Consider the following 57,671-nt stretch of genomic DNA (forward strand, 5'->3'; position numbering starts at 1 on the left):
CGACTGATCGGCGGCTGACTCTCTCTAATAATGTCCATGGCTATAACACCGTCCATATTGACGTCGATATAGCCTGAGCTTTCCGAAAAGGCTCAGATATGCAAGGCGGCCCCCGGCGTATGGATACACATCACCTCCTTATTTTTGGTTTAATGCAACAGCCTTAACCAACAAATAATCGCGGTTTTCTGATATGGAATTCGTCTACGGACTAAGTTTTCTGTTGCTGTTCAGTCTGAGCGCTATCGGCGGTTTGGTGCTGCGACAGTGCCTTGATGAAGGACACTTCTCCAGCGAGAACATGGATGCGGTGCGCCTGGTGACCGGGCTGCTCGTATCCTTTGCGGCGTTGATACTGAGCCTTCACCTTTCTACATCGAAAGCCGCGTTCGATGCCGCCAGCCGTGATCGGGCGACCTATGCCGCGCATCTGGCGAATCTCGATCAATGCCTGCGAAACTTTGCTCCGCAGATGGAGCCGACGCGCCTGCGTCTTCGCCAATATACCGCCGCGGTTATTATCAGTACCTGGCCTGGGGAGGAGGCGCCGGACATTGAAACCGGCTTCGACACCCGGCACATGGCATTGCGCGGAGAAGATGCGGGGCTCACAAAATTGATGAACAACATCGGGCTGGCAATTGACTCCCTCGCTCCGACAGATGCTACCGGGCAAAATGTTCTTGCGAGATGCCGGGCGGAATACGGAACGGTGCTGGCCGGGCGTTGGTCCGTTATCGAAGATACATACGCTCCCTCAGGCAAGCTATTCACAGTCGTCATCAGTTTTTGGCTGGCGCTGGTTTTCCTCAGTTTCGGACTTCAGGTGCAGCGGCGTGTGCTGAGCATGACCGTGCTCGCCATCGGCGTCCTCTGCGTTTCGACCGCCATGTTCGTTATCATCGACCTGCATTTTCCCTATCGCGGCGTCTTCGGGATATCCAGCACCCCGATGCGCAACGCCCTGACGGACATGCGCCGCGAGTAGAGTGACGGACATTCAAACGGAATCGCGCCGTCGCTCTATCCCTTTGTTTGCACATCAAGTTTTTCCGAAAAGTGCATGCGTTTTCTGGTCTGTCACCGTTGGGCCGGAGAACTCGCGGCCGCCCCTGCCCGATTGGCTATGGAAAAGTGAGCCTGCCACGCCGCGAAAGCCCGGGTGATTGCGGAAAACTTTAGCGGTGACGCCGCAGTGCGCCTGTTGGGGCAAACCCGGCATGATCGTGCTGAAAAAACCTGTCGACCGGTGCGGTTTTTTCGCGCTCCGGAAGTCATTCGCTCATGAAGCAATCGAATCGCGGGTGGAGGCTGCCAAACCGGAGTGGCGTTTTCTCGCACGCTCGCGGCAATCCCGAGCGAGAATCATGTTGCGGGGTCGGTTTGAATGTTCGCCGCCGGTTCCTTGTGTCGGATTCCGGCCGGGCCATGCCAATCCGTTATGGGGGAAATCAAATACATGTATTTGTGAAATGGCCGCAAATTTTGAATGAACGAACGGGCAAGAAAATTTGACGGGAGGGTAGTCGATGACAGTGCCAGCCGATGTCGGCCTGGGGCCGCAGGCGACATATGAGGCGTTTCTCGCCGAAGGCCGATTCATGATCCAGCGGTCTCGTTCCACCGGCGAATACGTGTTCTGGCCGAAGGTCATGGCCCGGTCGGGCGCGATGGATCTGGAATGGGTCGAGGCCGGCGGGCTCGGCACCGTCTATGCCATCACCGTCAACCGCAAGCAGGGCGGATCTCATAACGTGGCGCTGGTCGATCTCGCGGAAGGTCCGCGGATGATGTCGCACATCGCCGGCGTCGAGACCGTGCCGATCGGCACGAAGGTGCGCGCCCGTGTAGAGACGGCCCCCGTGCCGCGTGTCGTGTTCGATCCCGTGAGCGAGGAGGTTGCGTGATGGCGCATCCGATCAGAGGCAAGACCGCCATCGTCGGCATGGCGACCGCGGGCGTGGGCGAGGCGCCGGGCTTCTCGGCCATTGAACTGCTGGGACAGGCGACCATGGGCGCGCTGGACGACGCGGGGCTGAAGCTCTCCGACATCGATTCGGTGTTCGCGGCGACCAGCGGGCATGCGTTTCCCACGATGAGCGTCGTCGAATATCTGGGCATCCGGCCGAAATATTTCGATGCGACCAATGTCGGCGGATCGAGCTTCGAGTTGCATCTGTTGCAGGCGTCGCTGGCTATCGAGGCGGGGCTGTGCGAGGTGGCGCTGATCTGCTACGGCTCGAACCAGCGCACGGCCGGCGGGCGGCTGGTGTCGATGTCCGAGCCGCAATGGCACGAAACCGCCTATAATCCGCGCCATCCGATCACCGCCTATGCGCTGGCCACCAGCCGTCACATGTATCAGTACGGCACCACGCGCGAACAGCTCGCCGATGTCGCGGTGGCCGCGCGCCAGTGGGCGAACCTCAACCCGGAAGCCTTCGCCCGCGGCCCGCTGACGCGCGCGGACGTGCTGGGCAAGCGGATGGTGTCCGATCCGCTGACCTCGGGCGATTGCTGCCTCGTCACCGACGGCGCCGCGGCCTGCATTCTGGTCAGCGCCCGCCGGGCGAAGGATTTTCCCAACAAGCCGGTGTATTTCCTCGGCTCGGCCGGCGCCAACTGGCACCGCTCCATCGTGGCCATGCCGGACCTGACGGTGACGGCCGCTTCCGACAGCGGCCCGCGCGCCTTCGAGATGGCGGGCGTGAGCCATTCGGACGTCGATCTGGTGATGGTCTATGACGCCTTCACCATCAACACGATTCTTTTCCTTGAGGATCTCGGCTTCTGCCCCAAGGGCGAGGGCGGGCGCTTCGTGGAAAACGGGCGCATCGCGCCGGGAGGCGAACTGGCCGTGAACACCAACGGCGGCGGGCTGTCGTGCGTGCATCCGGGCATGTACGGCATGTTCCTGATCGCCGAAAGCGTCGCGCAGATTCGCGGCGAGGCGGGCGAACGGCAGCTTGCCAACTGCGACATCGCGCTTCTGCACGGCAACGGCGGCACCTTGTCCAGCCAGGTCACCGCTTTTCTGGGATCGGAAAATGCCCTTTGATCCGCAAAATCTCCTGAACTACGACATTCTGGAAGTGCGTCAGGATTACGGCCCGAGGGAAACGGCCTTCTACGCGCTGTCGATCGGGCTGGGGCGCGACCCGATGGATCGCCGTCAGTTGCGCTACGCGGGCGGAGCGGCGCAGGTCACGCCGTTTCCGACCCTTCCGCTGGTTCTGGCCCATCCCGGTTTCTGGCTGGCCGATCCGCGCACCGGCGTCGATCCGCTCAAGGTGGTGCATGGCGAGCAGGGGCTGACGCTGCATGCGCCGCTCAAGCTCGCCGGCACGGTCGTCGGCAAGACCCGCGTGACCGGCCTCGTCGACAAGGGAGAGGGGCGCGGCGCGCTGCTCTATTCGGAAAAAACGCTGCACGACGCAGCGGACGGGACGCTGTTGGCCACCACGCGCAACACCACCTTCCTGCGCGGTTGCGGCGGCTTCGGCGGATCGGGCGTGGCCGAGAAGCCCACGCACCGCCTGCCGGAGACCGCGCCCGATTTCACCGTCGATACGCCCACCCGGCCCGAACAGGCGCTCTGGTACCGCTGGAACGGCGACGACAACCCGCTGCATCTCGATCCGCAGGTCGCGGCGCGGTCGGGCTTCGAGCGGCCCATCCTGCACGGCCTCTGCTCGCTCGGCGTGACGGCGCACGCGCTGCTCGCGGTGCTGTGCGACTATGACGAGACGCGCTTTCGCGGCCTCGATGCGCGGTTCACCGCGCCGGTCCTGCCGGGCGAGACGCTGCGCACCGAGATCTGGAAGGACGGTTCGTTCCGCACGCGGGTGGTCGAGCGCGATGTCGTCGCCATCGGCAACGGCCGTTGCGATTTCGATTGACGAGCATTCGCTCGATAATGAAACGCGGGGCATCCGGCGATCGTGATCGGTCGAAAAATGCCCTGACGGGAGGAAGAACGATGAGCCAGAAGGCCACCCGTCCAGACGGGGGAGCGTGAGCGATGTCCGTTTCCGCGCTGATGAACGATGATGTGTTGATCCTGACGCTGGACGACCCCGGCCGGCGCAACCCGCTGAGCGTCGCCGTGCGGCGGGATCTGACCGCCGCGCTGGCCGAGGCGGAGGCGAACGAGGCCGTGCGAGCGGTCGTGCTGACGGGCGCCGGCGGGCATTTCTGCTCGGGCGGCGATCTTGCGGCGCAAAAGAAGCTCGATCCGCTTGCGGCCCGTGACCGCATGGCCATTGCAGCCGAATTGATCCGGCGCATGGTGCGCTATCCCAAGCCGATCATCGCGGCCGTCGAGGGCTGGGCCGCCGGCGCCGGCTTTTCCCTTGCGCTCGCCTGCGACGAAATCGTGGCCGGGGAGACGGCGCGTTTCGCCGCCAGCTTCGCCAGGGTGGGGCTGATCCCCGATCTGGGAATGATGGCCACCTTGCCCGCGCGCGTCGGGCCGGCCGTGGCGCGACGGCTGATGCTCGCGCCCGAGCCGCTCGGTGCGGACGAGGCGCGCGCGCTGGGCATCGTGGACGAGATCGTGCCCGCGGGAGAGGCTTTACGGCGGGCCGCCGGGCGGGGCCGCGCGGCGGCGGAACGCGCGCCGCTGGCGCAGGCCTGCATGAAGGATTTCTTCGCCCGCGCGGTCGACGACGCGCTGCGCTACGAGATCGAGATCCAGCCGTTCCTGCTGGCCAGCGCGGATGCGGCCGAGGGCCGGGCGGCCTTCTTCGAAAAACGCAAGCCGGTTTTCAGGGGAGCCTGACGACAGGCGAGGATGGACGAGCAGCGCGGCCCGGCCGGCGCCGGGCCGCGACAGTGACGCATGTTGACGGAGGGAACCGACAATGACAATCGATCTGGGGCTGACGGACAAGGTGGCGATCGTCACCGGCGCGGGGGGCGGCATCGGCCGCGCCATCGCCGTGGAATTGGCGAAGGCGGGGGCGAAGGTCGTCATCAACGACATCGGCGTGTCGCTGGGCGGCACGGGAGGCTCGGCCAGTCCGGCCGAGGAAACGAAGGCCCTCATCGAGGCCGCCGGCGGCGCGGCCGCCGTCAACACCGACAGCGTGTCCGACTGGGACAGCGCGCGGAAGATCGTGCAGTGCGCGCTGGACAACTTCGGACGGCTCGATGCGGTGGTGAACAACGCCGGCATCCTGCGCGACGCCATCTTCCACAAGATGGACCCGGCGGACTGGCGTTCGGTGATCGACGTGCATCTGAACGGCAGCTTCTACGTCAGCCGCGCCGCGGCCGAGACGTTCCGCGCGCAGGAGAGCGGCGCCTATGTGCACATGACCTCGACCTCCGGCCTGATCGGCAATTTCGGGCAGGCGAACTATTCCGCCGCGAAGCTCGGCATCGCCGCGCTGTCGAAATCGATCGCGCTCGACATGGCGCGCTACAACGTGCGCTCCAACTGCATCGCGCCCTTCGCGTGGAGCCGGATGACCAATTCCATCCCGGCCGACACGCCGCAGGAGATCGCCCGCGTCGAACGCATGAAGAAGATGACGCCCGAAACGAATGCGCCGCTGGCGGTGTTTCTGGTCTCGGACGCCGCCCGTGAGGTGTCCGGCCAGATCCTGGCCGCCCGGCTCAACGAGGTGTTCCTGTTCAGCCAGCCGCGCCCCGTCCGCAGCGCGCACAATGCCGAGGGCTGGACGGCCGCGACCATCGCGGAGCGCGCGCTTCCGGCCTTCCGCTCCGGCTTGACGCCGCTGGAACGAAGTGGCGATGTCTTCTCATGGGACCCCATCTGATTTCGGGATCCGATTTGAGACCATGCCATGATTCGCTACGATGACCGCGGCCTTGCGGCGCTGGTCGCCCAGGTCTGCATCTGCGTCGTCGTGGCGATTTCGGTCGCCGGGATTTTCGTCGCCGCCCCGGCGCTGAGCCTCGTCGCCGGGGCGGCGCTTGCCGTCTACTTCATGTTGAGCTGGCGCAGGTTCTCCATCGCGACATGGGTGCCGGTGAGTCTCTCGGTGCTGCTTCTGGCGATATCGTTGTGGCAGGGGCTTGGTCCGGACACGTTGATCCGGGCCATCGAGCGGATGACGTTTCTCGCCGCCCTGCTGGCGTTTCTCGGGGTCTTGCGCCTCGTGGCCTCGGAGGCGCCGGAGATTTCGCGGGCCGGCCGGTATCTGACGTCGCAGCCGCCGGGGCGGCGCTATCTGGCGCTGAACTTCGGCGGGCACGTTCTGGGCGTTCTGGTCAACATGGGCAGCATAGCGATCCTGCTCGACATGGCCAGGCGATCGGTGCTGCATGACTCGCAGCATCTGCCCGAGCACCTGCGGGAATTGAAGCTGCGGCGGATGACTGTCGCCGTGCTCCGGGGCTTCAGCCTCGTGCCGCTCTGGGCGCCGTTCGGCTTCGGCATGAACATCCTGCTGATGTCCCTGCCGGGACTGCACTATGCGCAGATCGGGCCTGTCGGCTTCGCCCTGTCGTTCGTCTTCGTGCTCTGGGGCTGGCTGATGGACAGGCTGACCGCGCCCGCCGTCCTGCCCGGCGCTCCCGCGCCGCCCGATCCCGCCGATCGCGGCGCGGTGCCGCTGCTGCTCGGGCACGTGGCGGCGCTGGGGCTATCGACCTTCGGTCTTCACTTCGGCACGGGTCTGGGCTTTCAGCAATCCCTGCTGGTGGCGGTGCCGGTCTACAGCCTGGCCTGGGCGGCGCGGCTGGGCATGCTTCGGCCCGAGGGCGCGGCCGGCGCCGTGCTGCGCGTCGTGGGCGCGTCGATCCGGCAGTTTCCGCTGGCGGCGGGCGAGATCGGCGTGTTCGCCTCGGCGGGGCTGTTGTCGGTGCTGGCGCTCGAACTGATTCCGGTCGAGCGGGTGCAGGCGGCCTTCACCACGGTTTCCGTCGATTCATGGCAGATGATCATCGCGATCAACCTGACGCTGTTCTGTCTGGGCACCATTGGAATCAACCCGATCATCACCGTGTCCATCCTCGGCAGCCTGATGTCGCAACTCGCCGTGCCGGGGCTGAGCGATCTCGCCATCGCGCTCAGTCTGGCCGGCTCCTGGTCATGCGTCATGGTTTTCACGCCGTTCATCACCACCGTCGCCTATGCCAGCGCCCTGACGGGGCGCCCGGCCGCGACGGTGGGCTTTCGCTGGAACGGGCTCTACAGCCTGTCGGCGCTGGCGTTATGGACAGCGGGCATGGCGGCCGCCGTCGCTGTCGGCCTGTTCTGACCCGCGCCGCGGGCGGCGGTCCCGCCACGTTTCATATGCGCCGGTCGCGCTCCGGGGATATGATCCGCGCATCATGGAGATTCGGCAGCTCAGGAATTTTCTGGAAATCTGTCGCATGCGCAGCATCACGGCGGCGGCGGAGCGGCTGAACATCGCCCAGCCCGCGCTCACCCGTCAGGTGAAGGCGCTCGAGGAGGAACTGGGGGTCGAACTGCTGCGCCGGCATGGCCGGGGCGTGACGCCGACCGACGCGGGCGAATTGCTGGCGTCGAGCGCGGCCCGGTTGCTGGATGGCGTCGAGCAGATGATTTCAGAGGTGGCTGGCCGGGACGGCGAACTGCGCGGCACGGTGACGCTCGGCCTGCCGCCGGCGCTGGCCGAAACCCTGACCGTGCCGCTCGTGGATCGTTTCATGTCCGAGTATCCGCACGCGATGCTGCGCGTGGCTTCCGGCTTCACCGGCCATGTGCGGGACTGGCTTCAACGCGGCACGATCGACCTCGGCATCACCTATGAATTCGCTCCGGTGCGCAGCGCGCGGGCGACGTCGCTGCTGCGCGAGCAGCTCTACCTCGTCGGTCCGCCCGGAGACGGCACGACGATGGAGCCGGTGACTTTCGCGAGCGCCTGCGAACGTCCGTTCGTGCTGCCGAGCCCCGCCCACGGGCTGCGCCAGATCATCGATCTCGTGGCGGCGGTCCATGGCGCGCCGATGGAGGTCGTGCTGGAGATCGATGTCGTCTCGGCCATCCTCTTCTTCGTCGAGCGCGGCATGGGGCGCACGATCCTGTCCATGAACTCGGTCGAGGACATGTGTCGTCAGGGCCGGCTGACGGTGCGGCCGATCGTCGAGCCGGAACTCAGCCGGACCCTCGTCCTCTGGGTGCCGGAACTGCGCCAGGCCGACCGCCTGATACGGCACTTCTCCGATATCCTCGTCGCGCATATCCGCTCGCTGGCGGCAGACGATCGCTGGCCCGGCATGAAGCGGTAGTCCGGCCTTCGGGCGCTCCCGTCCGCCCGCCGTTCCCTCGTCCCGGAAGAACCGAAGCGCCGCGACCGCGCCAAAACGCTCCGGCGCGCTTTCCCTGCGGAAACCGGCATCCGCTTCATTCGGCGGTGCGTCGGATGCGCGCAGGAATAGCGAAAATCGAAAATCATATACCGCTATGCGAAATTGATTGTTGCATAATCTCCTTGGACGGAGTAGAAAAGTGGGAAATAACAAACATTGGGAGGGTTAAATGCATCGCATGTCAGCGCCGCTTTTCGGCGTGATTCTGGCTGTCGCGTCGGTCTCGACGGCCCGTGCCGAGACCGTCACCTACGGGGCCTATCTGTCGCCGAGCAACCCGGTCATTACCGGCGGTCTGGAGCCCCTGCGGGCGCAGATAGCGGAATCCACCGGCGGCGGCCTTGTCATCGAGCCGCAGATCGGCGGCTCGATCGTCAAGGAGAGGACGACGCTCGAGGGCATCGAATCCGGCGTCGTCTCGGCGGGCTACGTGGTCGACGCCTATCTGCCGTCGGAGCTTCCCCACAGCACGCTCATCAACGATCTCGGCATGGGGCCGGCGGATATCAGGGCCGGCAGTCTCGCCGTCACCGAATTCCAGTTGCTCGGCTGCCCCGGCTGCGCGGGCGACCTGAAGCGGGCGGGCGTGAACAGCCTCGCGATACACCGCATTTCCGATTATTACCTGCTTTGCCGCCAGGGGATCACCAGCTCGGCCCAGTTGAGCGGCAAGAGAATCAAGGCGACCGGCAACTGGAGCATGATCGCGACCAATGTCGGCGCCAGCGTCGTCAACGTTCCCGCCAGCGACATGTACGAAGCCTTTCAGCGCGGGCTCATCGATTGCGCCATCGCGCCGCATTACTGGCTCAGGACGATGAGCCTGTGGGATTCGATCAAGGTGGTCTTCGATCTGCCGCTCGGCGCCTTCCAGGGCGGGCACATGATGACCGTCAGCAGCGAAGTCTGGGAGGATCTGGGCGACAGGCACCGCGCCGCCGTGCTCGATGCGATGCCCGACATGATTCTGGGCGTGTCGAACGAGTTTCTGTCGATCGAGGCCGATGTGCGCAGGGAAGCGGCCGAGCACGGCGTCAGCTACGTGCCTGCGGACGACGGACTGGTCTCCGCCTTCGAGAAGGCGCGCGAGGAAGCGGTTCGCAACGCGATCGACCGGGCGCGGCGCGCGCGCGTGGCCGACCCGGAGGCGCTCGTTTCCGGCTTCCGCGATACGCTGGCGAAGTGGGAAAAGATCCTCGATGAGACGGGCGAGGATCGCGCCGCGCTTGCCGCCCGTGCGCGGTCGGAGATCTACGACCGCATCCGGCGGTAGCCGAAGCGATCGTCTCCGCTGCGGCCGTGCCGCCGGAGAGCGGCGGCGTCCCCGCGTTTCAAATCTTCGGGAGGAAGTCGACAATGGGCATTGTTAACGGCCTGCGGCGTCTTGTGACGGTTATCGCCTATGCGGGGTTTGCTCTCGGCGGCCTCAGCATCATGGCCATGATGGTGCATATCGGGGCCGACGTCATCTTGAGAACCTTCTTCGGCCATTCGTTGCCGGGCACGCTTGAGATAACCGCGCACTGGTACATGGTGGTGACGGTTTTCGCGCCGCTGGCGTTGCTGCAACTCAATGGCGATCATGTCATCGTCGATATCGCAACCCATTCCATGACGCCGCGCGGCAGGGCATTGCTCAATGCCTTTGTCGGCGTGCTGGCGGTCGTCTTGCTTTACTACTGGTTTTCGGCGGCTTTCGAACTGGCCCTGCGCAGAACGGCCCAGCGCGAATATGTCGAGTACGGCATCGAGATGCTGCCGGTATGGCCGGTCAGGTGGATCTACGTGGCGTCCATCGCCGCGCTGCTGCTCGCGTTCTGCGTCACGACCATCGAAAATATCTGCATCGGTGCGGGATACCGCAGGAAAACGGCATAGGGCGCGTTCCGGTTAAATGAAATCGTTTAATCGATCAGAATTCGCTCGAAATTAAAAAGTGAGAGGACTTTCCGCGTTTCAACGAAACGCGGAAAGTCTCCGGACCGCTTTCCGGTCATCACGGGCCGGAAAACGCTCCGGCGCACCGCCGCGCGCCATATCGGGCGAGCCGTGCAAGCCGCCGCCGTCCGCAGCCCCCAACGCCCTGGATCGTCAAATGGACCCCACCACTGTCGTCATTCTCGTGCTGATCGGACTTTTCGTTCTGCTCGCCATGCGCATGCCGGTCGCCGTCGCGCTGCTGCTGCTTTCCGTGATCGGAATCTGGGCGATACGCGGTCCGCGCGCGGCGATGTCCTCCCTTGCCGGGATTCCCTATGAATTCGCCGCGCACTGGTCCCTCAGCGCCATCCCGATGTTTCTGCTCATGGGCGCGTTCGCGCATCGCGGCGGGCTGACGTCGTCGCTTTTCAAGGCGGCGCGGCTATGGCTCGGCGCGCTGCCGGGGGGGCTTGCCGTCGCGACGAACGTCGCCACGGCGATGTTCTCCTCCGCGTCGGGTTCGAGCCTCGCCACGACGGCGGCGATGTCCCGGCTCGCCGGTCCCGAGATGCTCAAGGCGGGCTACGCCCCGTCGCTGGCGACCTCCGTCATCGCGGCTTCGGGCACGATCGGCGCGCTGATCCCGCCGTCGATCCTGTTCATCGTCTACGGCTGGTATACCGAGCAGCCGATCGGCCAGTTGCTGATGGCCGGGCTGTTGCCGGGAATTCTGACGGCGGCGATATATTGCGTCATCATCGTCGTGCGCTGCATGCTCGATCCGTCCGTGGCGCCGCGAACCCGCGAAACGTCGACCTGGAGCGAGCGGGTCGCGGTTCTGGCCGAAATCTGGCCCGTGCCGCTGCTGATCGTCGTGGTGATGGGCAGCATCTACACCGGACTGGCGACGGCGACCGAGGCGGCCGCGATCGGCTCCATCGCGACGATCGCCATCATCGCCCTGCGCGGCCAGATGACGCTGGAAATCGCGAAAGACGCGCTCCTGGACGCCCTGCGCAGCTCGGCCAGCGTGTTCTTCATCGCGATGGGCGCTTCGCTGTTCGCCAATCTGATCGCGGTGTCGGGCATTCCGCACCAGATGGGGATGCTGATCGAGGCGACGAACCTCACGCCGGGGCTCCTGCTCGCGATATTCATCGCCCTCTATCTGGTGCTGGGAATGTTTCTCGATCCGATCGGCATCATGCTGATCACCTTGCCGATACTCCTGCCCGCCTTCAACGCGATGGAGATGAACCTGATCTGGATCGGCGTGCTGGTGGTGAAGATGATCGAGATCGGTCTGATAACGCCGCCGGTGGGGCTGAACGTGTTCATCGTGAAGGGCGTGCTCGGCGATCAGGTGAAGCTGATGGACATCTTCCGCGGCGTCACCTGGTTTCTCCTGGCCGAGATCGTGATCGTCGCGCTGCTCATCGCCTTCCCCGCCATCAGCCTGTTCCTGCCGAGCATGATGGCCGACTGATGCAACGCCTGTGGCGGAAGCCGTTCCCGTTTCAAGCTGCGGCAGGCTACTCCTGCCATTCAATCTTCGCTATGCTGGAAATGGAATATCCGTACCGCAATGGAGAAGATCATGCCGGATTCTAGCCTCGCCGGGTTGACGCAAGTCATCGACACGGCCGGACAGCGAAATTTCGAACGACGGGTTCCGATTTCGGAACTCGAGGCGACATACGGCGACGACCGCAAGTTCATATGGTCGGTGGCGCGGGCGCTTCAGCTTCTCCAGGCATTCCGGCCGGGGCAGGGCGCTCTCGGCAACGCGGAATTGTCCGAACGCACGGGCATCGCCAAGGCGACGGTGACGCGGCTGACCTACACGCTGACGGAGCTCGGCTATCTGCGCAAGGACAAGGCCCGCAAGTTCTATCCGGCGCCGTCGCTGCTGTCGCTCGGCTTCTGCGTGCTGGGCAACATGCGCATCCGGCAGATGGCGCAAAGCAGCATGCAGGAACTTGCCGAACTCGCCAAGGCTTCGGTGGCGCTCTCCTGCGCCGACGCGGATTCGATGATCTACGTCGCGGCCAGTTCGTCGAAGATGTCGAACTCCCTCCTGCTCGATGTCGGCAGCCGCGTCGGCATGGCGACGACGGCCAGCGGCCGCGCCTATCTCGCCTGCCTGCCCGAGGCGGAACAACGCGAACACTTCGACAGGTGGCGCCACGAATACGGCCCGGAATGGCCCGATCTCGAAAAGCGGATCATGGCTTCCCTCGATGACGTGCGCCGGCGCGGCTATTGCATCGTCGACCGGGAGTGGCGCGCCAACGTGCGGGCGGTCGCGGCCCCCGTCTACGACGCCGAGCACGACATCTACATGGCGCTCAACTGCGGCGGGCCGGCTTACGCCCTGAGCATCGAGGACCTCGAAAACGAGTTCGGCCCGCGCCTCGTGCATATCGCGCACAGCCTGGGCTGGAAGAGCCCCAACGGTTAGAGCGGCGAACATTCGAACGGAATCGGGCTGCCGCTCTGTCCTTTTGTTTACGCATCAAGTTGCCCGAAAAGTGCACACGCTTCTCAGTTTAACGCCATAGCGCGGTCGCGCCGATATTCGTCATGCAAGGATTTCGCCGATGGAACGTCTTCCCCTGTCCGGTATTCGCATTCTGGATCTGACGCGGCTGCTTCCGGGGCCGTTGTGCAGCCAGCACCTCGGCGACCTCGGGGCGGATGTCGTCAAGATCGAGGATACGGCGGCCGGCGACTATGCGCCGGCGGAAATGCGCGCCCTGCTCAACCGCAACAAGCGCGGGCTGATCCTCGATCTCAAGGCGGAAGCGGGCCGCGACGCCTTTCTGCGCCTCGCCGAAGGCGCGGATGCCGTCATCGAGGGCTTCCGCCCCGGCGTGATGGAACGGCTCGGCATCGGCCACGCCGCGTTGCGGGCGCGCAACCCGGCGATCGTCCTGACCTCGATCACCGGCTATGGCGCCGACGGCCCCCGCGCCGCCCTCGCGGGGCACGACATCAACTATTGCGCGCTCGCCGGCGTCGCCGATCAGGTCGGCACGCCCGCGGGCGATCTGGCGCTGTCGAATCTGCCGCTCGCGGATATCGTCGGCGGCGCGATGACGGCGGCGATGGGGACGCTCGCCGCCGTCATCGACGCGCGCGCGACCGGGCGCGGCCGCCATGTCGACATCGCGATGACCGAAGGCGTTCTGGCGGCGGCGGCGATGGTTTTCGCGGGCCTGCGGCGTGACGGCCGCACGCCGCCCACCGGCGGCGACACGTTGAGCGGCGCGCTTCCCTGCTACGGTTATTACCGCACCGCGGACGGCCGCCACCTCGCGGTCGGCGCGCTTGAGCACAAGTTCTGGACCGCGTTCTGCAACATACTCGGGCGGGACGATCTCGCGCCGCTCGGGCGCCCGGCGGATGCGCGGACGCGGGCGGCGGTGCGGCGCGACCTCGCCGCCGAAATCGCGCGCTTCACGCTTGCGGAATGGCGCGCGAAGCTTGCCGGAAGCGATTGCTGCGTGACGCCGGTGCTGACGCTCGAAGAGGCGATCGCGGACCCGGCGCTTGCGGCGCGCGGCGCTTTCCTGAACGTCGACGACCCGGAGATCGGCCGTGTCGTCGCGCCGGCGAGCCCGGTCAGGATGGACGGTTGCGTCTTCGGCCTGCGCCGCCGGCCGCCGCGCGCCGGCGCCGACAGCGCGCAGGTGCTGGCGGAAGCCGGCTTTTCCGAAGCCGAGATCGGCTCTCTCGCGCGGGCGGGCGTTCTCGGGCCCGCATGCGCCGCCTGAAGCCGCCGGGCGGCTTCACGAAATCGGTCACATGAAATCACCGGAGGGTACACATGCCTCAACACGCGGATGTTTCCACGCGCCTGCACGCGCTCAAGAACCGGTTGTCGCTGCCGATGATCGGCTCGCCGATGTTCCTCGCTTCCGGCGTCGATCTCGTCGTCGCGCAATGCTGCGCCGGCATCGTCGGAACGTTTCCGACGCTCAACGCCCGCACGGTCGCCGATCTCGCCGCATGGATCGACGAGATCGAGACGCGGCTCGCGGCTTTCGCGCGGCGGACGGGCCGGACGCCGGCTCCCTACGGCGTCAACCTCATCGTCAACGAGGTCAACCCGAGGCTCGACGAGGATCTCGCCCTGTGCGTCGAGCGCAAGGTGCCCATCATCATCACCTCGCTGTCGGCTCCCGACAAGGTGGTGGAGGCGACGCGCGGCTACGGCGGCCTCGTGTTTCACGACGTCGCGCAGACGGCGCATGCGCGCAGGGCGGTGGCGGCGGGCGTCGACGGGCTGATACTCGTCTGCGCGGGCGCGGGCGGGCACGCCGGCTCGCTCAGCCCGTTCGCCTTCATCGAGGAGGTGCGGCAAATCCATGACGGGCCGCTCATCCTCGCGGGCGCCATCGCAAACGGCCGCGCGATCCTCGCCGCGGAAATCCTGGGCTGCGATCTGGTCTACTGCGGGACGGTGTTCATTCCGGCGGTCGAGGCCATCTCTCCGCAGGAGCACAAGGAAATGATCGTCGGGGCGCAGGCGCGCGACATCCTCTACACGCCGCTGATATCGGGCACGCACGCCAACTTCCTCGTTCCCAGCATCGTCGCCGCCGGCATCGACCCGGACGAGGCGGCCTTCGCCCGCCCGCGCCGCATGAAGGGAAGCGCGCATGAGGACCGCCCCAAGGCGTGGCGCGACGTCTGGAGCGCCGGCCAGGCCGTCGGGCAATCCACGGATGTTCTCCCGGCGGCCGAGATCGTCGCCCGTCTTGCGCGGGAATATCACCAGGCGCGGGAAGACGCCGCGGCGCGCCTGAGAGGCGATCTGTGACCCGTTGCCGCGCGTGTCCCGTCATCGCGCATATCCATTCATGAAAAACCGGGAGGAAGCCAACGCATGTCCAGGAAATCCGAAGAAACGGACGTCAATCAGTCCAGCATCAGTCAGGAGAGCGCCGGTCTCACCGCGGCGGTTTCGGGATTTGCGGAGCTGGTGCGCCATTGGGCGTCCGTCGACCCCGGCAGGACGGCGGTCGAACACGACGGCGCGGTTTGCAGCTACGGCAGTCTGGACGCCGCCGCCGATCGGGTGGCCGATGTGCTGCGATCGCGCGGCTTCCGGCAGAACGACCGGCTGTTCATCGTCGGCGAGAACACCATCGGCACGCTGATACTGGCGCTTGCGTGCAACCGGCTCGAGGGCTGCGCGAGCATCGTCAACGCGCGGATGGCGGTGGCGGAGATCCGGACGCTCGCCGCCTTCGCCGATCCGAGGCTGTGCGCCGTCGCGTCCGGGGGATCGGCGAGCGCCGGGCTGTACGCGGACGAAGTTTGCACCGAGACCGTGCATGACGAACTCGGCGGCGAGATCCGTCTCTCGCCGGTTCGCGCCGAAAGCGAGCCCAATCCCGCGGCGGCGGACCGGCGCGGCGACATCGGCCTCATCATGTTCACCTCCGGCACCACGGGCACGCCCAAGGGCGTGATGCTCACCAACGCGACGTTGCTCGCGCAGGCGCAGGCGCAATGCGCCGCGCGCAGCCTGACGGGCGAGGACCGGCTCTATCTGATCTCGCCCCTCAGCCACAGCGTCGGGTTCGCGAGCAACCTGCTGGCGACTTTCGCCGCCGGCGCGATGGTGACGATACGCGTGCGATTTTCGGTCGCGCATCTCGTGGAATCGCTTCTCGCCGGCCGGGTCAGCGTGCTGATCACGGTGCCGCAGGTCTACACCCAGATCCTCGATTACGCCGAACAGCACGGGCTCGCGTTTCCGCCCGATTGCCTGCGCGTGGCGGGTTGTGGCGGCGCGTCGCTCGATCCCGACGTGAAGGCGCGCGTGAAGGAGAAATTCGGACTGATCCTCGGAAACGGCTACGGCGCGACCGAGCTGGTGCCGATCGCGCGCGTTCCCGAGAATCTCGATGTCGAGAGCAATGTCGTCGGCGCCGTCCATCCCGATGTCGACTTGCGCATCGTCGACGACGAGGGCCGCGACGTGCCCGCGGGCGAAGCGGGCGAGATCTGGGCGCGCGGGCCGTTCTTGATGGCGGGTTATTTCCGCAATTCCGAAGCGACGGCGGAGGTGATGCGGCCCGGCGGCTGGCTCGCCACGGGCGATATCGGCAAGCTGACGGCGGACGGTCTGCTCGCCATCGTGGGGCGCAAGAAGGAAATCATCATCCGCTCGGGCTTCAACGTCTATCCCGCCGACGTCGAGGCCGCGCTCACCAGCCATCCCGATGTGGCCGTCGCCGCGGTCGTCGGGCGCGCCGTGCAGGGCAACGAGGAGATCGTGGCCTTCGTGCAGCCTTTCGCCGGCCGCCATCCCGATCCCGAAGCCGTCCGCGCCCATCTGCGCGAGACCCTCACGCCCTACAAGGTGCCCTCGGAAATCGTCGTGCTCGACGAGCTGCCGGTCGGGCCGACGGGAAAAATCCTCAAGAGCGCTCTCAAGAAATTTATCGGCTAACGCGTTTTCAAGCAAAGCGGACGCCGCTCTGTGTTAAGAAAACGCGTAAAAACAAAAAGATAGAGCAGTTTGCGTTAAAATCGATCAAAGGCGAAGACCGGCGATACCGGCCTTCGCCTCGTTTCATGCCTATACGCGCTCGATGATCGCGGCCGTGCCCATGCCGCCTGCGACGCAAAGGGTGATCAGCGCCGTTGCCGCGTCGCGCCGCTCGAGTTCGTCGAGCGCCGTGCCGAGCAGCATCGCGCCCGTCGCCCCGAGCGGATGCCCGAGCGCGATGGCGCCGCCGTTGACATTGACCTTGCCGTGATCGATCCCGAGTTCCTCCATCGTGAAGAGAACGACTGAAGCGAAAGCCTCGTTGATCTCGAAAAGGTCGATGTCGGAAATCGCCATGCCGGCGCGCTCCAGCGCCAGCCGGGTTGCCGGAACCGGGCCGGTGAGCATGATCGACGGTTCGGAGCCGATGTTGGCCCATGCCCGCAGGCGCGCCCGCGGCTTGCGTCCCAGCTTTCCGGCCGCGCGCGGCGAGCCGAGCAGCACGGCCGCCGCCCCGTCGACGATGCCGCTGGAATTGCCGGCGGTATGGACGTGTTCTATGCGCTCCAGCGCCGGATATCGCAGGGTTATCCGCGCATCGTAGCCGGCCTTGCCCGCATCGGCGAAGGCAGGGCGGAGCTTCGCGAGATCGCCGGCGCCGGTGCCGGGGCGCGGATGCTCGTCCCTCGCGAGCACGATCCGCCCGGCGACATCCGCCACGGGCACCAGCGACCTGTCGAAGACGCCGGCCTCCTGCGCCCTTGCCGCCCGCGCCTGGCTCTCGGCGGCGAAACCGTCCACGTCGGCGCGGCTGTAGCCGCGCTGCGTGGCGATGACATCGGCGCCGATGCCCTGCGGGACGTAATGGCTCGCCAGGGTCTCGCGCGGGTCGGACGCCCACGCGCCCCGGTCCTCGCCCATGGGCACGCGGGTCATGTGCTCGATGCCGCCGCCGACCGCGATGTCGATCTGGCCCGCCCCGATCTGCCCGGCCGCCGCGCAGACCGCATCGAGCCCCGATCCGCAGAAGCGGTTGATCTGGACCGCGGGCACCTCCTGCGGCCAGCCGGCGGCCAGCACGGCGGCGCGGGCGATGTCGCCGCCCTGTTCGCCGACCGGCACGACGCAGCCGAGAACGACATCCTGCACGGGCTGCCCGGACAGGTCGTTCCTCGCCGCCAGGGCGCGCAAGGGCGTGGCGGCGAGCCGTATCGGGCTGATCGGCGCCGCGCCCCCGCCACGTTTGCCGCGCGGCGTGCGCACGGCGTCATAGATCATGATGTCGGTCATTCCGTGAGTCTCCCCTGTTTCATTTTTAGCATGATAATTTCATTCTGCGGTATTGCAATGGTCGATTTAACAAAGTAGTGTCCGCAAAGTGAATGAAATAAGCAGAGGAAGCGACAGGAATGGGCGAACTGGTGACGACGACGATCAGTCCCGACGGCATTGCGATCCTGACCCTGGACATGCCCGGTCAGTCGGTGAACGTCCTTTCTCCCGAGGTGCGCCGCGCGTTCGTCGAGGCGGGCGACGCGATCATCGCCGACCCGGCCGTCACGGGCCTCGTCGTGACGTCGGGCAAGGATTCGTTCATCGCCGGGGCCGACCTGCGTTTTCTGCAAACGCTGCGCGGTGCGGCGCCGGAGACCGTCGCGGAGCAGATGGCGCTGATGCGGGATTTCCTGCGCCGGCTTGAGCTGTGGGGCAAGCCGACTGTCGCCGCCCTCACGGGAACGGCGCTCGGCGGCGGCCTCGAGATCGCGCTCGCCTGCGGCATGCGGGTCGCGGCCGACAACCCGGCGGCGCAATTCGGTTTGCCGGAGGTGACGCTCGGCCTGCTTCCGGCGGCGGGGGGCACGCAGCGCCTGCCGCGCCTGATCGGCATCGGGAAGGCGCTGCCGCTCATGTTGAAGGGCACGCGCCTCGGCGTCGGCGAGGCGAAGGCGTTGGGGTTGATCGACCGGGTGGTGTCGGCGCGGGATCTCCTGTCCGCCGCGCGGGAGATGATCCTCGCGTGCGAGGACCCGGCGCGGCCGTGGGACGGTAAGAATTTCGCGGCTCCCGGCATGCCGATCGACAGCCGCGAGGCGCAGCAGTTCTTCGCGGTGCAGTCCGCCGCGATCCACGCCGAGACGCGCGGCAACTTCCCGGCGCCGCCGGCGATTCTCTCCTGCGTCTACGAAGGCATGCGCCTGCCGATCGACGCGGCGCTGAAAGTCGAGCTCGGTTACATGATCGGGCTCGTGACCGGCGACGTCGCCCAGAACACCATCCGCACCTTCTTCTTTTCCATCGGCGACGCGCGCAAGGCGAAGGGGCGTCCGGCCGCGCCGGCGCTCGAACTGTCGCGGCTCGGCGTGCTCGGGGCCGGCACCATGGGCGCGGGCATCGCGGAAGTCGCGGCGGGGAACGGTCTGGACGTGGTGCTGATCGATCGCGACAAGGCGGCGGCCGAGGCGGGGCTGGGCCAGATCGCCGCATCGCTCGACAAGCGCGTCGGCCGGGGCCTCCTGTCGCGGGAGGCGCGCGACGCGACCCTCGCCCGCATCGCGGCCACGGGCGATTTCGCCGATCTCGCGGGCTGCGAGGCCGTCATCGAGGCCGTGTTCGAGGATCGCGACATCAAGCGCGACGTCACCCTCAAGGCGCTGGCCGCGACGGGCCCGGACATCCTTTTCGGCTCCAACACGTCCAAGATTCCGATCACCGATCTTGCGAAGAACGCGTCGCGGCCCGACCGTTTCATCGGCCTGCATTTCTTCTCCCCGGTGCCGCGCATGGAGCTGCTCGAAATCATCCGCGGCGCGGAGACCTCGGACGAAACCCTCGCGCATGCGCTCGATCTCGCGCGGATCCTCAAGCGTGTGCCGATCGTCGTCAACGACGGGCCGGGCTTCTTCACCTCGCGCTGCGTCAGCACGTTCCTCAACGAGGGCATGGCGCTGCTGCGCGACGGCGTGGTGCCGGCGGTGATCGAGAACGTCGCCAGGGCCGTCGGCATGCCCGCCGGGCCGCTCATGCTCGCCGATGGCGTCGGCCTCGATCTCATGTTGCAGATCCGGCGTCAGGAAGCGGCCGATCGCGGCGCGCCGGACGAGATCACGCCTGAAATCGCGGTGCTCTCGCGCCTCGTCGATGCGGGGCGCTTCGGACGCAAGCACGGGGGCGGCTTCTACGACTACGGCGCCGACGGCGCGCGGCTCTGGGCGGGGCTCGCCGACCTCTGGCCGCCGGCGTCCGCGCAGCCGGACGCCGCGGTGATCGGGCGGCGGCTGTTGCACATCCAGGCGATCGAGGCGGTCAGATGCTTCGAGGCCGGGGTGATAGACAGCCCGGTGACGGCCGACATAGGCTCCGTGCTGGGCTGGAGTTTCGCGCGCCACACCGGCGGCGTCTGTTCGTACATCGAGACGGTGGGGACCGCGCGTTTCGTCGCGGAGTGCCGGGAACTGGCGGAAACCGAAGGCGCGCGTTTCGCGCCTCCCCGGCTTGTCGAGGACATGGCCCGCGACGGGCGGCGCTTCTACTGAGAGGAGACGGACGATGCAAAGGCCCTTTCGCGAGGACCACGAGATGCTGCGCACGGCCGCGCGCAGGTTCATCGAATCGGAGATCGTTCCCTATCATGCGGAATGGGAGCGCGATCACATCGTCCCCAAGGAGGTGTGGCGCAAGGCCGGCGCGGCGGGGCTGCTGCTTTGCGCGATCCCGGAGGAATACGGCGGCGGCGGCGGCGATTTCGGCCACTCGGCGGTGATCATCGAGGAACTGTCGCGCGTGAACGCGACCGGCCCCGGCTTCGCGCTCCATTCCGACATCGTGGCGACCTACCTGAAGAACTTCGGCACGGAGGAGCAGAAGCGGCTGTGGCTGCCGCGCATGGCCGCCGGCGAGGTGATCGGCGCCATCGCGATGACGGAGCCGAGCACGGGCAGCGACCTCGGGGCCGTGCGGACCGTGGCGCGGCGCGACGGTGACGCCTACGTGATCAACGGCCAGAAGACCTTCATCACCAACGGCCAGAACGCCGGCCTCTACATCGTGGTCTGCAAGACCGATCCGGCGGCCGGGCGCAAGGGCATCAGCCTGCTCCTCGTCGAGGATACGCGCGAGGGCTTTTCGCGCGGCCGCTCCATCGAGAAGCTCGGCCAGCACGCGCAGGATACCGTCGAGCTTTTCTTCGAGGATGTGCGGGTGCCCGCCGCCAATCTGCTGGGCGAGGAGAACAAGGGCTTCTACTATCTGATGCGCGAACTGGCGCAGGAGCGGATGATCATCGCGCTGCGCGCGGCGGCGACGCTGGAGGCGACCCTTGAGCAGACGATCGCCTACACGCGCGAGCGCAAGGTCTTCAATCAGCCGGTTTTCGAGTTTCAGACCGCGAAATACCGTCTGGCCGAGGCCAGGGCGGAGATCGCCATGTGCCGCACCTTCGTCGACGCCTGCCTCGCGGATCACCTCGAAGGCAACCTGACGCCGGAACTCGCGGCGATGGCCAAGCTGACGTCGAGTGAAATGCTCGGCCGCTGGGTCGACGTCTTTCTGCAATTGCACGGCGGCTACGGCTACACGCGCGAATACGCCATCGGCCGCGCCTGGGCGGACGCGCGCGTGCTGCGCATTTACGGCGGCAGCTCCGAGATCATGCGCGAGATCATCAGCCGCAAGCTTTAAAGGGCTTGTCGATCAAAATCAAAAAGCCTCCAGGAACAACGGGGAGAGGGCCGATGGCCAACAACAAGGGTGTTGACGAGGACGTTTTCGGGCATCTGCTCGACCAGGTTCGCCGCTTCGCGCGCGAGCGGCTGTTGCCCGCCGAGGAGCGGGTGGAGGCGGAGGACGACATTCCCGCCGAAATCGTCGCCGAGATGCGGGAACTGGGGCTGTTCGGCATCTCGATTCCCGAGGAATACGGCGGCATCGGGCTCAACATCGTTCAGGAAGCGCAGGTGGTCGAGGAGCTTTGCTACGCCTCGATCGTCTTCCGCTCGTTGATCGGCACCACCGTCGGCATCGGCTCGCAGGGGCTCGTGATGGATGGGACCGAGGAGCAGAAGCAGAGCTACCTGCCGCGCCTCGCCACGGGCGAGATCATCGCGTCCTTCGCCCTGACGGAGCCCGATGTCGGTTCGGACGCGGCCCATATCCGCACCTCGGCGCAGCGCGACGGCACGGATTTCGTGATCAACGGCACCAAGCGGTTCATCACCAACGCCACGCGCGCGGGCATGTTCACGCTTCTGGCGCGGACCGACCCGGATAACCCCGGCGCCGGCGGCATATCCGCCTTTCTCCTGCCCGCCGACACGCCCGGCATCCGGCTCGGGAAACCCGACAGGAAGATGGGCCAGCGCGGCACGCGCACCTGCGACGTCATTCTCGACGACGTCCGGCTGCCCGAGAGCGCGATCATCGGCGGCCCGGCCAATCTCAACAAGGGCTTCCGCACCGCGATGAAGGTGCTGGACCGCGGCCGCGTGCATGTCGCCGCCGTGGCGACGGGCGCGGCGCAGCGCATGGTCGACGTCGCGACCGCCTATGCCGCCGAGCGCCGGCAGTTCGGCGTGCCGATCGGGCAGCATCAGCTCGTCCAGGCGCTGCTCGCCGACAGCCAGACAGAGCTGCTCGCCGCCCGCGCGCTTACCCGCGCCGCCGCCGAGCTCTACGACCGCGAGGGCAAGGCCGTGATGGAGGCCGCCTGCGCCAAGCTGTTCACCACCGAGGCGGCGGGGCGCATCGCCGACCGCGCGGTGCAGATCCACGGCGGAGCGGGCTACATGGCGGAATACGCCATCGAGCGGCTCTATCGCGACATACGCCTGCTGCGGATCTACGAGGGCACGAGCCAGATCCAGCAGATCATCATCGCGCGCAACATGCTGGCCAGCTTGTCGAGCTGAGCGCGGCGGGCCGCCGATAACATCCGGCGCGTCAGGCGTACCGCCCCGAAACCCTGCCGGCGATCCAGGCGATGAAGGCGCCGACCAGCGGGTTGTGCTGGGTCTTGAGGGGCGTCACGACATAATAGGCGCCCGGCCCCGCGTAGGGCGTCTCGCTGAGCTTCACCAGCCGGCCGTCGGCCAGTTCCTGCTCGACGAGGAAGCTTGGCACGAGCGCCACGCCCATCCCCGCCATCGCGGCCTGAATCGTCATGGCGAACTGGTCGAACATCGGGCCGCGATAGGGGTGGGGATGGTCGGCGCCGACGGCGTCGAACCAGTGCCGCCACAGACCGGGCCGCGACGCCTGTTGCAGCAGCGTCGCCTCGCGCAGATCGGGCGTCTCGCGCAATCCCCGCTCCCGGACGTGGCCGGGGTTCGCCACGGCGATGATGTTCTCGTGGCAAAGATAGGTGGCCTCGCCGTGCGGCCATGTGGGCGCGCCGTAATGGATGGCGACGTCGACGGATTTTTCCGAAAAATCGAACGGCCTGGGCTCCGACATCAGGTTGACGGTGAGCGACGGGTGGGCCGCGATGAAATCCGGCAGGCGCGGAATGAGCCATCGCGAGGCGAAGGTCGGCAGCACGGCGACCGTCAGCGTCGTGCCGCCGCCCGCCGCGGCGACGATGGCGTGCGTTTCCAGCTCATAGTCGCGAAGGATCCTGCGCACCGAGCGCAGGTAGTGTTCCCCCGTCGAGGTGAGCGTGACGCGGCCCTTCGTGCGGTCGAAGAGCACGATGCCGAGCGTTTCCTCAAGCTGGCGGATCTGCTTGCTGACGGCGCTTTGCGTCAGGGCCAGTTCCTCCGCCGCCCTGGTGAAGTTGCCGTGCCGTGCCGCGGCTTCGAAGGCCGTCAGCTCCTGAAAGGACGGCATCAGGCTGCGTGAGAACGCCATCGCGGGCTCCTGTCATTCCAGAATGTCATGAGGCGACAACATACCATCGCTTGCGACGATCTCGGGAAGCGGAAAAATCATGTTCGACGCCATCCGGTCCCGCGTCGCTGCGGGAGGGCCGCGGCGTCGGAGCGGCCCGTGTTCCGCCCGATCCGTCGAGTTGAACGCAAGCTGCTGTCGATACAGGTTTTATTGCGCCGACAACGCGCCCACGATAACGTTCCAGAGGCCGGCATGCCCCGTTCGCTTATTGTCCATGAGAATTTCCTGCGCCGTGTCGCGGCCGGCGATTTTCCGCCGGGGAGCCCTCCGGCAGGCGGGCTGTCGAACGCCGAGGCGGTCGGTCTCTACCGGGCGCAATGCCTCAGCCGCGCGCTCGACCGCACGAGCCGCGCCATGCAGAAGGCCGGGCAGGGGTATTACACCATCGGTTCGTCGGGCCATGAGGGCATGGCGGCGGTCGCCCATGCCCTGCGGCCGACGGACATCGCCTTCCTGCACTACCGTGACGCCGCCTTCCAGATCGCCCGCGCGGCGCAGGTGCCGGGTCAGACGATCGCCTGGGACATGCTGCTGTCCTTCGCCGCCGCGAGCGAGGATCCCATTTCCGGCGGCCGGCACAAGGTGTTGGGATCGAAGGCGCTCACCATTCCGCCGCAGACGTCGACCATCGCCAGCCATCTGCCCAAGGCGGTGGGGGCGGCGTTTTCGCTGGGCCTCGCCCGGCGGCATCCGCCCGAGCATCGCGCGCTGCCGGTCGATGCGATCGCCATGTGCTCCTTCGGCGACGCCTCGGCCAACCATTCCACCGCGCAGGGCGCCTTCAACACCGCCCAGTGGACGGCCTATCAGGGAACGCCGCTGCCGTTGCTGTTCGTGTGCGAGGACAACGGCATCGGCATTTCCACGAAGACGCCCACGGGCTGGATCGCGGCGACCTTCTCGAACCGGCCGGGGCTGGCCTATTTCCACGCCGACGGCCTCGATATCCACGATACGTTCCGGGTGGCGCGGATGGCGGTGGATTTCGTGCGCCTGCGCCGCAAGCCCGCCTTCCTGCATCTGCGCACGGTGCGCCTCTACGGGCACGCCGGCGCCGACATGCCGACCACCTACATGAGCAGGACCGAGGTGGAGGCCGAGGAAGGCAACGATCCGCTGCTGCACACCGCGCGCCTGCTGAGCGAGGCCGGGGCGCTGGAGCCGGCGCAGGCGCTGGCGATCTACGAGGAAACCTGCGCCCGCGCCGAGCGCATCGCGGCGCACGCCGTCACCCGGCCGCGGCTGCGCGACGCGGCGGGCGTGATGGCGAGCATCGTGCCGCCCGCCCGCGCCTGCCGGCAGGGCAACGGCCCCTCGGCGGAGGAGCGCGCGGCGGTCTTCGGCGGCGACATCCGCGCCATGGACGAGCCGCAGCCCATGAGCCGCCTGATCAACTGGGCGCTCGCCGACCTGATGCTCCCGCACGGCGAGATCGTGCTCGCCGGCGAGGATGTGGGGCGCAAGGGCGGCGTCTACGGCGTGACCCAGAAATTGCAGGGGCGTTTCGGCCCGGACCGGGTGATCGATACATTGCTGGACGAACAGGCCATTCTCGGGCTCGCCATCGGCATGGCGCACAACGGCTTTCTCCCGGTTCCCGAAATCCAGTTCCTGGCCTATCTGCACAACGCCGAAGACCAGCTTCGCGGCGAGGCGGCGACGCTGCCGTTCTTCTCCAACGGCCAGTACGCCAACCCGATGGTTGTGCGCATCGCGGGCCTCGGCTACCAGAAGGGTTTCGGCGGCCATTTCCACAACGACAACTCGCTGGCGGTTCTGCGCGACATTCCCGGCCTTGTCATCGCCTGCCCCTCCACCGGCGCGGATGCCGCGCGGATGCTGCGCGAATGCGTGCGCCTGGCGCGCGAGGAACAGCGCGTCGTCGTCTTCGTCGAGCCCATCGCCCTTTATCCGATGCGCGACCTCCACGCGGAAAAGGACGGGCTGTGGATGACCCGCTACCCGCCGCCGGACGAGCGCATCGCGCTCGGCGACATCGGCGTTCACGGCGCGGGCGCCGATCTCGCCATCGTCACCTACGGCAACGGGCACTATCTGTCGCGGCAGGCGGAAAAGACCCTGCGCGAGCGCGGCGTCGACCTGCGCATCATCGATCTGCGCTGGCTCGCGCCGCTGCCGGAAGCGGCGCTGCTCGACGCGACCCGCGACTGCCGCCATGTGCTCATCGTCGACGAGTGCCGCCGCACGGGCAGCCAGTCCGAAGCGCTCATGGCGCTGTTCGCCGAGCGCACGCGCACGCCGGCGGCGCGGATCGCGGCGGAGGATTCGTTCATCGCCACCGGGCCGGCCTACGCCGCCACGCTCCCCTCGGCGGAGGCGATCGTGGCGCGCGCGCTCGAACTCGTCGGGGAAAAGGCATGAAAACCGCTGTCGTCATCTGCCCCGGACGGGGCACCTACAACAAGAGCGAACTCGGCTATCTCGCGCGCCATCACGCGGACAAGGCGTCCCTCCTCGCCGCATTCGATGCCGAGCGCCGGGCGCGGGGGCAGGAGGAACTGGCGGCGCTCGACGGCGCGGCGACGTATGCGGTGGCGCGCCACACGCGCGGCGACAACGCCTCGGGCCTCATCTACGCCTGTTCCTGCTTCGATTTCGCCGATATCGACGGTGAGGCCGTCGAGATCGTGGCCGTGACCGGCAATTCGATGGGCTGGTACTCGGCGCTGGCCTGCGCGGGCGCGCTCACGCCCGAGGACGGCTTCACCGTCGTCAACACCATGGGCACGCTGATGCAGGAATCGCTCATCGGCGGCCAGATCATCTATCCTTTCGTCGGTGAGGACTGGGCGGACGACGACGCGCGCCGGCGGGAGCTGCTGGCGCTGGCCGCTTCCATCCATGCGCCGCCGCTGCGTCATCTGGCGTTGTCCATCGATCTGGGCGGCATGCTGGTGCTGGCGGGCGACGCGGCGGGGCTCGACGCCTTCGAGGCCGCCGTGCCGCCGTTGCAGGGCCGGTTCCCCATGCGCCTCGCCAACCATGCAGCGTTCCATACCGCCTTGCAGGAACCGGTGGCGGAGCGCGGGCGTGCCATGCTCGACCACGGGCTGTTCGGCCAGCCGCGATTGCCGCTCGTGGACGGGCGCGGGGCGATCTGGTGGCCGCATGCCAGCGATCCCGCCGCGCTGCGCGATTATACGCTCGGCGCGCAGGTGACGCAGCCCTACGACTTCACCCGCGCCGTGGTCACGGCGGCGCGCGAGTTCGCGCCCGATCTCTTCATCGTCACGGGACCCGGCACGACGCTGGGCGGCGCCGTGGCGCAATCGCTGATCCGCGCGGGTTGGCGCGACATGCGCGCCAAAACCGATTTCCAGCGCTTGCAGGAGAGCGATCCCGTCCTCGTTTCCATGGGGATCGACGAGCAGCGGCGAACGGTGACGCGTCCGCGCTGAACCGCCGGAAAGCGCGGCGAGGCGGATCATTCCATACTGGAATGGAGTTCTCGAATCCCGTCCCTTTCAGGGATGTGCATGTGCTGACAGGATTGTCGACAGCGCCGCGACAATCGTCAAACCAGAGGTTTTGCGCGTTTCATTGAAACGCAAAAATCCTCTGACTTTTTGATTTTGAGCGAATTCTTGTCGATCAGATATTCCATTTGATCGGAATGCCCTCCAGAGAAGGAAGCCCTCATGTCGTCCGGTTCCTCCCGTCCCTCCTTCGCCGCCGAGGTGCCGTCGTTGCTGGCGGAACTCGGGGTCGAGGCCGCCCGCTTCACCGGCGGCAGCCTCAAGGCCCGTTCGCCGATCACCGGCGAGATCCTCGCCGCGGTTCCGCAGGTCGACGCGGCGCAGGCGAAGGCCGCCATCGACCGCGCCCACGCCGCTTTCCTCGCGTGGCGGCTGGTGCCCGCGCCCCGGCGCGGCGAACTCGTGCGCCTGCTGGGCGAGGAACTGCGCGCGCACAAGGAGGCGCTCGGCCGCCTCGTCTCCATCGAGGTGGGCAAGATCACCTCCGAGGGGCTCGGCGAGGTGCAGGAGATGATCGATATCTGCGATTTCGCCGTCGGCCTCTCGCGCCAGCTCTACGGCCTCACCATCGCCACCGAGCGCGGCGAGCACCGCATGATGGAGACCTGGCATCCGCTCGGCGTCACCGGCATCATCTCGGCCTTCAACTTCCCCGTCGCGGTGTGGTCGTGGAACGCGGCGCTCGCGCTGGTATGCGGCAATTCCATCGTCTGGAAGCCGTCCGAAAAGACGCCGCTGACCGCGCTCGCCACCGATGCGCTGTTCCGGCGCGCCGTGGAACGTTTCAGGAGCGAGGGCGGCACGGCGCCCGAGGGACTGTCGGAACTGCTCGTCGCCGGCCGCGACGTGGGCGAGGTGCTGGTCGATCATCCCGCGGTGCCGCTCGTTTCCGCCACCGGCTCGACGGCCATGGGCCGGGCGGTCGGCCCGCGCGTCGCGGCGCGCTTCGGGCGCTCCATCCTGGAGCTTGGCGGCAACAACGCGGCGATCGTCACGCCCACCGCCGATCTCGACCTGACGCTGCGCGGCGTCGCCTTCGCCGCCATGGGCACGGCGGGCCAGCGCTGCACCACCCTGCGCCGTCTGTTCGTGCACGAGAGCGTCTACGACAGCCTCGTGCCGCGCCTGCGCAGGGCGTATGAGTCCGTTCCCGTCGGCAATCCGCTGGAGGCGGGCAATCTCGTCGGCCCGCTGATCGACAAGGCGGCGTTCGACGCGCAGCAGGCCGCGCTGGCGGAAGCCCGGACAGTGGGCGGCGTCGTTTGCGGCGGCGAGCGGGTCGATGCCGGCTTCGGTCCCGACGCCTACTACGTGCGCCCGGCGCTGGTGGAGATCCCCGCCCAGACGGGGCCGGTGGAGAAGGAGACCTTCGCGCCCATCCTCTACGTCATCCGCTACGGCGATTTCGACGCGGTGCTCGCGCTTCACAACGCGGTGCCGCAGGGGCTGTCGTCGTCCATCTTCACCAACGATCTGCGCGAGGCGGAGACTTTCCTCTCGGCGCGCGGTTCGGATTGCGGCATCGCCAATGTCAACATCGGCCCCTCGGGCGCGGAGATCGGCGGCGCCTTCGGCGGCGAAAAGGAGACGGGCGGCGGCCGCGAGTCCGGCTCCGACGCCTGGAAGGCGTATATGCGGCGCGCCACCAACACCATCAACTACGGCCGCACCTTGCCGCTCGCCCAGGGCGTGAAGTTCGACATCGCATAGAGACTTTCCGCGTTTCATCGAAACGCGCCCGAGGAGACGCACCATGCACGCACCTGCCGTCGTCACGGAAGCCTTCCGCCCCGCATCCCGGCTCGCCGCCATCGGGGTGTCGGAAATCCTGCGTATCACCGGGCTCGCCAACGAGCTGAAGCGCCTCGGGCGGGACGTCATCGTCCTCGGCGCGGGCGAGCCGGATTTCGACACGCCGCAGCATGTCAAGGACGCGGCGGCGCGGGCCATGGCGGCGGGCGCGACCAAATACACCGCCCTCGACGGCACGCCGGAGCTGAAGGCCGCGATAGCGGCCAAGTTCCGGCGCGACAACGGACTCGCGTTCTCGCCAGGGGAAATCACGGTTTCCACCGGCGCGAAGCAGGTTCTCTACAACGCCATGATGGCAAGCCTCGATCCCGGCGACGAGGTGATCATCCCGACGCCCTTCTGGGTGAGCTACGCCGATATCGTGCTGATCGCCGGCGGCAGGCCGGTGCTCGTGCCATGCACGCAGGAGAACGGTTTCCGGCTCACGGCGGAGGATCTCGAACGGGCCATCACCCCGCGCACGCGCTGGCTGATGCTCAATTCGCCGTCCAATCCCTCCGGGGCGGCCTATTCGGAAGCCGACTACCGGCCGCTTCTCGACGTGCTGCTGCGCCATCCGCATGTCTGGCTGATGGTCGACGACATGTACGAGCACATCGTCTACGACGATTTCCGCTTCGTCACGCCGGCGGCGATCGAGCCCGCGCTGGGCGGGCGCACGCTGACCGTCAACGGCGTGTCCAAGGCCTATGCGATGACGGGCTGGCGCATCGGCTACGGCGCGGGTCCCGCCGCGCTCATCCGGGCCATGGCGGTGGTGCAGAGCCAATCGACATCGTGCCCCTCGTCCATCAGCCAGGCGGCGGCGGTGGCGGCGCTCGACGGGCCGCAGGACATCGTCGCCGAGCGCCGGCGGTCGTTCCAGGCGCGCCGCGATCTGGTCGTGTCCGCGCTGGACGCCATCGACGGCATCACCTGCCGCGTGCCGGAAGGGGCGTTCTACACGTTCGCGAGCTGCGCCGGCCTGATCGGCCGCAAGACGCCGGACGGCGCCGTCATCGACACCGACGCCGGTTTCGCGGAATACCTGCTGCGCAGCGTCGGCGTCGCGGTGGTGCCCGGCTCCGCCTTCGGCCTCGCGCCCTATTTCCGCATCTCCTACGCCACCTCGACGGCGGAACTCGAAGAGGCGTGCCGCCGCATCGCGGACGCCGTGACCGGGCTTGTGTGAGCGGGCTTGCGTGAGCGGGGCGGCGCGGTTCCCGATGTCCGCGAGACCATTTCACCGTTTTCCTGAAGCGATGAAATGGTCCGGCTTCCTTGATTCCACCGCAACCTGCGTTCAATGCGACGGATCGGCTTGCGCCCGCGCGCCGCGCCGGCGGCCTGAACGGACCTCGCGCCAGGCCAGCAGAAGGGCGCCGGAGACGATCATCAGGCTGCCGACGATGCTCGGCGGCGAGGGGATCGTCCCGAAGGCCAGATAGTCGAACACGGCCGCGAAGACGAGGGTGGAATAGAGCACCGGCATGACGAGGCTGGCGTCGGCGAGGCGCATGGCCTCCATCGTGCAGGTTTGCGCCAGCAGCATGAAGCCGCCGAGCGCGACCATCATGCCCACCTGCGGCAACGTGGGCCAGACGGCGACGGACGATGCGACGGCGACCGACAGCACGGTTCCGATGGCGTTGTTGATCAGCAGGATCTTCAGGCGGGTTTCGGCGCGCAGGAGCAGCTTCACGCAGATCATCTCCGAGCCCAGAAACAGCGCCGAGAGCAGGGCGATCAGCATCGCCGGCTCGACATGGCCGAAATCCGGCCGGATCAGGATCACCGCGCCGGCAACCGCCATCGCCGCCGCGCCCCAGCGCCACGGCCCCACACGCTCGCCGAGGAAGGGCACCGCCAGAAGCATCGCGATCACGGGATTGAGGAAACTGATGGCGGTGGCGTCGGCGAGACTGATCAGCGCGGCGGCGGTGAACAGCGCCGTCGTGCCGCCCCAGCCGAAGAGCGTCCGCAGGCCATGCAGGGGAAGCGCGGAGAGGGCGATGCCGGTGCGCAGCCGCGCGGCGAACGGCAGCAGGAACATGAAGGCGAAGACGAAGCGCCCCGCGCTGATCTCGAAGGCGGGGAGCGCGGCGCCCTCCGTGCCCGCGCCGATGCCGTGGGCCAGGGCTTTCGCCAGGAAGGTGGTGGTCGCCACCAGCGCCGCCGCGACCGCCATGATCAGAATGCCGGCCAGGGAATTTCCGGCCGGTGCGTTGGTGGTGCTCATGTTCGGGTCGCAGCTTTCATTGCTTCAGGAGCCGAGCTTCAGGAGCCGATGAGGACGGCTGCTTGCCGGGCGCGCAGGGCGGCGAGGATGCTCGGGGCGACGATGCGCGAGGTCTTGGGATTCGAGGAGGGAAAATTGCGGCTGACGAAAGTCACGCAAACCTCGTCGGCGTCGATGGCCAGCTCGTGAATCGCGCCGGGAATGGTCGGGTCCATCCACATGTCGATGGTGGTGCGGTCGAAGCCGATACCGGCAAGGCTGATGGCGACGGCGACGTTCATGTGGCGCGGGAAATGACGGGCGGCTTCCCTCGCGGTGCCGCTGAACACCCTGACCGGCTCCGGGGGCGGCGCGTGCCTGAAATCCAGCCCCTGCGCCAGCACATAGGGCTCGTTGGCGAGCGATTCCGGCTTGATGGAAGTCTTCAGCGCCACCTTGCGCAAGGTGCCCTCGGCTGCGCAGCGCAGCATGTCGAGCCCCGGCATGGCTCCCGTCGCGATCCGGATGCGGGCGCCGTGCCGGCGGGCGATATCCTCGATATCGGGAACGGCGAGAAATCCCCCCGCGCTGACGCAGATGAGATCCTTGCCCGCCTCGAGCACGGTCCGCGCGATCTCGGGGAAGGCCGAGCCCGTCGCGGTCTCGACCACGACATCGCAGAGCGCGGGCAGTCCGGCGAGCGGCACGGCCCGCAGGCCGGGCGCCGCTTCGGCGGCGAGGCGGGCGGCTTTCTCAAGGTCGCGCCCGGCGACGGCGACCAGTTCCGCTCCGGCGATACGGCCGTCGAGCAGCGCCTGCGCCACCTGCCGGCCGGCTGTGCCGAAACCGGCTATGCCCACTTTCATCGTCTTCTCCCTGTTCCTTATATTCTGGATGTATTTGGCAAGGCGCGCGAGTTATCCGGTTCCCGGCGGTCGAAAGCGCGTCGGCGAGAACGGCGCGAGGTCTGTCGCGGGGGGGCGGTCGGCGATCAGATCGCAGATGGCCTCGGCGGTTGCCGGCGCCGCGGACAGGCCCACATGGCCGTGGCCGAAAGCGTAGAGCACGTCGCCCAGGGCGGAGGCGCGTCCGATGACGGGCAGGCTGTCGGGAGCGGAAGGGCGGTGCCCCATCCATTTTTCGACTTGCAGGGTTTCGCGCGCGCCAAGGCCCGGATAGGTGGACAGCGCATGATGCAGCAGCACCTCGATCCGCCGCCAGTTCGGCGGCGCGTCCACGCTCGCCAGTTCGACCTGCCCGGCGATGCGCAAGCCCGTGCGCGTGACGGTGTTCGCCATCTTGCCGTCGCTCGGCATGATCGGCGTGCGCGGCGCAACCGGGGGCGAGGCGATGAGGGCGTGATAGCCGCGCTCGCTCTCCAGCGGAATGTCGTCGCCCGTCTGGCGCGCCAGCTCCTTCGCCCTGATGCCGGCGCAGATCACGGCCCGGTCGCAGGCGAGCGTCCCCTCGCTTGTGCGCACGCCACGCAGTTTTCCTCCCTCGCTCGCGAAGCCCAGCGCCCGCGCCCGCTTCAGGGCCGCGCCGCGCGCGACGGCGAGGGCGGTGATCGCCGCGACATATCCGCCCGGATCGAAGCAATGGCCGGCTTCCTCCGCCAGCACGCCGAAGGTGTATCGCGGGCCGACGGCGGGCTCCCGCCGGTGCAGCTCGTCGCTGTCCAGCTCGATCCATCTCACGCCGTTGTCCCGGCGCAGACGCCACGACAGCGCCTCGGCCTCGAATTCCTTGCGGCCGGGATAGATGTAGAGCAGGCCGGATTTGCGAATGAGGTCGGGCTGGCCGAGCTCCGCCGCGATGGCGGCGTGGCGCGCGGGCGAATCGTGCAGCAGGGACGACAGCGCCCGCGCGGTCGCTTCCACCCGCGCCACCGTCGCGCCCGCGCGGATGAAGCGGATGAGCCACGGCGCGAGCCGGGGCAACTGCGACCAGCGGATCGTGAGCGGGCCGTTGGGATCCGCCAGATAGCCCGGCACCTTTTTCCAGATGCCGGGCATGGACATCGGAACGACCGAGGGCGGGCTGATGAAGGCGCCGTTGCCGTAGCTGGCCGCCTGCGTCCCGCCCGCCTCGTCCGGCTCGACGATGGTCACGGCGTGCCCTTCGCCGACGAGCCGCAGCGCCGTCGTCGCCCCGACGATCCCGCAGCCGATCACGGCGACATGAAGAGGGTGTGCAATCATGTGATCGCTCTTTCCGTGTGGTCACCGGATGATTTCCGCGTTTCACCGAATCGCGGAAATCATTCGGGTTTTTGATTTGCGAGCGAATTCCGATCGGAAGGCGCTCTATCGGGCGGCGAGAACTTCCGCATTGCCGCGGATCGAATGCTCGCTGACCGAGATGCCGAGCCCGGCGCCGTCGGGAACGACGACATGACCGTCGCGGTTCTCGATGCGCTGCTCCAGCACGTCTTCCGTCAGAACGTGGTAGGGCATGTAGAATTCGCAGCCGAGAGAGATGCCCGGCGTCGCGGCGATCAGTTGCGTGCCCGCCGCGAGCCCGATGCCGCCTTCCCACAGGGTGCCGCCGTAGCCCGGCAGCCTCGCGGCGTCGGCGATCGCCATGATCGACTGGGCCTTCAGCAGCCCGCCGGCTTTCATGAGCTTGACGGAGATGGCGTCCGCCGCGCGCCGGCGCACGATTTCCATCAGGTCGGCCGCGTCGAAACAGCTTTCGTCGGCGAGAACCGGCGTGTCGAGGGCGCTGGTGAAATGCGCCATCGCATCGAGGCAATCGCGCGGCACGGGCTGCTCGATGAAGGTGGGCCGGAAACCCGCCACGTCCCGCAGCACGTTCATGGCGCCGAAGGGCGGCAGGGCCTGGTTGTAGTCGAGCCGCAGGTCGATCCTGTCGCCGAAGGCGTCGCGCATCGCCTCCAGATGGGCGAGGTCTTCCGCATGCGGCTTGACGCCCGTCTTCACCTTGTAGATGACGTTGCCTGCGGGCACCATTTCCCGCATGCGCTCCATGTCGGCGTTGAAATCCGGGTCCGCGATGGAAAACGACAGCGGGATCGTGTCCCGCACCCGGCCGCCGAGAAGGTCCGCGACGGACAGGCCCGCCGTCTTGCCGAAGATGTCCAGCACGGCCATTTCCACGGCGACTTTCGCTTCCGCGTGGCCGACGATCACCCTGTCCAGCTCCGCCGTCAGCGCGCGCACGCGCTTGACCGGCTTGCCGAGGATGTGCGGGCGCAGGTAGACGTCCAAGGCGGCGAACGCCGCTTCCGGCGTGCCGGTGAAGACCTCCCAGGGCGCAGCCTCGCCCCAGCCGACGACGCCGTCGCTCGACGTCAGTTCGAGAATGACGCGCTTGACGGTGCCCTTGACGTTCCCGACGCCCTGAAGCCGCGCCATCTTGATGGGGCTGCGGATCAGGAAAAGGCGCATGCGCTCGATGATGGCCATGTCAGACGATGCCTCCATTGACGTGCCAGATCTGGCCGGTGACATAGGATGAAGCGGGAGATGCGAGAAAGGCGATGACGGCGGCCACCTCTTCCGGGCGGCCGCGCCGCCGCAGGGGAATCGCCGCCTCGCTGCGGGCGATGGCGTCGGGCGCGAGCTTGCTGGCCTTGCCTTCATCCTTTTCAATGAGGCCGGGCGCGACCGCGTTCACGAGAATGCCCTCGTCCGCCAGCTCGCACGACAGCAGCCGGACGACGGTTTCGAGCGCCGCGCGGCTGGCCGCCGTCGCGGCGAAGGGCGACAGATCCCGCCGGAAGATGTGCGAGACGAAGGACGATGTCGCGACCGCACGCGGCGCGGGCGATGCCGCCAGCGCCGGGCGGGCCGCGTTCACGAGGCGCAGGAACGATCCCGCGCCTTCGTCGACCGCAGCCGACAGCTCCGGACCCGACAGCGCGGTGGCCGGGCCGCGTCTCGCCGCCCCGGCGACGGCGAGGAGAGCGTCGAGCCGGCCGAAGGCGGCGAGGCTTTCCGCCACGAGACGGGCGGCGAAGGCGGGCTCGCACAGGTCTCCGGCGATCGTGGCCGTGCGTGCGCCGCGCGCGGCGGCCTGCGCCGCGACCTCTTCGAGACCGGCGACGTTCGATCGCGTATGCAGGACGATGTCGACGCCGGGACCGGCGATCTGCAACGCCGTGGCGCGGCCTATGCCGCTCGCCGCGCCTGTGATCAGCACGGCGCGGGGTGACTGGACAACGGACAATTCATTCTCCCGAAAGATCAGGATCGCGGCGCGTCAGGACGGCAGGCCCGCGCACGCGCCGCCGGCGGCGCGCGGGCAGCATCCGGCTGGAGCGCCTTCCGATTAAACGGAACGGAATCTGAATAATCTCGGCATTTCGTTGAAATGCCGAAATCATTTAGCTTATTGATTTGACGTGTTTTCTTCACGCAAAGCGGTATCCGCTTTGCTTGAAAACGCTTTAGAGCGAGATGCCGGGAGGAAGGTCCGCTTCCGATACCCCCACCAGCTCCATGTTGGAGACGACGGCCTTGTGAATGAAGCCCGACGCGCGCCGGTCCTCGATCCATTTGGTGACGAAATCCCGCCAGGACGTTTCCTCCTCGCGCCGGAAACCGGCGTTGGATGTCGTCGCGTCCACGGGCGTGGGGACGATGAGCGTGCCGATGGCGGGATTGGCTTTCAGGACGGTGAGCGAGAGAACCAGCACGAGGCACTGGGCGTCGACCCGGCCGGACTGCAACGCCACGGTCGCGTCGCTGGCGTGTTTCAGCCGCGTGATCGTCGCCTTGGGCAGATGGCGCGTGACGGCCGCGTCGTGGGACGAACCGATGTCGACCGCGATGCGCACCTCGGGCTTGTTCAGGTCTTCCCAGGTCTTCGGCTCGAACCCCTTGCGCGTGATGAAAGTGAAGGCATTCTTGAATACGGGGCCGGAGAAATCGATGACCGCCTGGCGCTCCGGCGTGGGATTGAGGCCGAAGAAGACGTCGATCTTGTTGGTCTGGAGATCGAGAACCGAATTGCCCCAGGTGGTTTCAGCGATATCGAGCCTGACGCCGAGATCGTCGGCGAGCGCCTGACAGATGTCGATGTAGAAACCGCGCCATTTGCCGCCGAGAAGATCCTTCTTGTAATACGGCGCGCCGTCTGCGACGCCGCCGATGCGCAGTTTGCCGGAGGCGCGAATGCGTTCGAGCGACGCGCCCGCCGCCGGAGCGGCCGTGCCGGCCAGCGGAATGCCGCCCGCCGTCAGGCCGGCGGCTCCCGCTGCGATCAGTCTGTTCAGGTCCCTGCGTGTGATCATGATGATTCCCTCTGGTTGTTGATCGTTGATGTTTCGGCGCCGTCCGCGCTCCCTCGCCGGCGGCAGGTTCATGCCTGCGGCGGGGCGGCCGCCGCAAGGCCGTTCTGGTGGAAGTGGCTCAGGAAGGCGCGTGTCGCCGCCTCGCGGGGCGCATCGATGACCTGCCGCGCCGCCCCTTCCTCGACGACGTAACCGTCGCGCATGAAGATGACCGTATCGGCCACCTCGCGCGCGAAAGCCATTTCGTGCGTCACCAGCACCATGGTCATGCCCTCCGAAGCGAGTTGCCGGACGACGGCGAGCACTTCGCCGACCAGTTCCGGGTCGAGCGCGGATGTCGCTTCGTCGAAGAGCATGACCTCGGGCTTCATGGCCAGCGCGCGGGCGATCGCCACCCGCTGCTTCTGGCCGCCGGAGAGGCGCTCGGGATAGGATTCCGCCTTGTCGTGCAAACCGACCTTGCCGAGAAGCTCCAGCGCCTCCCGTCTGGCCTCCTCCTCCGGGCGGCGCAGCACCGTCACCGGCCCCTCCATCACGTTCCGGATGACGGACATGTGCGGAAACAGGTTGAAGCTCTGGAACACCATTCCCGTTCTCGCGCGGAAGGCCGAGATTTCCCGGTCGCGCGGCAGCCGGTGGCCGGCCGTGAAGTCCATCGTCCGGCCGCCCACGTCAATGACGCCGCTGTCGGGTTTCGTCAGGACATTGATGCATCGCAGCAAGGTGGATTTTCCCGACCCGCTCGGCCCGATGAGCGCGACGACCCCGCCGCGCGGCACCCGCAGCGAGATGCCTTTCAGCACCTTCAGTTCGCCGAAGGATTTCCGCACGTCGATCAGCTCGATCATTGTGTCTTTTGCCATTGCATAGCTCCACTCGTTCCCCTCTTTGGTCTTTTGGTAGCGAGGCCATCTCGCCGGCCGGTATTCTCGCCGCCGGAGACGGTCAGCGGGCGAGACGGCGCTCGAGCGCGGTGGCGAACCGCGTCAACGGGAAAAGGATGATGAAGTAGATGACCGCGATCATCGTGTATGTCTCGAGCGGCCTGTATGTCGCCGAGGTGATGAGCTGGCCCTGATACAGCAGATCCGGCACGGCCAGCACGGAGAGAAGGGAGGTGTTCTTGAGCTGGAGGACCGTCTGGTTGACGAGGGGCGGAAGCATGCGCTTGAGGGCCTGGGGCATGATGATGCGCCGCATGAGCGCGCCTTGCCGCATGCCCAGCGCCGCGCCGGCGTCCCATTGCCCCGTGTCGATGGACGCGATGCCGCCGCGGATGATCTCGGCGTAGAACGAGCCCCCGTAGAGCGTCAGCGTGATGAAGGCCGCGATCGCCGGCGAAAGCTCGACGCCGATCAGGCCGGGCAGCGCATAGTAACACCACACGAGCTGAACCAGAACGGGTGTGCAGCGGAATATCTCGACCAGCGCGACCAGTGGAACGGACAGGAGCTTGATGTCGGCCAGCCGGGCGATCGCGATCATGCAGCCGATCGTCAGGCCGGATACGGCCGTCAGAATCGTGAATCCGATGGTATATAGCGTGCCCACCCACAGAAGGCTGCTATAAGTCCACAGGAATGAGAAGTCCCATTCATACACCATCCGTCGTACCTTTACTTCTACCTCACGCGCTTCCGGCGAAGCGCTGTTGAACGAGACCGGAATGGAACCAGCGCCCCAGGGTGACGATATCGTAGACCGGCAAGCCGTATTCCCGCGCGATGTCCGCCGCGAAAGGCGGTAGATTGGTGCATTCGAGAACGATGGCGCCGATGCCGTCGCTCCCGTCGAGCAGCTTCCTGACGGAAGACAGCACATCGGCGCGCAACAGCGCGGCGTCATAGGGGGCGGCGTGCTCGATGACGCGGCGCAAGATCCCGTTTTCCGGCAGTCCGACGCGCGGCGTCGACGGGTCGGCGCCGACTTCCGCGAAGTGCCGCTCGGTCAGCGCCTGCGCGTCGTAGGTGATGACGCCGGCGCGCTTCCCGCCCGGCAGGGATCGCTCGATCATCGGCAGTTGCATCAGGCTCGATGTGGCGATCGGGATGGACAGGCGCGCGGACAGCGTGCGCTGCCGGCATGCGAGAAAGCCGCAGGAAGTCGTGAGCCCCACGGCCCCCTCCGCCCGCAGCGCCTCTCCGGCTTCCACGAAAGCGTCGATCAGGTCGGCGTCGTCGCCGCCCACGATCTTGCGCGCCGCCGCTCCGCCGACCGTCCTGAACAGGACGTCGAACGGCCATGTCTCACGATGGCCGACATCGCCTGCGGGGCGATGAAAGGCGGTGTCCAGCATGAGAATTCCCAGAGCCGGGGCCGGGGTTATGTCGTCGGTTGCGGGCATGACGATATATCCGATGACTTGCGTCGGGCCGGCGATCGCGCCGGCAAGGGCGTTCCGGCGCGGCGCGGGAAAGGCGCCGCGTGCTGAACCGGCGATGACGGGTGCTTTTCCCGCCGGCCGTCAGAACTGGATGCGCTCCGGTATATCCTTTTCCTCCACGCCGACGAGGGCGAGATTCGAGATGATCCAGCCGCGCAGTGTCCCCAGCGCGCGGTTGTATTCCAGCCAGTTGTTGACATAGTTCAGGAAGCGCGAATCCGGGTCCACGCGCACCCCCGCGCTGGTCGGCTGCTGCATGATCGGGGTCGGGACGGTGATGGTGCCGAGGCGCGGGTTCTTTTTCACCGTGACGAGAGACAGCATCGCGACCTGGATCACGCAGTCGGCGCGGCCGGATTGCACGGCCAGCATCGCCTCGTCGGGCGTCTTCAGCGCGATCAGGTTGGCCTTCGGCAGCACGCGGCGGGCGAACAGGTCGTGCGTCGAACCGATATCCACGGCCACGCGCACGTCGGGCGTGTTCAGCGCCTCCCACGTCGCCGGCGCGAAATCCTGACGCGAGACGATCGTGAAGGTGTTGTTCATCAGAGGCGTGGTGAACTCGACGGTGAGCGCCCGCGAGGGGGTGGGGCTCAGGCCGAACATGATGTCGATCTTGTTCGCCTGCAAATCGAGCACGGAGTTGCCCCATGTCGATTCGATGATCTCCACCTCGGCCTCCATCGCCGCCGCGAGGTCTCTGGCCATGCTGACGCAAAAGCCGCTCCACTCGCCGGTCGCGATGTCCTTGTGGAAATAGGGCTCCGTGCCCACGATGCCGGCGATGCGCAGCTTCCGGCTTTGCCGGATGCGGCTGAAGGTGCCCGGCGCGTTGTCGGCGGCCTTCGCGCTCCCGGCGACGGCCGCGGCGCCGAGAGCCGTCAGGCCGATTCCTGCTGCGAAATTCCTGCGAGATACCATTTTTCGTTCCCCTGTTTTTTGATTCCGGCAGCCACGTTGTCGTGCGCCGGGTTTACTCTTTCACGCGATCGATCCCCAGTTCCGCGAGCGTATCCGCTCCCCGCGCCTCAAGGATGAGCCGCGATCCCGCCCTTGTCGCCAGAAAGCCGGACAGGCGCGCATCCTCCTGCCGGATGAAACCCTTATAAGGGAGCTTTCCCTGCAAGAACAATTCCACCATCGCAACGCAGCCGGCGGCCGTCGTGAGCTGGATGGCGCCCAGGGCGCCGTTGCCGTCGTAGCGCAGGACGATGCTGTCCTCCTCGATCCGCCCGTCGCGCGTGCCGATGCCGGTCACGAAGATCACGACCACGTCCTTGCGCGTGTAGGGCGCGGCATGGCTCAGGATGCGGCGCAGCGTATCCCTGTCGTGCGCGAGATCGAGCCCTTGCAACAGCAGCTTCATGATCTCCGCATGTCCCGGATAGCGGAGGGTCTTGTAGCTCATGCTGGCGACCTTGCCGGCGAGCGTCTCCGTGAGGGTGCCGAGCCCGCCGGAGGTGTTGAAGGCTTCATAGGCGACCCCGTCGATCATGACGCTCTCGATGCCTTCGAGCGCCGGAACGAGGATCTGCTGGCCGTCATGGACAATCTCGCAGGGGTTGCAATACTCGTTGATCAGGCCGTCCACCGACCACGTCACGTTGTAGCGCAGCGCGTTCGTCGGATAAAGCGGCAGCGCGCCGACGCGCATCTTTATCGACGCCACGCTGCTGAAGCGCGCCGCCATCTCGGCGCCGAGCACGCAGATGAAGCCCGGCGCGAGCCCGCATTGCGGCACGAGCGCCACATCCGCATCCCGCGCGATTTCCTTGATGTAGGCGGTGGTCGCCACGTCCTCGGTCAGGTCGAAGTAATGCGTGCCGGTCTCGACGGCCGCGCGCGCGATGCCCTTGTTGAGAAAATAGGGGCAGGCGCTGACGACGATGTCCTGATCGGCGAGAAGCCCCTTCAGCGCGTCGGGATCGGCGGCGTCGACCGTTCGTGTCTGAAACGACGCGTTCTCCGCCTGCGAGAGCTGCGCCGGCGAGGCATCCGACAGGGTGACGCGATGTCCCTGCTCCGCCAGCATTCCGGCGATCACCCGGCCGATCTGGCCGGCGCCCATCACGGCGATGTTCTTCGTTGGGACGGTCATGTGCTATCTCCTCAAAAAGCGGCCTGCACGCCGATGGTCTCCGGGTCGACGCCGACCTTCCTGAGCCATCCGAACACGGGCGGCAGCCGGTCCGCGATGGATTCGACGACGATGTCGAGGAACACGGGTTCGTCGAGAAGGAAGGCTTCCCGCATGGCGTTCTCCAGCTCTTCCGCCGTTTCCACCCGGTAGTTGCGAATGCCGTAGACCGCCGCCAGCTTGCTCATGTCATAGCGGCCGAAGTCGACGCCGAACGTGGGATCGTTGAATTCGCTTCGTCCCGGCCGGCCGGTGTTGTGATGACGGTCCATCACCCGCTGCAATGCCTTGATCCATCCGAAACAGGCGTTGTTGAAATGGACGAGGACGGCGGGGATGCGCAGGCGCGCCAGCGTCTCCAGCTCGCCCGCGGACATGCCGAGCGAGCCGTCGCCGAACAGCGCCACCGGCTTGCGGGCCGGATCGGCGAAATAGGCGCCTACCACCGCCGGGATCGCGTAGCCCAGGCCGCCGAAGAAGCGCGGGATCACCAGCCGCGAATCGGGATGATGCAGCCGCAGGAAGCGCGTCGCGTAGGGCGTGGGCGTGCCCGCGTCGGACACGACATGACACGGGGCGGGCAGATGCCGGTTGATCGCCTCGATCACCCGCTCCGGCCGCAGCGGCAGTTCGTCGCTTTCAAGCTGCGCGGCCATGACGCTCCAGAACTCGGCGCGCCGGGCGTTGATCTCGTCCACCCATTCCCGTGTCGCGGGCGTCGCGGAATCCGGCAGGGCCGCGAGGAAAGCCTCGATCACCGCCCTGGCGTCGCCGACGAGCGGGAAGTCGATGCGATAGGTGTTGCCGATGGTCTCGGGCTCCAGATCGATCTGCACGATGCGCGTGCCGTCGCCGGGAACCGGCCATTGCCAGTTCATCGTCGCGACCGAACCCATGCGGCAACCGACATAGACGACGAGATCGGCCCGGCCCAGAGCCCGGAGCGCGTGCGGATGAAAGCCGTTGTCGCCGATGATGCCGATGCCGAGCGCGTGGTCGTCCCTGATGACGCTCTGGCCCGTGATCGTGGTGACGACGGGGATGCCGAGACGTTCGGCAAAGGCGGTGATGGCGCTGCCGGCGCCGGAGCGGTTCGCGCCGCCGCCCGCGACGATCAGGGGGCGCTCGGCCGCGGCTATGGCGGCAAGCGCCGCGCCAAGGTTCTCGTCGGCCGGGCGCGTGCGCGAGGAAGGCGCCCGCTTGCAGTTCTCCTCGATATGCATCGATACGCCGCTCTGCGCCAGTTCCTCGTAGAGAATGTCCTCGGGAAGCGCCAGCACGACGGCGCCGGGGCGGCCGGCCGTCGCCTCGCGAAAGGCGCGGCGCACCAGCTCGGGCAGTTTCGCGATGCGTCCGAGCGTCTCGGTGTGCTTCGTGATCGGCCGGAAGAGATTCTCGATCGGCAGTTCCGTCAGCGTGCCCCGCCCGACGCCGGCTTGCGGGATGTCGTTGACGAGGAGAATGAGCGGAACCGAGGATCGGTCGGCTTCCGCCACGCCGGGAAGGGCATACATGGCGCCGGCGCCGGACGGCACTTCCGCCACGCCGGGCTTTCCCGAAAGGCGGGCGTAGCAATCCGCCATGAAGACGGCGGAACGTTCGTCGCGACAAGTGACGAGCCGGGGCGCGCCTTCGGTATTCTTCAGGGCTTCGTATAACGCAACGTTGGTGTCTCCGGGAACGCCGAATATGACTTCCACATCATAGGCCGACAACATGGAGACGAGGGTGGAGGCGCCATTCATTATTTAACTCCTGTGAACACAAGGAGCCTATGGCACGATCCGGCTATCAAAAATCATCATATGGAATATTTTAAGGTATTATTTTAGCGAATTACGCTGAGTTTCGCTTAAAATCATCGATATATCGCGCATATTGCATTGCAATATGGCATTTTGCTTCGAATGCGGGCGGTTCCTGCGTCATAAACGTTCACCTTTCGAACTTGCGCATGAGCAGGATCGAGGATGTCGTGCGGCGCACGCCGTCCATGTGCGCAACGCGGTCAATCAGCTCATCGAGTTCCGACGGCAGCCGGCATTGTATCTTGATCAGAAGGTCGAACTGGCCGCTGAGCGTATGGCAGGACATGACTTCCGGGATCTTCTTGAGGTCCGATATAAGCTTTGACTGGCTTTTTATGTCGATCTCGACAAGAATGATCGCAGAGAGTGACTCGACATCGCCTGTATCGTGGCCAGATACGATGGTATAACCCTTGATGTAACCATCCCGTTCCAGCCGGGTGAGGCGAGCCTGTATTGTCGCGCGGGACACGCCGAGCTGGTTCGCGATCTCCGCCAGAGGCAGGCGGGCATTCTGCTTCAGGATATTGAGCAATTCCTGGTCCTTCAGCGTATCCGCCCGGCGTGCCATGCTGCTTCCTTATCATGATCGATAATCGCTCCACATCATCATATCAGCAAGGAATGCTTTAAAAAGCATGAGAAATCGGCGGTACGGCAGGGCCTTGCCCGCCGCGCGCACGAGACGGTGAATGATAATGATTCAAAAGAAAAGGCGGCATGGGTTGAAAGCATGATGGCCAAGAGCATGGAATTATTTTAATAATGATCCTGGCAGGGTGTTTTATAATCGCAATAAACTGATGGATGGATTGAATTATTTTGTTGTATGCCGCGTCCCGATAATATAATTTTCCGCTTCCATGCTTTAAGCGAGCGCGGTGAACAGCGATAGCTGTCGTCTTGCGGCGCATCCCCATGCTTCTTGCGAATGTCGGCGGAAGGGAGAGCTGCAAACGCGGTTTCCGCCGGATGCGCGCTTTCGCCAACAGCCTTTGAAACATGGAAACGCTTCAGATTTTTGTTTTGGCGCGTTTTCTTCACGCAAGCGGGCGCCCGATCTGCTTGAAGGCGCTCTGGACCGGAGTTTCGGCCGTGACCATCGGATCTGTCGAATTGCAGGCGCTGACGGCCACGATGCCGCTGATCCTGCTCGCCGTCACGGCCGGCGTGCCTCCCCCCGCTCTTCCGTCCGTCGCGTGCGCCGGGCCGCGCGCGGCCCGAAAACCGCAAAAAACTGCGGATGCGGGGAGGCGATGCGGCGGTCTTTCGGGGCGCGCCGGGTAGCGTCGGGCGGATTGTGCGCCTCCCCTGTGTTGTTGCCGGCCATCGCGCCGGCTGCCGGTGGGGGAGGGAGACAATCGATGAATCAGGTGAATCGGTCCTGCGGCCTGTATGACGATGCGGTCGAGAAGAGCAGTTGCGGCGTGGGCTTCATCACCCGCAAGGACGGCGTGCAGACGCATGAGGTGATCCGGCTGGCGGACGAGGCGCTGTGCGCCGTGCCGCACCGGGGCGGCATGTCGGCGGAAGGCGTGGGCGACGGCGCGGGCGTCTCGGTCGATCTGTCGCTGGCGTTCTTCAGCAGGCTGACGCAGCGGGACGATCTCCGGCCCGGTCTGTTCGGCGTCGGCAATTTCTTCTGGCCGCGCGCCGATGAAGCTGAACGGCGGGCGGCCGATCTCGTCGCCGGCGTGTTGCGCGGCGAGGGTTTCGCCGTCGTGCTGGTGCGTGACGTGCCGGTCGACGACGGCGTGCTGCGGCCGGCGGCGGTCCGTTTCCAGTTGCCGATCCGTCAATGGGTTTTCACGGCGCCGGACGGGATGTCGCCAGCGGCCTTCGATCTTGCGATCCACCGGGCGTTGCTGGCCGTCGAGGCGCAGGCTTTCACTGATCCCGCGCTGGAGGGGCTCTATCCGCTGTCGTTGTCCGCGCGCACGCAGGTGCTGAAGGGCCGCCTCAACTCGAACGAGGTCATTCCCTATTTCCGCGATCTTCGCGAACCCGACCACGCGGTCCACAGCCTGTTCTTTCACACGCGCTTTTCCACCAACACCGATCCGCATCCCAGCATGGCGCAGCCCTTCCGGCTGATGGCGCACAACGGCGAGCTGAACACCGACAAGAAGAACCGGCTGTCGGAAGCCGCCCTGACGCGCGCGCGCAACGGCCGCATCGTGCGCCCCAGGGGCCAGTCCGACAGTTGCCGCTTCGACCAGACGCTGCAAGGCCGGCTGATGGACGACGCGCTCGATCTCGTCACCGCCGTCGTCTCCATGATGCCGCCGGCGTGGGAGAACGACGGCGATCTCGATCCCGCCGTGCGGGCGATGCTCGAATATTTTTCGCTTTACGAGGAAAAGAACGACGGGCCGGCGGCGCTGATCTTCGGCAACGGCGACATCATCGGCGCGCGTCTCGACCGCCTCGGCCTGCGGCCGCTGCGCACGGTGGAGACGGCGGATTATCTGTGCGTGATGTCGGAGGCGGGGCAGATCGGCTTTCCGCCGGAAAGCGTCATCCACCGCGGGCGCATCGAGGCGGGCGGCATGCTGTGCTTCGACCATCGCGAGGGACGGGCGTTCGGCACCGACGAAGCCTTGCGGCGCATCGCCGCGCGGCGCGACTACCGGGCGCTGGTCGAGGCGGCGCGCGTCAATATCGAGGATCTGCCGGCCGTGCCCGCCGAGCGACGGGGCTCGCCGCTGCGCTACAACGGCGATTTCAACCGCTGGCAGCGCTATGTCGCCTGCGCTCACAATCAGGAGAGTTTCCGCTTCCTGATGGACCCGATGCTGGAAACCGGCGCGGAAAAGATATCCGCCATGGGTTACGGCAACGCCATCAACGCGCTGTCCGATCAGGAGGGCGGCGTCGCCAAGTATTTTTCGCAGCGCTTCGCGCAAGTCACGAATCCGCCGCTGGACAGCCTGCGCGAGGCGGACGGCATGACCATGCGCGTCGCGCTCGGCGCCAAGGCGGGCGTCGGCGGCGTCGCCTCCCGGCAGATCGTCGTGCATTCGCCGCTGCTGTCCCATCTGGACATGCTTCGCCTGCGCGAGCAGAAGCTGACGCCGTTGCGCAAGTTCGACCTGCTGTATGCGCCGGTGTTCGGCGATGCCGCCGCCAATGCGCGCGCGCTCGAACAGGCGATCGACGCCCTTGCCGGTGACGTGGCGGATTTCGCCCGCGCGCATGGCGGCATCGCGGTGCTGTCGGACAGGCATGTGTCGCGCGACCGGGCGGTGTTGCCGCTGACCATCGCGGTTTCCGCCGTCAACCAGAGGCTGATCGACGAGGGCATGCGGCTGCGCGTTTCCGTGATCGCGGAAAGCGGCCAGATCGTATCGGCCCATCATGTCGCGGCGGCGCTCGGTTTCGGCGCGTCCGCCGTCTATCCGCTGGCGGTGCAGTTGCGCGCCGAGGAGAAGTTCGGCGAGGAGGCGGCCGACGAGGCGTTCGCGAAGTTCGCCAGGGCGGCCGAGAAGTCACTGATGAAGACCATGGGCAAGGTCGGGCTGTGCACGGCGGAAAGCTATATCGGCGGCGAATTCTTCGAGCCGAATTTCCTCGACACCGACGATCCCGTGCTGCGCCGCTACTTTCCCAACATGCGCACGCCGGCGGGCGGGGTGGGTTTCGAGACCATCGCGCAGGCGGTGGCGGACTGGCACGAGCGGGCGTTTCTCGTCCACAAGGAAAGCGACATTCCGCTGCTCGGGCTGTTCAAGGAGCGCGCGGAAGGGGCGGGCCATTCCTTCGGCACGGCGGCGGTGCGCGGCTTCGTCGACATGACCGAGGAGCGCGTCAATCGCCCGGTCGCGGCCGGAGAGGATGCCGACATCCTGCGGCTGCTGCCTCTCAACCGCATGGAGGACGCCTTCGGCGTCGATGAAGCGGCCTACCGCGCCACCAGTTTTGAAATGTTGTCCGCGGAGGCCATCGACAATTTCCGCGTCACGCCGGGCTATCGCGCCTTCAGCCGTCTCATGGCGCAGGAGCGCGCGCGCCGTCCGGCGGCGCTGCGCGACGTGCTGGCGTTTCCGGCGGATGTAACCTGCCTCAACCACGCCGAGGATTTCCGGCGCGAGATGGGGCGCTTCTCGCGCAAGGGCAACAACGCCTTTCAGGTGCGCGGGCTCGCATGCCGTCGCACCGGCGCGGACGCGTTCCGCCTGCGGCTGACGCCCGTGCCCGATGCGGTGGCCGGCGCGCTCGGCGCCGCCGCCAACGATATCGGCCGTCTGACGGCGCTGGGCCAGTCGCTGCTGCTGCGCTTCGGCGCGGATATCGCCGGGCACTGGCTGGAAGAGGGCGAACTGGTGCTGCGCGCCGTGGGCGAGGCGCGCGACTATCTCGCGCTTCTGCTCCGCGCGCCGGACGGCATTCCGCTGGAGGACGTGCAGGCGGCGAGCGACATCGCGCGTCATTTCACCTCGGGCGCGATGAGCCACGGCGCGCTCAACGCCCCGGCGCACGAGGCCGTGGCCCACGGCACCAACATGGTGGGCGGCCTGTCGAACTCCGGCGAGGGCGGCGAGCACATCTCCCGCTACGGCACCATCCGCGCCTCGCGCATCAAGCAGTTCGCCTCCGGCCGCTTTGGCGTGTGGGCCGGCTATCTCGCCGATCCGATGCTGGAGGAGCTGGAAATCAAGATCGGGCAGGGCGCGAAGCCGGGCGAGGGCGGCCAGTTGCCGGCGAAGAAGGTGACGGTCGAGATCGCGGCCGCGCGCGGCGGCACGCCGGGCGTGGAACTCGTGTCGCCGCCGCCCCATCACGACACCTATTCCATCGAGGATCTCGCCCAGCTCATCCACGACTGCAAGGCGGCGCGCGTGCGGGTGATCGTCAAGCTGGTGTCGTCGGAGGGCATCGGCACCATCGCAGTGGGCGTGGCGAAGGCGGGGGCGGATGTCATCAATGTCGCCGGCAACACCGGCGGCACGGGCGCTGCCGCCGTCACCAGCCTCAAGTACACCGGCCGCGTGGCGGAGATCGGCGTCGCGGAGGTGCATCAGGCGCTGTGCGCCAACGGCCTGCGCCAGAAGGTGACGCTGCGCTGCTCCGGCGCGCATCAGACGGCGGGCGACGTGGTGAAATCCGCGCTGCTCGGCGGCGACAGCTTCGAGTTCGGCACCGCCGCGCTGATGATGCTGAAATGCGTGATGGCCAAGAACTGCAACATCAAGTGCCCCGCCGGCCTCACCACCAACTCCGAATTGTTCGACGGCGATCCGCGCGCGCTGGCGCAATATCTGATGAACGTCGCCCACGAGACGCGGGAAATCCTCGCGACCCTCGGCCTGCGCTCGCTGCGCGAGGCGCGCGGGCGCACGGACCTGCTGCATCTGCTCGATCATCCGGCGAGCGTCGGCCAGCTCGACCTGCGCGCCATGCTGACGGTGGCGCAGGAAACGCCGGTTGCCGATCCGGTCTACATGGAGGCCGATTACACGCTGGATGAAGGCTGGTTCGGGCAGGTGCGCGCGGCGCTGGTGGCGGAGCGGCGGACGACCGTCGCCATCGACGGCGGGCATCTCGGCAACCGCAACAAGAGCGTCGGCGGGCGACTCGCGGTGGATATCGAGCGGCTGCTCAACCACAGGCTGACGGAGCAGGAGGCGCGGGCGCTGCCCGCCGTCTTCATCGACGACCGGGGCCGGCGTTTTCTGGATGCGCGCAGCGTCACCATCGAGACGACGGGCGCGGCCGGCCAGTCCTACGGCGCGTTCTGCAACGACGGCATGGTGATGCGCCATACCGGCACCTGCAACGACGGCGTCGGCAAGAGCGCCTGCGGCGGCGTCATCGCCGTGCGCTCGCCGGGCGGCGGCTCGCGCGACGCCGGCGGCAACGTGCTGATCGGCAATTTCGCGCTGTTCGGCGCCACGGGCGGGCGCGCCTTCATCGAGGGGCAGGCGGGCGACCGCTTCGCCGTGCGCAACTCCGGCTCCACGGCGGTGGTGGAGGGGGTCGGCGATTTCTGCTGCGAATACATGACCAACGGCGCGGTACTCAATCTCGGCAGTTTCGGCGCCGGCTTCGGCAACGGCATGAGCGGCGGTTTCGTCTATCAATACGATCCCTACGGCGATCTGCCGAAGAAGGTGAGCGCCGACAGCTTGCTGTTGTTTCCCCTGACCGGAGACGACGAGGCATCGGCGATCCACGCGGAGGCGGTCCACCTGCTGCTGGAACGGCACCTGGCCGAAACCGGCTCGCAGCGCGCCGCCTGGCTGCTGGAGAACTGGGAGGCGGAGCGACGGCATTTCGCCTACGGGCTGCCCATCTCGCTGCTGCAATATCAGGATTGCGACGCCATCCGCGCGGCGAAATCGCGCAAGGACCTGCTGGAAGAGTTTTCCGAGGCGCTGGCCGGCCACCAGTTGCGCAAGTTCAAGCTGGCCTTCCGCGATCGCAGGCCCGTGCTGGGCGGCGTGGCGCCCGAATACGGCTATACCGACACCAGCGACATGTATGCGCTTCTCAATAACTACACGGTGCTGAACGCGGCCCGGCAGCTCGCCGCCGCGCGGCTGAAGCAGGAGGGCGAGACGGCCGCCGATGCGGCCCGGATCGGCGAGGCCGTGCGCAAGCTCGTGCTGACGGAGGATTTCGCCCTGATGCAGAAACTCCAGCGCCACGCCCGCGAGGCGTTACAGGACTACGACGATACGGCGCTCTCCGCGCTCGTCGCGAGCAAGCGGCTCGGCGATTACAAGGAGGCGCTGGCGCGGCGCAACGTCATCGCCACGGACAGCCCTGGCACCTACGGCTGGATCCTGTATCAGAGCGCCCGCAACATCGAGCGTCTGGGGCGCCTGCCCGATTTCGAGGAACTCTTCGCGCGCGCGGCCCTGCCCGGGATCGTCGCCGACGCCAACGGCAACGCATAAGGAGGCGGCTCATCATGAAGATTCCCTACATTCCCGATGACGCTCCCTTCAGCGCCGAACAGCGGGCCTGGCTCGCCGGCTTTCTGGCCGGCCTGAACTCGCGGCTGGCGATGGAAGGCGGTTCCGCCGCGCATGTTCCGGCCGCGACTGTGGCGGCCGCGCAGGCGCCGGCGCGCAAGGTGCATGTCCTCTACGGCAGCCAGACCGGCAACGCGGAATCGGTGGCCGAAAGCGCGGCCAGGGCGGCGCGCGAGCAGGGGCTGGAGCCGGTGCTGCTGGGGCTCGACGAGGTCGACGCGGCGCAATTCGCGGCCATGGCGCATGTGCTCGTCGTCGTCTCGACCTATGGCGAGGGCGAGATGCCCGACAACGCCGGCCTGTTCTGGACGGCGCTCTCCGCCGACGGCGCGCCGCGGCTGGAGGGCATGACCTATGCCGTGCTCGCGCTCGGCGACAGGGCTTATGACGGGTTCTGTCAGGCCGGCAAGCTCATCGACATGCGTCTCGAACAGCTCGGCGCGAAGCGGGCGGCGGCGCGCGTCGATTGCGACGTGGATTACGACAAGCCGTCCTATGACTGGATCGCGGGCACGATTCCGCTCTTCGCGCCCGGCGGGCGGCAGGACGCGGCTGTGCCGGCGCAGGATGCGGCCCCCGCGCGCGCCGGGGTGGCGTGGAGCCGCAAGAGCCCCTTTCCCGCCCGTCTGGCGGTCAACCGCCGGCTGTCGGGGGCGGCGTCGGGCAAGGACATCCGCCATTACGAGCTGGAACTCGGCGACAGCGGCATCGCCTATGAGGCGGGCGACGCGCTCGGCGTGATGCCGGTCAACGATCCTGCCCTCGTCGCGCTGCTGCTGGCGCGTCTCGGCCTTGCGCCCGATGCGCCTGTCGCGCAGGTGGAGCGGCCGTTGGGCGAGCTGCTGGCGCGGGGGCTGGAAATCGCCACGCCGTCGAAGGATTTCATCGCTCATGTCGCGGCCCATGCGCAGGGCGCGCCGGGCGAGGCGCTGCGGCAGAGCTGGCAGGCGGCGCAGGCGGGCGAGCGGGCGGCGCTCGATGCCTTCCTGTGGGGCAAGGATTGCCTCGATCTGCTGAATGTCGATCCCGGCTTGCGGCTCGATGCGGACACGTTCGCCGGGTTGCTGCGTCCGTTGCAGCATCGCGCCTATTCCATTTCGTCGAGCCCGCTCGCGCATCCCGATCGCGTTCATCTGACCATCTCCACGGCGCGCTGGTCCCTGCCCGCCGGCGCGGACGACGGGCGGGCGCGCGGCGGCGTGTGTTCGGCGTGGCTCGCCGGACGTGCCGCCGGCGACGAGGGGGTGGGCGTCTTCCTGCAACAGAACAGGGCCTTTCGCCCGCCGGGCGACGACGACGCGCCGATGATCATGGTGGGGCCCGGCACGGGCGTCGCGCCCTTCCGCGCCTTTCTCCAGCACCGGCAGGCGCACGGCGCGCGGGGGCGCAACTGGCTGTTCTTCGGCGATCAGCATCGGGCGAGCGATTTCCTCTACGAGGACGAGCTTGCCGCCTGGAACGCCGGCGGCCTGCTGACGCGTCTCGACCTCGCCTTCTCGCGCGATCAGGCGGACAAGATCTATGTGCAGAACCGCATGCGCGAGAACGGGCGCGATCTGTTCGACTGGCTGGAGCAGGGCGGGCATTTCTACGTCTGCGGCGATGCGGCGCGCATGGCGAAAGACGTCGACCGGGCGCTGCACGATATCGTGGCCACGCACGGCAACCGCACGCAGGAGGATGCGATGGATTACGTGAATGCGCTCAGGAAGGAAAAGCGCTACCTGCGCGATGTCTACTGACGTGACGTTCGGCGGCCGCAGGCCGCAAACCGGTATTCCAGACCATTTGCGGGCGTTCCATGTCGTATCGTTGTCCCTACGGAAGTGATTGCCAGACCGGCGTAACGAGTGATCTTGAGGCGATCGTGACCGCGACGGGCTTCTGCGGAGAGCGGCTCGCGGCGGAACCCGCCGGCGTGATGGCCGCTCTTCCCACCGTCGATCTCGCGGTGGCGGTGACGCTCAATCCATGCACGGTGATGACGCACATCGGCCCCTACGACCGGCCGATGGCGGCGGGCGATCCGCTGCGCTTCGCCGAGGGGCGCACCGCGTTGCGCTTCGCGGCGGCCCATATCGATACGGTCATGATGATCGACGGCCCGGCGATGGGGCGCATGCCGCGCTCGCTGCAACTGTTCTCGCCGCAGGGAACCGTGCTGCATCGCGCGTTCCTGTCTTCCGTCGCCGATGCGGCGGCGTATCGCGACCTGCGCCTGCGGCTCACGTCCTTCAGGTCCGCCGGATGCGCGTCATCTTCCGCATCGTCTCCGGTTTCGCCGGCGTGCTGGCCGATGGCGAAGGGGATCGATGTCGCGCGGCTGGAAGCCGCGGATGTCGACGGCCACCTCGACAGCCTGTTCGCGGATTATGGCGTCTCCCGCCGCATGGCGCTGCCCGCCGTGCGCGGCGCGCGGCGGGTGCGCCTCGAAGCCGTCTGCGACGCGCTGTCGCTGATGACGCAGGCGCGGATGCCGGTGATGCAGGCGGCCGGCAACGCGGGAGTGATGCAGCTTCATCGCGGCATGCTCGAGCGCCTGCGCCATTCCGACAACATCCTGCTGCTGACGGCGGGCAAGTGCACCACCTCGATCGACCTCGCCCAGATCGAGGAAGCGTGGCTGTGCCCCGCCGGGCCGGCGGCGGCGCCCCGGCTGCTGCTGGAACTTTACGACTGGCGTTATCACTGTGTCTACATGTTGACGGATGCCGGCGACGGGCAGGAATGGGCGCGCGCGGCCTGGGGCCGGATCGCGCAATCCCTTGCCACGGCATGAACCTGCTACGATCGCCGATGCGGTGATCCGTGACGCGCGCCCGCGCCCGTCACCCGGTCGAGCGTCGCCGCGAAATCCGCGATCAGGGCCGGCGTGGCGTCCGCGAAGCCGACGATCAGCCCGGAGACGGTCGCGTTCAGGCTGCACGCCGACAGCCGTGCCGGGCGGAAGCCGCGCGCCGCCAGCGCTTCGACGGCGAGGCGCTCCACCGTGCCGTCGCGCAGCCGCAGGGCGAGTTGCACGCCGCCGTCGGGCGGTTCCACCCCGATCCCTTCCACCCGCGCCAGCGCCTCGTACAGGGCGTTGCCGAGGGCCTCGTAGGCGCGGCTGATCCGGCGCAGGTGGGCGCGGTAGCGGCCGGTCTCCATCATGTCCGCCAGCGCGAGCTGGGCGTGCAGGTTGGGCAGCAGGCCCAGATTGCGCTGCGCCTGCCGCAGGGGCTCCACCAGCGCCTCGGGCACCGCCATCCAGCCGATCCGCAGGCCCGGCATCAGCACCTTCGCGGCCGAGCCCAGATAGACCGTCTCGCCGCCCTGCCCATGCGCCGCGAGGGCGGCGATCTCGCGCCCGCGCCAGAGAAATTCGCTGTCGTAGTCGTCTTCGAGGATCAGCGCGGACCGGCTGCGCGCATGCTCCAGCAACGCCAGCCGGCGCGCCAGCGACAGGCGGCTGCCGAGCGGATACTGGTTCGACGGCGTGACATAGATCAGGCGCGCCTCGCGCGGCACCCGATCGACCCGTATCCCCTCCGCATCCGTAGGCACGGGCGCTATATGCAGCCCTGCTCCCAGAAAGGCGCCGCGCGCGCCGGGATAGCCGGGGTCCTCCATCGCCGCCGTTTCGCCCGGATCGGTCATCGCCTGCGCCACCAGCGACAGCGCCGCCTGCGTGCCGGTCGTGATGAGGATCTGCTCCGGCCCCACCCGCAGGCCGCGATCCGCCCGCAGCCGCTGCGCCAGAATCCGGCGCAGGGCGGGGTGCCCGAAAGGTTCGGCGTAGGCGGCGAGTTCGCCATGCGTCCGCCGCGCCGCGCGGCGCAGCGCCTGCGCCCATTCATCCGCCGGAAATTGCGCCTCGGCCGGCACGCCGGGGCTCATCGCGCCGCTGCCGGCGCCGTAGCTGCGCGCTCTCGGATCTTTGCAGAGGCTGGCCCCGCGGCGCGACAGGCCGGGCGGGGCGGCGTCGCGGCGGGACCCGGCGGGCAAGGCCGGCGCGACGACCTCGGGCGCCGCGCCGGGCCGGATGCGCAACACACCTTCGGCGCGCAGAAGATCGTAGGCCGTGTTGACCGTGCTGCGCGATACGCCGAGCCCTTCGGCAGCCGCCCGGCTGGAGGGCAGCTTCGCCCCGTCGGCGAGGCGGCCGTCGCGGATCGCCGCGAGGAGATCGCGATGGATCTGCACCGGCATGGAATCGCGCCGCTCGGAATCGCGCCGCTCGGGATCGGGCCGGGTGAGGGCCGGGAGCATGACTGGTTCGTTCATTTTCCTCGAAACTGGATATTGAGACAGTCCAATATGGCAGGTTATCGGGTTGATGATCAAGCGGAGGGAAACAGACGATGCAGCCGAAATACGCCCGCGCCCGTCAGGCCAAACGCGCCAGCTATGATGAGAGCACGATCCATGCCATCCTCGACGGCGGCCTCGTGGGGCATGTCGGCTTCATCGCCGACGAACGTCCGATGGTCATCCCGATGGCCTATGCGCGTCGGGATGGGACGATCTATCTGCACGGCGCGTCGAAGACGCGCATCGCGCGGCTCGACGGCGTGCCGATGTGCATGGAAGTGACGCAGCTCACCGGCATCGTGGCGGCGCGCTCGGGCTTTCACCATTCCGTCAACTACCGCTCGGCCGTGGTGCACGGAACGGCGCGCTTCGTGGACGGGAACGAGCTCGACATCGCGCTCGACATGATCGTGGATCATCTGCTGCCCGGCCGCAGCGCCGAGGTGCGCCCCATGAGCGCGCAGGAGCGCAAGGCGACCGGCGTCGTCGCGCTGGATATCGAACACGCCAGCGCGAAAGTACGGACCGGGCCGCCGGTCGATGACGAAGCCGATCTCGCGCTCGGCATCTGGGGCGGCGTCGTGCCCGTCACCACCGCCGTCGGCAGCGGCGTGCAGGACGCCTTCACGCCGGACGGCGCGCCGGAGCCCGCTTCCCTCGCGGCGGCCCGGCGAAAGTTCGCCTGAAAGCCGTAGTGGCGCGGCTCTATGGCCTTGCGGGCTCTCCGCCGCCGGGGCCGTGCTGAAGGAAGCCGCCGGCTGACGGCATAGCCGCTCATACCGTTGTTCTCCTGCAAACGCCGTCCGCTCCCGCGGGCGGCGTTTTGCTTTGCCCGCCGCTGCCGGGTGCGAACGCGCGGCGGGCAGTTATTGTGCATGCGATGGGCGCATGGGCGGCACAGGTTTCCCCGATGAGGGGTGTCATGAGCGCATATGACGGCCGCCTGCGATGAACCGCCGGTCCCGAACCGCGACATATCACCGGATTACGGGGCGGCAGACGCCTTGCGGGCCATCGTCCGTCTGCTGGCACGCATGTTGCTTGATGATCATTGCCGACAATCGCCAAGACGGAATTGTCCCCGCTTTCTGGAGAAACTTCATGTCAGCACGAAAGACGTCAGCAAGAAACTTCCGTTCCCGCGTTTTCGGGACAGCGCTCCTGTCCCTTTGCCTTGCGTCGGCCAGCCTCGGCGCGAAGGCCGAAACGGTGGTGACTGCCGTGATGCACGCGCCCTTGCGCGCCCTCGATCCGGTCATCAGCACGGCCTATATCCTGCGCAACTACGGCTATATGGTCTATGACACGTTGCTGGCGCGGGACGTGGACGGCGCGGTCAGGCCGCAGATGGCCGAATGGACGGTTTCCGACGACGGCAAGACCTACACGTTCACCCTGCGGGACAACCTGAAATGGCATGACGGCACGCCGGTTACGGCGGAGGACGCGGTGGCCAGCATCGGCCGCTGGAGCAAGGCTGACAAGCTTGGCCAGGTCATGGCCTCGCTGCTCACCGAAACGAAGGTGGTCGACGCGAAGAGCTTCACCATGACTTTCAGCGACCCGAGCGAGGTCGTGCTGACGGCTCTCAGCAAGCCCAGCGGCGTGCCGCCCTTCATTCTCCCCAAGGCGGTCGCGGAAACGCCGCTCGGTCAGCCCATCGCCTCCACCATTGGTTCCGGCCCGTTCAGGTTCGTGGCGGCGGAGTACAAGCCCGGCGTCCAGGCCGTCTTCGAGAAGAACGCCGATTACGTGCCGCGCGCCGAACCCCCGAACGGGCTTGCGGGCGGCAAGACGGTGAAGGTCGACAAGGTCGTGTGGACGACCATGCCGGACTCCATGACCGCGGTGAATGCCCTGCTGAGCGGCGAAATCGACTTTCTGGAGCAGATGCCGCACGATCTGCTGCCGCTCGTCGAGGGCAATCCCGATCTTGAGATGGCCGTCTACAAGAAGCAGGGCAACCAGAATCTCGCGCGTCTGAACTTCGTGCAGCCTCCTTTCGACAATCCGAAGATCCGCAAGGCGGCCTTGCTCGCCCTCGGGCAGCAACCGCTGCTCGACGCGCAGGTCGGCGCCGGATCGTCCTATGGGCAGACCTGTCCCGCCGTCTTCGGCTGCGGCAGCCTCTATGCCAGCGATTACGGCGCGGACGAGTCGGTGACGCCGCAGCCGGAGGCGGCGAAGAAACTGCTCGCGGAAGCCGGCTACGACGGCAAGCCGATCCTGCTGATGCACGCGACGGACCTTCTCAACCTCGCGCCGATGGGGCCGGTGTTCGCGCAGCAGCTTCGCGACGCCGGCTTCAAGGTGGAGATGGTGTCGATGGACTGGGCGAGCGTCGTCGCGCGGCGCACGTCCAGGGCGCCCGTGGCGCAGGGCGGCTGGAACGTCTTCTCCACGACCAACGTGCTGCCGGATGTCGGCGACCCCCTCGGCTTCATCGGCGTCGCCGCCGGCGGCGACTCCGCCTGGTTCGGATGGCCGAGCGTGCCCGAGATCGAGGCCGCGCGCGCCAGGCTCGCCCGCACCGGCGATGCCGAGGAGGCGAAGGCCATCGGCCGCGAGATCCACAAGCTGACGATCGACAACGTCGTCATGATCCCGATGGGCGAGTTCTACAACGTCACCGTCAAGAGCAAGAAACTCGGCGGCCAGTTGGATGCCGAAGCGCCCGTGTTCTGGAACATCACCAAGGCGGAGTGAGGCAGCCATGCTCGGCTTCATCGTCAAACGGGTTTTCGCGGCGATCCCGGTGCTTTTCATGGTGGCGATCATCGTCTTCCTGATGCTGCGCCTCTCACCGGGGGACCCGGCGATCATGATCGCCGGCAGCAATGCCACGGCCGAGCAGCTCACGGCGCTGCGCGAGTCCATGGGATTGAACAAGCCCTTGCTCCAGCAGCTCGAAATATGGCTCGGCGCGGTGCTGACCGGCGATTTCGGCGTGTCGCTGGTTTCCGGGCAGCCCGTGACCCGGCTGGTGATGGACCGGTTCATGCCCACGCTCGCGCTCAGCCTCTCCACCATCGCCCTCGCCGTCGTCGTGGCGATTCCGGTCGGCGTGATCGCCGCGTGGCGACAAGGGCGGTGGCCGGACCGGCTCGTCATGGCCGGCTCGGTGCTGGGGTTCTCGGTGCCGGTGTTCATCATCGGCTATGTCCTGATCCTCATCTTCGCGCGGCTTCTCAACTGGCTGCCCGTGCAGGGGTATCAGGCGCCGGAAAACGGGTTCCACGGTTTCGCCATCCGGCTGATCCTGCCGACGGTGACGCTGAGCCTGCCCTACATCGCCCTCATCGCCCGCATCGTGCGCACCAACGTCATCGAGGTGATGAACGAGGATTACATCCGCACGGCGCGCGCCAAGGGCCTGACGGAAGCCGGCGTCCTGATCGGCCATGCGCTCGGCAACGCGGCGGTTCCGATCATCACCATCATCGGCGTCAGCATCGCCATGCTGATCGGCGGTGTGGTGGTCACGGAATCCGTCTTCAACATTCCGGGGCTCGGGCGTCTGGTGCTGGAGGCGGTGCTGGCGCGCGACTACACCGTGATACAGGCGCTCATCCTGTTGTTCTCGGCCATCTACGTGCTCGTCAACCTGGCCGTCGACCTGCTCTACGGCCTGTTCGACCCCCGCATCCGCTACTGAGCGGCCGCCTTCCGTCAACGACGCGACCAACGCGCAAGCTGTCTGGT

Annotated in this window: 46 protein-coding genes; 29 read left to right on the forward strand and 17 right to left on the reverse strand. The window is 67.1% G+C overall.

Features of this window, described 5'->3' with window-relative positions:
• The first annotated feature begins 193 nt into the window (after positions 1-193).
• From ACOYJQ_RS16675 to ACOYJQ_RS16745, 15 genes are all read left to right on the forward strand, one after another.
• Positions 194-988, forward strand: a complete 795-nt coding sequence (locus ACOYJQ_RS16675; RefSeq protein ID WP_433460047.1) for a hypothetical protein — start codon at positions 194-196, stop codon at positions 986-988.
• Between the two features lie 541 nt (positions 989-1,529).
• On the forward strand, positions 1,530-1,907 hold the full coding sequence (locus ACOYJQ_RS16680) for a Zn-ribbon domain-containing OB-fold protein (RefSeq protein WP_433460049.1): 378 nt from the start codon (positions 1,530-1,532) through the stop codon (positions 1,905-1,907).
• The gene (locus tag ACOYJQ_RS16685) at positions 1,907-3,058 is read left to right on the forward strand and encodes a thiolase (protein WP_433460050.1); all 1,152 of its coding nucleotides are present in this window, start codon (positions 1,907-1,909) and stop codon (positions 3,056-3,058) included. The genes ACOYJQ_RS16680 and ACOYJQ_RS16685 overlap by 1 nt, the downstream gene beginning before the upstream one ends.
• On the forward strand, positions 3,048-3,899 hold the full coding sequence (locus tag ACOYJQ_RS16690; protein ID WP_433460052.1) for a MaoC/PaaZ C-terminal domain-containing protein: 852 nt from the start codon (positions 3,048-3,050) through the stop codon (positions 3,897-3,899). The genes ACOYJQ_RS16685 and ACOYJQ_RS16690 overlap by 11 nt, the downstream gene beginning before the upstream one ends.
• A 122-nt stretch (positions 3,900-4,021) precedes the next feature.
• Positions 4,022-4,780, forward strand: coding sequence for an enoyl-CoA hydratase/isomerase family protein (locus ACOYJQ_RS16695; RefSeq protein WP_433460054.1), 759 nt, complete (start codon positions 4,022-4,024; stop codon positions 4,778-4,780).
• A gap of 88 nt (positions 4,781-4,868) precedes the next feature.
• Positions 4,869-5,783, forward strand: a complete 915-nt coding sequence (locus ACOYJQ_RS16700) for an SDR family NAD(P)-dependent oxidoreductase (RefSeq protein ID WP_433460198.1) — start codon at positions 4,869-4,871, stop codon at positions 5,781-5,783.
• A 27-nt stretch (positions 5,784-5,810) separates the two neighbouring features.
• Positions 5,811-7,229: a hypothetical protein gene (locus ACOYJQ_RS16705; RefSeq protein WP_433460057.1), complete on the forward strand. Its 1,419-nt coding sequence runs from the start codon at positions 5,811-5,813 to the stop codon at positions 7,227-7,229.
• Positions 7,230-7,302: 73 nt separating this feature from the next.
• Positions 7,303-8,223 carry a LysR family transcriptional regulator gene (locus ACOYJQ_RS16710; protein WP_433460060.1) on the forward strand — a complete coding sequence of 307 codons (921 nt, stop codon included), beginning with the start codon at positions 7,303-7,305 and terminating at the stop codon, positions 8,221-8,223.
• A gap of 250 nt (positions 8,224-8,473) precedes the next feature.
• Entirely contained in the window at positions 8,474-9,577 is a 1,104-nt protein-coding gene (dctP, locus tag ACOYJQ_RS16715; protein WP_433460061.1) for a TRAP transporter substrate-binding protein DctP, read from the forward strand.
• Between the two features lie 83 nt (positions 9,578-9,660).
• Positions 9,661-10,182 carry a TRAP transporter small permease subunit gene (locus ACOYJQ_RS16720; protein WP_433460063.1) on the forward strand — a complete coding sequence of 174 codons (522 nt, stop codon included), beginning with the start codon at positions 9,661-9,663 and terminating at the stop codon, positions 10,180-10,182.
• A gap of 217 nt (positions 10,183-10,399) precedes the next feature.
• On the forward strand, positions 10,400-11,710 hold the full coding sequence (locus tag ACOYJQ_RS16725; protein WP_433460065.1) for a TRAP transporter large permease: 1,311 nt from the start codon (positions 10,400-10,402) through the stop codon (positions 11,708-11,710).
• 111 nt (positions 11,711-11,821) lie between these two features.
• Positions 11,822-12,685 (forward strand): IclR family transcriptional regulator, encoded by an 864-nt coding sequence (locus tag ACOYJQ_RS16730; RefSeq protein ID WP_433460067.1) that lies wholly within the window; start codon positions 11,822-11,824, stop codon positions 12,683-12,685.
• Positions 12,686-12,824: 139 nt separating this feature from the next.
• Positions 12,825-14,000 carry a CaiB/BaiF CoA transferase family protein gene (locus tag ACOYJQ_RS16735; RefSeq protein WP_433460070.1) on the forward strand — a complete coding sequence of 392 codons (1,176 nt, stop codon included), beginning with the start codon at positions 12,825-12,827 and terminating at the stop codon, positions 13,998-14,000.
• 53 nt (positions 14,001-14,053) lie between these two features.
• Entirely contained in the window at positions 14,054-15,049 is a 996-nt protein-coding gene (locus tag ACOYJQ_RS16740; RefSeq protein WP_433460072.1) for an NAD(P)H-dependent flavin oxidoreductase, read from the forward strand.
• A gap of 66 nt (positions 15,050-15,115) precedes the next feature.
• A complete protein-coding gene (locus ACOYJQ_RS16745) occupies positions 15,116-16,690 on the forward strand; it encodes a class I adenylate-forming enzyme family protein (RefSeq protein WP_433460074.1) in 1,575 nt (524 codons plus the stop codon).
• Positions 16,691-16,819: 129 nt separating this feature from the next.
• Here the strand turns inward: ACOYJQ_RS16745 and ACOYJQ_RS16750 are convergent, their stop codons facing one another.
• Entirely contained in the window at positions 16,820-18,019 is a 1,200-nt protein-coding gene (locus ACOYJQ_RS16750) for an acetyl-CoA C-acetyltransferase (protein WP_433460075.1), read from the reverse strand.
• A gap of 119 nt (positions 18,020-18,138) precedes the next feature.
• On the opposite strand from ACOYJQ_RS16750, the gene ACOYJQ_RS16755 reads away from it, so the two are divergent.
• The 3 genes from ACOYJQ_RS16755 to ACOYJQ_RS16765 are packed head-to-tail and all read left to right on the forward strand — an operon-like array spanning position 18,139 to position 22,632.
• Positions 18,139-20,262, forward strand: a complete 2,124-nt coding sequence (locus ACOYJQ_RS16755; protein WP_433460077.1) for a 3-hydroxyacyl-CoA dehydrogenase NAD-binding domain-containing protein — start codon at positions 18,139-18,141, stop codon at positions 20,260-20,262.
• Between the two features lie 13 nt (positions 20,263-20,275).
• The gene (locus tag ACOYJQ_RS16760; RefSeq protein WP_433460079.1) at positions 20,276-21,406 is read left to right on the forward strand and encodes an acyl-CoA dehydrogenase family protein; all 1,131 of its coding nucleotides are present in this window, start codon (positions 20,276-20,278) and stop codon (positions 21,404-21,406) included.
• Positions 21,407-21,459: 53 nt separating this feature from the next.
• The gene (locus ACOYJQ_RS16765) at positions 21,460-22,632 is read left to right on the forward strand and encodes an acyl-CoA dehydrogenase family protein (RefSeq protein ID WP_433460080.1); all 1,173 of its coding nucleotides are present in this window, start codon (positions 21,460-21,462) and stop codon (positions 22,630-22,632) included.
• 31 nt (positions 22,633-22,663) lie between these two features.
• Here ACOYJQ_RS16765 and ACOYJQ_RS16770 read toward each other — a convergent pair whose 3' ends face one another.
• Complete coding sequence (locus ACOYJQ_RS16770) at positions 22,664-23,569, reverse strand: LysR substrate-binding domain-containing protein (RefSeq protein ID WP_433460083.1); 906 nt, start codon at positions 23,567-23,569, stop codon at positions 22,664-22,666.
• 234 nt (positions 23,570-23,803) lie between these two features.
• Here ACOYJQ_RS16770 and ACOYJQ_RS16775 point away from each other — a divergent pair, with 234 nt between their 5' ends.
• From ACOYJQ_RS16775 to ACOYJQ_RS16790, 4 genes are all read left to right on the forward strand, one after another.
• Positions 23,804-25,993, forward strand: a complete 2,190-nt coding sequence (locus ACOYJQ_RS16775; RefSeq protein ID WP_433460085.1) for a thiamine pyrophosphate-dependent enzyme — start codon at positions 23,804-23,806, stop codon at positions 25,991-25,993.
• The gene (locus tag ACOYJQ_RS16780; RefSeq protein WP_433460087.1) at positions 25,990-27,030 is read left to right on the forward strand and encodes an ACP S-malonyltransferase; all 1,041 of its coding nucleotides are present in this window, start codon (positions 25,990-25,992) and stop codon (positions 27,028-27,030) included. Before ACOYJQ_RS16775 ends, ACOYJQ_RS16780 begins: the two co-directional genes overlap by 4 nt.
• Positions 27,031-27,270: 240 nt before the next feature.
• Entirely contained in the window at positions 27,271-28,818 is a 1,548-nt protein-coding gene (amaB, locus tag ACOYJQ_RS16785) for an L-piperidine-6-carboxylate dehydrogenase (RefSeq protein WP_433460089.1), read from the forward strand.
• A gap of 43 nt (positions 28,819-28,861) precedes the next feature.
• Positions 28,862-30,091, forward strand: a complete 1,230-nt coding sequence (locus tag ACOYJQ_RS16790) for a pyridoxal phosphate-dependent aminotransferase (protein WP_433460090.1) — start codon at positions 28,862-28,864, stop codon at positions 30,089-30,091.
• A 111-nt stretch (positions 30,092-30,202) separates the two neighbouring features.
• On the opposite strand, the gene ACOYJQ_RS16795 is transcribed toward ACOYJQ_RS16790, so the two are convergent.
• The 14 genes from ACOYJQ_RS16795 to ACOYJQ_RS16860 form a co-directional block, all read right to left on the reverse strand.
• Positions 30,203-31,138 carry a DMT family transporter gene (locus ACOYJQ_RS16795; protein WP_433460092.1) on the reverse strand — a complete coding sequence of 312 codons (936 nt, stop codon included), beginning with the start codon at positions 31,136-31,138 and terminating at the stop codon, positions 30,203-30,205.
• A 38-nt stretch (positions 31,139-31,176) separates the two neighbouring features.
• Positions 31,177-32,013 (reverse strand): aspartate dehydrogenase domain-containing protein, encoded by an 837-nt coding sequence (locus tag ACOYJQ_RS16800; protein WP_433460200.1) that lies wholly within the window; start codon positions 32,011-32,013, stop codon positions 31,177-31,179.
• A 21-nt stretch (positions 32,014-32,034) separates the two neighbouring features.
• Positions 32,035-33,318 (reverse strand): NAD(P)/FAD-dependent oxidoreductase, encoded by a 1,284-nt coding sequence (locus ACOYJQ_RS16805; RefSeq protein ID WP_433460093.1) that lies wholly within the window; start codon positions 33,316-33,318, stop codon positions 32,035-32,037.
• A 105-nt stretch (positions 33,319-33,423) separates the two neighbouring features.
• Positions 33,424-34,545: an enolase C-terminal domain-like protein gene (locus ACOYJQ_RS16810; RefSeq protein WP_433460095.1), complete on the reverse strand. Its 1,122-nt coding sequence runs from the start codon at positions 34,543-34,545 to the stop codon at positions 33,424-33,426.
• Position 34,546: 1 nt separating this feature from the next.
• Positions 34,547-35,308, reverse strand: a complete 762-nt coding sequence (locus ACOYJQ_RS16815) for an SDR family NAD(P)-dependent oxidoreductase (RefSeq protein WP_433460097.1) — start codon at positions 35,306-35,308, stop codon at positions 34,547-34,549.
• A 220-nt stretch (positions 35,309-35,528) separates the two neighbouring features.
• Positions 35,529-36,374, reverse strand: a complete 846-nt coding sequence (locus ACOYJQ_RS16820; protein ID WP_433460098.1) for a transporter substrate-binding domain-containing protein — start codon at positions 36,372-36,374, stop codon at positions 35,529-35,531.
• Between the two features lie 68 nt (positions 36,375-36,442).
• Positions 36,443-37,237 carry an amino acid ABC transporter ATP-binding protein gene (locus ACOYJQ_RS16825; RefSeq protein WP_433460100.1) on the reverse strand — a complete coding sequence of 265 codons (795 nt, stop codon included), beginning with the start codon at positions 37,235-37,237 and terminating at the stop codon, positions 36,443-36,445.
• Between the two features lie 82 nt (positions 37,238-37,319).
• Entirely contained in the window at positions 37,320-37,979 is a 660-nt protein-coding gene (locus ACOYJQ_RS16830; protein ID WP_433460102.1) for an amino acid ABC transporter permease, read from the reverse strand.
• 22 nt (positions 37,980-38,001) lie between these two features.
• On the reverse strand, positions 38,002-38,718 hold the full coding sequence (locus tag ACOYJQ_RS16835) for an aspartate/glutamate racemase family protein (protein ID WP_433460105.1): 717 nt from the start codon (positions 38,716-38,718) through the stop codon (positions 38,002-38,004).
• Positions 38,719-38,838: 120 nt separating this feature from the next.
• Positions 38,839-39,678, reverse strand: coding sequence for a transporter substrate-binding domain-containing protein (locus ACOYJQ_RS16840; RefSeq protein WP_433460107.1), 840 nt, complete (start codon positions 39,676-39,678; stop codon positions 38,839-38,841).
• Positions 39,679-39,730: 52 nt separating this feature from the next.
• Positions 39,731-40,855 (reverse strand): saccharopine dehydrogenase C-terminal domain-containing protein, encoded by a 1,125-nt coding sequence (locus ACOYJQ_RS16845; RefSeq protein WP_433460110.1) that lies wholly within the window; start codon positions 40,853-40,855, stop codon positions 39,731-39,733.
• 11 nt (positions 40,856-40,866) lie between these two features.
• Positions 40,867-42,639 (reverse strand): thiamine pyrophosphate-binding protein, encoded by a 1,773-nt coding sequence (locus tag ACOYJQ_RS16850; protein WP_433460112.1) that lies wholly within the window; start codon positions 42,637-42,639, stop codon positions 40,867-40,869.
• A gap of 190 nt (positions 42,640-42,829) precedes the next feature.
• On the reverse strand, positions 42,830-43,273 hold the full coding sequence (locus tag ACOYJQ_RS16855) for an Lrp/AsnC family transcriptional regulator (RefSeq protein WP_433460115.1): 444 nt from the start codon (positions 43,271-43,273) through the stop codon (positions 42,830-42,832).
• Between the two features lie 188 nt (positions 43,274-43,461).
• Positions 43,462-43,746 carry a hypothetical protein gene (locus ACOYJQ_RS16860; protein ID WP_433460118.1) on the reverse strand — a complete coding sequence of 95 codons (285 nt, stop codon included), beginning with the start codon at positions 43,744-43,746 and terminating at the stop codon, positions 43,462-43,464.
• Between the two features lie 51 nt (positions 43,747-43,797).
• Here ACOYJQ_RS16860 and ACOYJQ_RS16865 point away from each other — a divergent pair, with 51 nt between their 5' ends.
• The 4 genes from ACOYJQ_RS16865 to ACOYJQ_RS16880 all read left to right on the forward strand — a co-directional run bounded on the left by ACOYJQ_RS16865 (position 43,798) and on the right by ACOYJQ_RS16880 (position 52,458).
• Complete coding sequence (locus ACOYJQ_RS16865; protein WP_433460120.1) at positions 43,798-43,989, forward strand: hypothetical protein; 192 nt, start codon at positions 43,798-43,800, stop codon at positions 43,987-43,989.
• Positions 43,990-44,066: 77 nt separating this feature from the next.
• Positions 44,067-49,601 (forward strand): glutamate synthase-related protein, encoded by a 5,535-nt coding sequence (locus ACOYJQ_RS16870; RefSeq protein ID WP_433460123.1) that lies wholly within the window; start codon positions 44,067-44,069, stop codon positions 49,599-49,601.
• A 14-nt stretch (positions 49,602-49,615) separates the two neighbouring features.
• Positions 49,616-51,421, forward strand: a complete 1,806-nt coding sequence (locus ACOYJQ_RS16875; RefSeq protein ID WP_433460126.1) for a diflavin oxidoreductase — start codon at positions 49,616-49,618, stop codon at positions 51,419-51,421.
• Between the two features lie 59 nt (positions 51,422-51,480).
• The gene (locus ACOYJQ_RS16880; RefSeq protein WP_433460128.1) at positions 51,481-52,458 is read left to right on the forward strand and encodes a ChuX/HutX family heme-like substrate-binding protein; all 978 of its coding nucleotides are present in this window, start codon (positions 51,481-51,483) and stop codon (positions 52,456-52,458) included.
• Positions 52,459-52,463: 5 nt separating this feature from the next.
• On the opposite strand, the gene ACOYJQ_RS16885 is transcribed toward ACOYJQ_RS16880, so the two are convergent.
• On the reverse strand, positions 52,464-53,927 hold the full coding sequence (locus ACOYJQ_RS16885; protein WP_433460130.1) for a PLP-dependent aminotransferase family protein: 1,464 nt from the start codon (positions 53,925-53,927) through the stop codon (positions 52,464-52,466).
• Positions 53,928-54,019: 92 nt separating this feature from the next.
• Between ACOYJQ_RS16885 and ACOYJQ_RS16890 the strand changes: the two genes are divergently transcribed.
• From ACOYJQ_RS16890 to ACOYJQ_RS16900, 3 genes are all read left to right on the forward strand, one after another.
• Complete coding sequence (locus ACOYJQ_RS16890) at positions 54,020-54,655, forward strand: pyridoxamine 5'-phosphate oxidase family protein (RefSeq protein WP_433460132.1); 636 nt, start codon at positions 54,020-54,022, stop codon at positions 54,653-54,655.
• Between the two features lie 523 nt (positions 54,656-55,178).
• Positions 55,179-56,675, forward strand: coding sequence for an ABC transporter substrate-binding protein (locus ACOYJQ_RS16895; RefSeq protein ID WP_433460134.1), 1,497 nt, complete (start codon positions 55,179-55,181; stop codon positions 56,673-56,675).
• Positions 56,676-56,682: 7 nt separating this feature from the next.
• Positions 56,683-57,624 carry an ABC transporter permease gene (locus ACOYJQ_RS16900; RefSeq protein ID WP_433460135.1) on the forward strand — a complete coding sequence of 314 codons (942 nt, stop codon included), beginning with the start codon at positions 56,683-56,685 and terminating at the stop codon, positions 57,622-57,624.
• Positions 57,625-57,671 lie beyond the last annotated feature (47 nt).

The sequence above is a fragment of the Pseudochelatococcus sp. genome (assembly GCF_050946405.1).
GTDB lineage: Bacteria > Pseudomonadota > Alphaproteobacteria > Rhizobiales > Beijerinckiaceae > Pseudochelatococcus.

What these genes read in the sequence shown, in the direction of transcription:
- ACOYJQ_RS16675 (WP_433460047.1), top strand. Translation starts at nt 194, where the DNA reads ATGGAATTCGTCTACGGACTAAGTTTTCTGTTGCTGTTCAGTCTGAGC.
- ACOYJQ_RS16680 (WP_433460049.1), top strand. Translation starts at nt 1,530, where the DNA reads ATGACAGTGCCAGCCGATGTCGGCCTGGGGCCGCAGGCGACATATGAG.
- ACOYJQ_RS16685 (WP_433460050.1), top strand. Translation starts at nt 1,907, where the DNA reads ATGGCGCATCCGATCAGAGGCAAGACCGCCATCGTCGGCATGGCGACC.
- ACOYJQ_RS16690 (WP_433460052.1), top strand. Translation starts at nt 3,048, where the DNA reads ATGCCCTTTGATCCGCAAAATCTCCTGAACTACGACATTCTGGAAGTG.
- ACOYJQ_RS16695 (WP_433460054.1), top strand. Translation starts at nt 4,022, where the DNA reads ATGTCCGTTTCCGCGCTGATGAACGATGATGTGTTGATCCTGACGCTG.
- ACOYJQ_RS16705 (WP_433460057.1), top strand. Translation starts at nt 5,811, where the DNA reads ATGATTCGCTACGATGACCGCGGCCTTGCGGCGCTGGTCGCCCAGGTC.
- ACOYJQ_RS16710 (WP_433460060.1), top strand. Translation starts at nt 7,303, where the DNA reads ATGGAGATTCGGCAGCTCAGGAATTTTCTGGAAATCTGTCGCATGCGC.
- dctP (WP_433460061.1), top strand. Translation starts at nt 8,474, where the DNA reads ATGCATCGCATGTCAGCGCCGCTTTTCGGCGTGATTCTGGCTGTCGCG.
- ACOYJQ_RS16720 (WP_433460063.1), top strand. Translation starts at nt 9,661, where the DNA reads ATGGGCATTGTTAACGGCCTGCGGCGTCTTGTGACGGTTATCGCCTAT.
- ACOYJQ_RS16725 (WP_433460065.1), top strand. Translation starts at nt 10,400, where the DNA reads ATGGACCCCACCACTGTCGTCATTCTCGTGCTGATCGGACTTTTCGTT.
- ACOYJQ_RS16730 (WP_433460067.1), top strand. Translation starts at nt 11,822, where the DNA reads ATGCCGGATTCTAGCCTCGCCGGGTTGACGCAAGTCATCGACACGGCC.
- ACOYJQ_RS16735 (WP_433460070.1), top strand. Translation starts at nt 12,825, where the DNA reads ATGGAACGTCTTCCCCTGTCCGGTATTCGCATTCTGGATCTGACGCGG.
- ACOYJQ_RS16740 (WP_433460072.1), top strand. Translation starts at nt 14,054, where the DNA reads ATGCCTCAACACGCGGATGTTTCCACGCGCCTGCACGCGCTCAAGAAC.
- ACOYJQ_RS16745 (WP_433460074.1), top strand. Translation starts at nt 15,116, where the DNA reads ATGTCCAGGAAATCCGAAGAAACGGACGTCAATCAGTCCAGCATCAGT.
- ACOYJQ_RS16750 (WP_433460075.1), bottom strand. Translation starts at nt 18,019, where the DNA reads ATGACCGACATCATGATCTATGACGCCGTGCGCACGCCGCGCGGCAAA.
- ACOYJQ_RS16755 (WP_433460077.1), top strand. Translation starts at nt 18,139, where the DNA reads ATGGGCGAACTGGTGACGACGACGATCAGTCCCGACGGCATTGCGATC.
- ACOYJQ_RS16760 (WP_433460079.1), top strand. Translation starts at nt 20,276, where the DNA reads ATGCAAAGGCCCTTTCGCGAGGACCACGAGATGCTGCGCACGGCCGCG.
- ACOYJQ_RS16765 (WP_433460080.1), top strand. Translation starts at nt 21,460, where the DNA reads ATGGCCAACAACAAGGGTGTTGACGAGGACGTTTTCGGGCATCTGCTC.
- ACOYJQ_RS16770 (WP_433460083.1), bottom strand. Translation starts at nt 23,569, where the DNA reads ATGGCGTTCTCACGCAGCCTGATGCCGTCCTTTCAGGAGCTGACGGCC.
- ACOYJQ_RS16775 (WP_433460085.1), top strand. Translation starts at nt 23,804, where the DNA reads ATGCCCCGTTCGCTTATTGTCCATGAGAATTTCCTGCGCCGTGTCGCG.
- ACOYJQ_RS16780 (WP_433460087.1), top strand. Translation starts at nt 25,990, where the DNA reads ATGAAAACCGCTGTCGTCATCTGCCCCGGACGGGGCACCTACAACAAG.
- amaB (WP_433460089.1), top strand. Translation starts at nt 27,271, where the DNA reads ATGTCGTCCGGTTCCTCCCGTCCCTCCTTCGCCGCCGAGGTGCCGTCG.
- ACOYJQ_RS16790 (WP_433460090.1), top strand. Translation starts at nt 28,862, where the DNA reads ATGCACGCACCTGCCGTCGTCACGGAAGCCTTCCGCCCCGCATCCCGG.
- ACOYJQ_RS16795 (WP_433460092.1), bottom strand. Translation starts at nt 31,138, where the DNA reads ATGAGCACCACCAACGCACCGGCCGGAAATTCCCTGGCCGGCATTCTG.
- ACOYJQ_RS16805 (WP_433460093.1), bottom strand. Translation starts at nt 33,318, where the DNA reads ATGATTGCACACCCTCTTCATGTCGCCGTGATCGGCTGCGGGATCGTC.
- ACOYJQ_RS16810 (WP_433460095.1), bottom strand. Translation starts at nt 34,545, where the DNA reads ATGGCCATCATCGAGCGCATGCGCCTTTTCCTGATCCGCAGCCCCATC.
- ACOYJQ_RS16820 (WP_433460098.1), bottom strand. Translation starts at nt 36,374, where the DNA reads ATGATCACACGCAGGGACCTGAACAGACTGATCGCAGCGGGAGCCGCC.
- ACOYJQ_RS16825 (WP_433460100.1), bottom strand. Translation starts at nt 37,237, where the DNA reads ATGGCAAAAGACACAATGATCGAGCTGATCGACGTGCGGAAATCCTTC.
- ACOYJQ_RS16830 (WP_433460102.1), bottom strand. Translation starts at nt 37,979, where the DNA reads ATGGTGTATGAATGGGACTTCTCATTCCTGTGGACTTATAGCAGCCTT.
- ACOYJQ_RS16835 (WP_433460105.1), bottom strand. Translation starts at nt 38,718, where the DNA reads ATGCCCGCAACCGACGACATAACCCCGGCCCCGGCTCTGGGAATTCTC.
- ACOYJQ_RS16840 (WP_433460107.1), bottom strand. Translation starts at nt 39,678, where the DNA reads ATGGTATCTCGCAGGAATTTCGCAGCAGGAATCGGCCTGACGGCTCTC.
- ACOYJQ_RS16845 (WP_433460110.1), bottom strand. Translation starts at nt 40,855, where the DNA reads ATGACCGTCCCAACGAAGAACATCGCCGTGATGGGCGCCGGCCAGATC.
- ACOYJQ_RS16850 (WP_433460112.1), bottom strand. Translation starts at nt 42,639, where the DNA reads ATGAATGGCGCCTCCACCCTCGTCTCCATGTTGTCGGCCTATGATGTG.
- ACOYJQ_RS16855 (WP_433460115.1), bottom strand. Translation starts at nt 43,273, where the DNA reads ATGGCACGCCGGGCGGATACGCTGAAGGACCAGGAATTGCTCAATATC.
- ACOYJQ_RS16870 (WP_433460123.1), top strand. Translation starts at nt 44,067, where the DNA reads ATGAATCAGGTGAATCGGTCCTGCGGCCTGTATGACGATGCGGTCGAG.
- ACOYJQ_RS16875 (WP_433460126.1), top strand. Translation starts at nt 49,616, where the DNA reads ATGAAGATTCCCTACATTCCCGATGACGCTCCCTTCAGCGCCGAACAG.
- ACOYJQ_RS16880 (WP_433460128.1), top strand. Translation starts at nt 51,481, where the DNA reads ATGTCGTATCGTTGTCCCTACGGAAGTGATTGCCAGACCGGCGTAACG.
- ACOYJQ_RS16885 (WP_433460130.1), bottom strand. Translation starts at nt 53,927, where the DNA reads ATGCTCCCGGCCCTCACCCGGCCCGATCCCGAGCGGCGCGATTCCGAG.
- ACOYJQ_RS16890 (WP_433460132.1), top strand. Translation starts at nt 54,020, where the DNA reads ATGCAGCCGAAATACGCCCGCGCCCGTCAGGCCAAACGCGCCAGCTAT.
- ACOYJQ_RS16900 (WP_433460135.1), top strand. Translation starts at nt 56,683, where the DNA reads ATGCTCGGCTTCATCGTCAAACGGGTTTTCGCGGCGATCCCGGTGCTT.